General features: G+C 34.1%; 44 protein-coding genes (1 of these 44 running past the window's edge). 18 read left to right on the forward strand and 26 right to left on the reverse strand.

Going from position 1 to position 57,671, the window contains the following annotated elements; translation table 11 throughout:
• Positions 1-147: 147 nt before the first annotated feature.
• From panB to DXU93_RS04115, 13 genes are all read left to right on the forward strand, one after another.
• Positions 148-963: a 3-methyl-2-oxobutanoate hydroxymethyltransferase gene (panB, locus tag DXU93_RS04055; protein ID WP_116879982.1), complete on the forward strand. Its 816-nt coding sequence runs from the start codon at positions 148-150 to the stop codon at positions 961-963.
• Between the two features lie 2 nt (positions 964-965).
• Entirely contained in the window at positions 966-1,664 is a 699-nt protein-coding gene (locus DXU93_RS04060; RefSeq protein WP_116879983.1) for an RluA family pseudouridine synthase, read from the forward strand.
• A gap of 405 nt (positions 1,665-2,069) precedes the next feature.
• On the forward strand, positions 2,070-3,440 hold the full coding sequence (mnmE, locus tag DXU93_RS04065; protein ID WP_116879984.1) for a tRNA uridine-5-carboxymethylaminomethyl(34) synthesis GTPase MnmE: 1,371 nt from the start codon (positions 2,070-2,072) through the stop codon (positions 3,438-3,440).
• Positions 3,441-3,754: 314 nt separating this feature from the next.
• On the forward strand, positions 3,755-5,236 hold the full coding sequence (locus tag DXU93_RS04070) for a type I restriction-modification system subunit M (RefSeq protein ID WP_116879985.1): 1,482 nt from the start codon (positions 3,755-3,757) through the stop codon (positions 5,234-5,236).
• Complete coding sequence (locus DXU93_RS04075) at positions 5,237-5,896, forward strand: hypothetical protein (protein ID WP_116879986.1); 660 nt, start codon at positions 5,237-5,239, stop codon at positions 5,894-5,896. It abuts the gene before it with no gap.
• Positions 5,893-7,359, forward strand: a complete 1,467-nt coding sequence (locus DXU93_RS04080) for a type I restriction-modification system subunit M (protein WP_116879987.1) — start codon at positions 5,893-5,895, stop codon at positions 7,357-7,359. The genes DXU93_RS04075 and DXU93_RS04080 overlap by 4 nt, the downstream gene beginning before the upstream one ends.
• Positions 7,359-8,501 (forward strand): restriction endonuclease subunit S, encoded by a 1,143-nt coding sequence (locus tag DXU93_RS04085; RefSeq protein ID WP_116879988.1) that lies wholly within the window; start codon positions 7,359-7,361, stop codon positions 8,499-8,501. The genes DXU93_RS04080 and DXU93_RS04085 overlap by 1 nt, the downstream gene beginning before the upstream one ends.
• Before the next feature lie 3 nt (positions 8,502-8,504).
• Entirely contained in the window at positions 8,505-9,011 is a 507-nt protein-coding gene (locus DXU93_RS04090) for a hypothetical protein (RefSeq protein ID WP_116879989.1), read from the forward strand.
• 72 nt (positions 9,012-9,083) lie between these two features.
• Positions 9,084-9,770, forward strand: a complete 687-nt coding sequence (locus DXU93_RS04095; RefSeq protein ID WP_116879990.1) for a hypothetical protein — start codon at positions 9,084-9,086, stop codon at positions 9,768-9,770.
• Complete coding sequence (locus DXU93_RS04100; protein WP_116879991.1) at positions 9,758-10,381, forward strand: hypothetical protein; 624 nt, start codon at positions 9,758-9,760, stop codon at positions 10,379-10,381. Before DXU93_RS04095 ends, DXU93_RS04100 begins: the two co-directional genes overlap by 13 nt.
• 436 nt (positions 10,382-10,817) lie before the next feature.
• Positions 10,818-11,345: a hypothetical protein gene (locus DXU93_RS04105; RefSeq protein WP_240623418.1), complete on the forward strand. Its 528-nt coding sequence runs from the start codon at positions 10,818-10,820 to the stop codon at positions 11,343-11,345.
• A complete protein-coding gene (locus DXU93_RS04110) occupies positions 11,335-12,021 on the forward strand; it encodes a nucleotidyl transferase AbiEii/AbiGii toxin family protein (RefSeq protein WP_116879992.1) in 687 nt (228 codons plus the stop codon). Before DXU93_RS04105 ends, DXU93_RS04110 begins: the two co-directional genes overlap by 11 nt.
• 2 nt (positions 12,022-12,023) lie before the next feature.
• Positions 12,024-14,990, forward strand: coding sequence for a type I restriction endonuclease subunit R (locus tag DXU93_RS04115; protein ID WP_116879993.1), 2,967 nt, complete (start codon positions 12,024-12,026; stop codon positions 14,988-14,990).
• A gap of 129 nt (positions 14,991-15,119) precedes the next feature.
• On the opposite strand, the gene DXU93_RS04120 is transcribed toward DXU93_RS04115, so the two are convergent.
• The 4 genes from DXU93_RS04120 to DXU93_RS04135 form a co-directional block, all read right to left on the reverse strand.
• Entirely contained in the window at positions 15,120-15,590 is a 471-nt protein-coding gene (locus DXU93_RS04120; RefSeq protein WP_116879994.1) for a hypothetical protein, read from the reverse strand.
• 106 nt (positions 15,591-15,696) lie between these two features.
• Positions 15,697-16,374 carry a uracil-DNA glycosylase family protein gene (locus DXU93_RS04125; protein WP_116879995.1) on the reverse strand — a complete coding sequence of 226 codons (678 nt, stop codon included), beginning with the start codon at positions 16,372-16,374 and terminating at the stop codon, positions 15,697-15,699.
• Between the two features lie 55 nt (positions 16,375-16,429).
• Complete coding sequence (locus DXU93_RS04130; protein WP_116879996.1) at positions 16,430-17,383, reverse strand: DnaB-like helicase C-terminal domain-containing protein; 954 nt, start codon at positions 17,381-17,383, stop codon at positions 16,430-16,432.
• On the reverse strand, positions 17,373-19,469 hold the full coding sequence (locus DXU93_RS04135; protein WP_116879997.1) for a hypothetical protein: 2,097 nt from the start codon (positions 19,467-19,469) through the stop codon (positions 17,373-17,375). Before DXU93_RS04135 ends, DXU93_RS04130 begins: the two co-directional genes overlap by 11 nt.
• 650 nt (positions 19,470-20,119) lie before the next feature.
• Between DXU93_RS04135 and DXU93_RS04140 the strand changes: the two genes are divergently transcribed.
• On the forward strand, positions 20,120-21,025 hold the full coding sequence (locus DXU93_RS04140) for a helix-turn-helix transcriptional regulator (protein ID WP_116879998.1): 906 nt from the start codon (positions 20,120-20,122) through the stop codon (positions 21,023-21,025).
• 85 nt (positions 21,026-21,110) lie between these two features.
• Here the strand turns inward: DXU93_RS04140 and DXU93_RS04145 are convergent, their stop codons facing one another.
• The gene (locus DXU93_RS04145; RefSeq protein ID WP_116879999.1) at positions 21,111-22,355 is read right to left on the reverse strand and encodes an McrC family protein; all 1,245 of its coding nucleotides are present in this window, start codon (positions 22,353-22,355) and stop codon (positions 21,111-21,113) included.
• Positions 22,352-24,712, reverse strand: coding sequence for an AAA family ATPase (locus DXU93_RS15120; protein ID WP_205679228.1), 2,361 nt, complete (start codon positions 24,710-24,712; stop codon positions 22,352-22,354). The genes DXU93_RS04145 and DXU93_RS15120 overlap by 4 nt, the downstream gene beginning before the upstream one ends.
• A 346-nt stretch (positions 24,713-25,058) precedes the next feature.
• On the opposite strand from DXU93_RS15120, the gene DXU93_RS04155 reads away from it, so the two are divergent.
• On the forward strand, positions 25,059-25,859 hold the full coding sequence (locus DXU93_RS04155; RefSeq protein WP_116880001.1) for a sulfite exporter TauE/SafE family protein: 801 nt from the start codon (positions 25,059-25,061) through the stop codon (positions 25,857-25,859).
• Positions 25,860-25,982: 123 nt separating this feature from the next.
• Here DXU93_RS04155 and DXU93_RS04160 read toward each other — a convergent pair whose 3' ends face one another.
• Entirely contained in the window at positions 25,983-27,848 is a 1,866-nt protein-coding gene (locus DXU93_RS04160; protein ID WP_116880002.1) for a T9SS type A sorting domain-containing protein, read from the reverse strand.
• 198 nt (positions 27,849-28,046) lie between these two features.
• Between DXU93_RS04160 and DXU93_RS04165 the strand changes: the two genes are divergently transcribed.
• The gene (locus DXU93_RS04165) at positions 28,047-28,556 is read left to right on the forward strand and encodes an NADPH-dependent FMN reductase (protein WP_116880003.1); all 510 of its coding nucleotides are present in this window, start codon (positions 28,047-28,049) and stop codon (positions 28,554-28,556) included.
• Between the two features lie 15 nt (positions 28,557-28,571).
• Here the strand turns inward: DXU93_RS04165 and DXU93_RS04170 are convergent, their stop codons facing one another.
• From DXU93_RS04170 to DXU93_RS04205, 8 genes are all read right to left on the reverse strand, one after another.
• Positions 28,572-29,762 carry a class I SAM-dependent methyltransferase gene (locus tag DXU93_RS04170; protein ID WP_116880004.1) on the reverse strand — a complete coding sequence of 397 codons (1,191 nt, stop codon included), beginning with the start codon at positions 29,760-29,762 and terminating at the stop codon, positions 28,572-28,574.
• 134 nt (positions 29,763-29,896) lie between these two features.
• Positions 29,897-30,799, reverse strand: coding sequence for a LicD family protein (locus DXU93_RS04175; protein ID WP_116880005.1), 903 nt, complete (start codon positions 30,797-30,799; stop codon positions 29,897-29,899).
• 20 nt (positions 30,800-30,819) lie between these two features.
• A complete protein-coding gene (locus DXU93_RS04180) occupies positions 30,820-31,536 on the reverse strand; it encodes an SGNH/GDSL hydrolase family protein (protein ID WP_116880006.1) in 717 nt (238 codons plus the stop codon).
• A gap of 7 nt (positions 31,537-31,543) precedes the next feature.
• Positions 31,544-33,028 (reverse strand): MATE family efflux transporter, encoded by a 1,485-nt coding sequence (locus DXU93_RS04185; RefSeq protein ID WP_116880007.1) that lies wholly within the window; start codon positions 33,026-33,028, stop codon positions 31,544-31,546.
• A 412-nt stretch (positions 33,029-33,440) separates the two neighbouring features.
• Entirely contained in the window at positions 33,441-35,768 is a 2,328-nt protein-coding gene (gene pbpC / locus DXU93_RS04190) for a penicillin-binding protein 1C (protein WP_116880008.1), read from the reverse strand.
• Between the two features lie 42 nt (positions 35,769-35,810).
• Positions 35,811-41,390 carry an alpha-2-macroglobulin family protein gene (locus DXU93_RS04195; protein ID WP_116880009.1) on the reverse strand — a complete coding sequence of 1,860 codons (5,580 nt, stop codon included), beginning with the start codon at positions 41,388-41,390 and terminating at the stop codon, positions 35,811-35,813.
• Positions 41,391-41,614: 224 nt separating this feature from the next.
• Positions 41,615-42,823, reverse strand: coding sequence for a T9SS type A sorting domain-containing protein (locus DXU93_RS04200; protein ID WP_116880010.1), 1,209 nt, complete (start codon positions 42,821-42,823; stop codon positions 41,615-41,617).
• 279 nt (positions 42,824-43,102) lie between these two features.
• Positions 43,103-43,663 carry a GNAT family N-acetyltransferase gene (locus DXU93_RS04205; RefSeq protein ID WP_116880326.1) on the reverse strand — a complete coding sequence of 187 codons (561 nt, stop codon included), beginning with the start codon at positions 43,661-43,663 and terminating at the stop codon, positions 43,103-43,105.
• A gap of 85 nt (positions 43,664-43,748) precedes the next feature.
• Between DXU93_RS04205 and DXU93_RS04210 the strand changes: the two genes are divergently transcribed.
• Positions 43,749-44,078 (forward strand): tRNA-binding protein, encoded by a 330-nt coding sequence (locus DXU93_RS04210; RefSeq protein ID WP_116880011.1) that lies wholly within the window; start codon positions 43,749-43,751, stop codon positions 44,076-44,078.
• Position 44,079: 1 nt separating this feature from the next.
• On the opposite strand, the gene DXU93_RS04215 is transcribed toward DXU93_RS04210, so the two are convergent.
• From DXU93_RS04215 to DXU93_RS04225, 3 genes are all read right to left on the reverse strand, one after another.
• Complete coding sequence (locus DXU93_RS04215; protein ID WP_116880012.1) at positions 44,080-45,381, reverse strand: ABC1 kinase family protein; 1,302 nt, start codon at positions 45,379-45,381, stop codon at positions 44,080-44,082.
• Positions 45,382-45,386: 5 nt separating this feature from the next.
• A complete protein-coding gene (locus DXU93_RS04220) occupies positions 45,387-46,031 on the reverse strand; it encodes a TetR/AcrR family transcriptional regulator (protein ID WP_123776038.1) in 645 nt (214 codons plus the stop codon).
• Positions 46,032-46,282: 251 nt separating this feature from the next.
• Positions 46,283-46,831 carry a DUF4287 domain-containing protein gene (locus DXU93_RS04225; RefSeq protein ID WP_240623419.1) on the reverse strand — a complete coding sequence of 183 codons (549 nt, stop codon included), beginning with the start codon at positions 46,829-46,831 and terminating at the stop codon, positions 46,283-46,285.
• A 168-nt stretch (positions 46,832-46,999) separates the two neighbouring features.
• Between DXU93_RS04225 and DXU93_RS04230 the strand changes: the two genes are divergently transcribed.
• Positions 47,000-48,100: a hypothetical protein gene (locus tag DXU93_RS04230; protein WP_116880014.1), complete on the forward strand. Its 1,101-nt coding sequence runs from the start codon at positions 47,000-47,002 to the stop codon at positions 48,098-48,100.
• 40 nt (positions 48,101-48,140) lie between these two features.
• On the opposite strand, the gene DXU93_RS04235 is transcribed toward DXU93_RS04230, so the two are convergent.
• The 8 genes from DXU93_RS04235 to DXU93_RS04270 form a co-directional block, all read right to left on the reverse strand.
• Entirely contained in the window at positions 48,141-48,368 is a 228-nt protein-coding gene (locus tag DXU93_RS04235) for a hypothetical protein (protein ID WP_205679229.1), read from the reverse strand.
• 88 nt (positions 48,369-48,456) lie between these two features.
• A complete protein-coding gene (locus DXU93_RS04240) occupies positions 48,457-49,671 on the reverse strand; it encodes a DUF1972 domain-containing protein (RefSeq protein ID WP_116880015.1) in 1,215 nt (404 codons plus the stop codon).
• Positions 49,672-49,889: 218 nt separating this feature from the next.
• Positions 49,890-50,966 (reverse strand): glycosyltransferase family 4 protein, encoded by a 1,077-nt coding sequence (locus tag DXU93_RS04245; RefSeq protein WP_116880016.1) that lies wholly within the window; start codon positions 50,964-50,966, stop codon positions 49,890-49,892.
• Entirely contained in the window at positions 50,963-52,183 is a 1,221-nt protein-coding gene (locus DXU93_RS04250) for a glycosyltransferase family 4 protein (RefSeq protein ID WP_165851331.1), read from the reverse strand. Before DXU93_RS04250 ends, DXU93_RS04245 begins: the two co-directional genes overlap by 4 nt.
• The gene (locus DXU93_RS04255) at positions 52,183-52,869 is read right to left on the reverse strand and encodes an acyltransferase (RefSeq protein ID WP_116880018.1); all 687 of its coding nucleotides are present in this window, start codon (positions 52,867-52,869) and stop codon (positions 52,183-52,185) included. Before DXU93_RS04255 ends, DXU93_RS04250 begins: the two co-directional genes overlap by 1 nt.
• Before the next feature lie 2 nt (positions 52,870-52,871).
• Entirely contained in the window at positions 52,872-55,202 is a 2,331-nt protein-coding gene (locus tag DXU93_RS04260; protein ID WP_116880019.1) for a hypothetical protein, read from the reverse strand.
• Between the two features lie 248 nt (positions 55,203-55,450).
• The gene (locus DXU93_RS04265) at positions 55,451-56,740 is read right to left on the reverse strand and encodes an O-antigen ligase family protein (RefSeq protein ID WP_240623420.1); all 1,290 of its coding nucleotides are present in this window, start codon (positions 56,738-56,740) and stop codon (positions 55,451-55,453) included.
• 6 nt (positions 56,741-56,746) lie between these two features.
• Positions 56,747-57,671, reverse strand: partial view of a glycosyltransferase gene (locus DXU93_RS04270; protein ID WP_116880021.1) — the 3' portion only. 173 nt of this gene lie beyond the right edge of the window; the window shows 925 of its 1,098 coding nt (coding positions 174-1,098); its start codon lies off the right edge, out of view; it ends in the stop codon at positions 56,747-56,749.

Here is a 57,671-nt window from a genome sequence, read left to right on the forward strand (position 1 = left end):
GGTTGTTGTAGGGGCGTTTGTTCTGGTGGTTTTTGTTTTGTGCCTTTTGCCACACCCCCCAAACAAAAACCGCCCATACACAAATCCACCGAATTTCACCCCCCATTTTGATTTGTTTATTACATTTGTATCTAAAATAAACTGATTATGTCTGTACATAAAAACGTTAAACGTGTAACAACTCACGTTTTACAGGAAATGAAGGATAACAACGAGAAGATTTCGATGTTAACTGGATATGATTTTTCTATGGCTAAAATAATTGATTCAGCTGGAATTGATGTGATTTTGGTGGGAGATTCAGCATCAAATGTGATGGCTGGTCATGAAACCACTTTGCCTATAACATTGGATCAAATGATTTACCACGCTGCATCTGTGGTTAGAGCAGTAGAACGTGCGTTGGTTGTTGTAGATATGCCTTTTGGTTCTTATCAAGGGAACTCTAAAGAGGCCCTTTCAACTGCTATTCGCATTATGAAAGAGTCTGGTGGACATGCCGTGAAAATGGAGGGTGGACAAGAAATTATTGAATCTATTTCTAGAATTTTGACTGCTGGAATTCCTGTTATGGGACACCTTGGTTTAACGCCACAATCTATTTATAAATTTGGAACTTACGTTGTTCGTGCAAAACAAGAAGAAGAAGCCAATCGTTTGATTGAAGATGCAAAAGCATTGGAAGCTGCAGGTTGTTTTTCCATTGTTTTAGAAAAAATACCAGCAGAATTAGCTGCACGTGTTGCCAAAGAAGTTTCTATTCCAATTATTGGAATTGGTGCAGGAAATGGTGTGGATGGTCAAGTACTTGTTGTACATGATATGCTTGGAATTAACAACGATTTTAATCCGCGTTTTTTACGTAAATACCACAATTTATACGAAGAAATGACCAATGCATTTAAACAATATATTGGAGATGTTCGTTCTGGTGATTTTCCAAACGAAAAAGAGCAATATTAGGCATGTCAGTAAATGTTATTTATGAGGACAATCACCTTATTGCGGTAAATAAATCTTCAGGTGACATTACTCAAGGAGATAAAACTGGAGATACACCATTACCAGATAAGATTAAGCTTTGGTTGGCCAAAAAATACGATAAACAGGGCAATGTCTTTTGTGGCGTGATTCACCGTTTAGATCGACCAACTTCAGGTTTAGTTATTTTTTCGAAAACGAGTAAGGCGCTTTCTCGAATGAATGAACTTTTTAAGAAAAAGGAAGTTCAAAAGGTGTATTGGGCTATTGTAGAAACTAAACCGGAGACTCCAAAAGGAACTTTACTGAATTATTTGAAAAAGAATAAGAAGCAAAATAAAAGTTATCCAGTGAGTAAAGGAACTCCTGAATCAAAAGAAGCGACTTTAGATTATGAATTAATTGCAGAAAGTGACCGTTATTTCTTATTGGAAGTTTATCCTAAAACGGGGAGACATCATCAAATTAGAACACAATTATCCAATATTGGCTGTGTAATCAAAGGTGATGTTAAATATGGTTCACGCCGATCAAATAAGGATGGGAGTATTTCCTTACATGCCCGAAAGGTTAACTTTATTCATCCTGTTAAAAAAGAACCTGTTGAAATTTTAGCCGACGTTCCAAATGATCCATTGTGGAAATGGTTTGAGAAGGAAGTGGAAAAGACTGTAGACATTTAGATGTTAGTCATTAGACTTTGTCTAACATCTAATTTTTTAGACATGCCAGTCTTTACGGTGAATTAAAAATCCGTGATAATCCGTGTTGCTTTCATTTATTGACATTTAGGATAAGAAAAAAGAGATTCCTCGTCGTTTCACTCTGTCGGGATGACAGTTTTCAGGGTTGAATAGGGGGAAAAGGAGGGGAAGCGAAGCTTTCCCTCCTTTTCCAGTTTAACTATAAATTAACTGTCATCCCGAACATCGAAGATGGAGGGATCTATTTTTGAATACCTAATAGTGTTGTTTATCGTTACCTTCGATAGGGAAAGATCTACAACCAATTCAAGGCTTCCATTAAATAGTACAAAAGGCTTCAAACAATTTCCTATCTTTGCAGCTTAAACAAATAGAACATTTACCATGGCTTTATTAATCGAGAAAGATACAATCTGTGCTTTATCTACTGCGAATGGAGTAGGAGCAATTGCTGTTATCCGTGTTTCTGGTGAAGACGCATTGAAAATTACATCAGCTATTTTTTCTAAGGATTTAACGAAAGTGGATTCTCACTCAGTACATTTCGGTACGATAAGAGATGCCGAGCAAAAAGTCATTGATGAAGTCTTGGTTACTGTTCTAAAAGAAGGAAAAAGTTTTACCGGTGAAAATACTACAGAAATTGCTTGTCACGGTTCTTCTTACATCAAACAGCAAATTCTTAACTTACTGTTTAAAGCAGGTTGTAGAATGGCTAATCCTGGTGAATTTACCATGCGTGCGTACTTCAATGGACGAATGGACCTTTCTCAAGCAGAAGCCATTGCCGACTTAATTTCTGCCGATTCTAAAAAAGGACACGAAATTGCCATGAATCAAATGCGTGGTGGTTATTCTGATAAAATTGCTCATTTGCGTCAGCGATTGATGGATTTTGCTTCATTAATCGAACTAGAACTCGACTTTTCTGAAGAAGACGTAGAATTTGCCAGCAGAACAGAACTCAATGAATTAGTTGTAGAATTGAAAGAGAAGTTAACCCTCTTGACCGAATCTTTTGCCTACGGAAATGCAATTAAACACGGAATTAGTACAGTTATTGCCGGTCGACCAAATGCAGGGAAATCAACTTTATTGAATGCCTTGTTAAATGAAGAGCGCGCCATTGTATCATCCATTCCAGGAACAACACGTGACACCATTGAAGAGCGTTTAACCATTGATGGGATTTTATACAATTTTATTGACACTGCTGGAATTCGTGAAGCAACCGATGAAATCGAGAAAATAGGAGTGGAGCGTGCCATGTCGGAAGTCAACAAATCCAACATTCTCCTTTATGTTTTTGATGCCAAAGAATTAGATAAGGAAACGGTTGAAAACGATTTAAAACGTTTAGAAAGAGAAGGATTGTCTATCGTATTATTGGCCAATAAAACGGAGGAAATGGATACTTCGAAATTATCTTCGTACAGCGAAAAATATCCAATTATTCCTATTTCAGCCAAAAAACACCAAGGATTAGAGGAGCTAAAATTAGAATTAGCCAAATCCGCCGAAGCCCTTTCCACAGAAAGCGATACCATCGTGATCAACGCACGACACTACGAAGCCTTTTACAACGCCCTTGCCGACATGAATCAAGTAGAGAACGCCTTAGCAATGCAAATTTCAGGTGATTTATTGGCTATGGATATTCGCAGTGCCATTCGTCATTTGTCAAGTATTACAGGTGAAATTACCACCGATGATTTGCTGGGGAATATCTTTGCTAATTTCTGTATTGGGAAGTAAAAACTGATGAATCTGTTTTTACAGGGAGAGGTTTGAGGAGGAAGAGGAAGAGAAAGAGGTTAGTGAATACCTCAGAATTATAGCTCATCACTTTGATTTTCCTAAAATAAAAAAGCGGTGTATCGAGAAGTGGGCTGGTTTTGTTAAAAGTGACCTCTCGAAATTAGTTAACATCTTACTTTTATTATCAATTTTACTATATTTAGACCTTGCATCTGAATTACTATTGAATACCAAATAAGTACAATCTTTTATAAAAGTTTAGGAATAAGATAAGTAGATGTAAAACTTACTGATTTCAAATATTGAAATAAATGAATAAAGAAAAATTAACCCTCTCCCAACTGGAACAATACCTTTCAAAAGTAGCCTGGATTCTTAAAGGACCTGTTGACGCTTCTGACTTTAAAGTTTATATTTTCCCCTTATTGTTTTTCAAAAGACTTTCTGATGTTTATACAGAAGAATATCAAACCATCTTAGAAGAATCAGATGGAGATGCTGAATATGCTAGTTTACCTGAATTTCACCGTTTTGAAATACCTAAAGGTTGCCATTGGAATGATGTAAGAGAGCAAACAAACAATGTTGGAGCGGCTATTGAACTAGCGTTGAGAGGAATTGAACAAGCCAATCAAGGATTGTTGTATGGTATTTTTGGAGATGCACAGTGGAGTAACAAAAACAAATTATCTGATCGTTTATTGACAGATTTGGTTGAACACTTCTCTCAATATGAATTATCCAATAGTTTGGTTGATCCTGATATGCTAGGAAACGCATACGAGTATTTGATTAAACACTTTGCAGATTTAACTAACAAAAAAGCAGGTGAATTTTATACACCAAGGTCTGTTGTTCATTTATTGGGTAAAATCTTAGACCCTCATGAAGGAGAGAGTATTTATGATCCTGCATGCGGAACTGGAGGAATGCTTTTAGAATGTGTTGATCACCTGAAAGAAAACAAGGAAGATTATAGAACGCTAAAACTATACGGACAGGAAAAGAATTTGACTTCTAGTTCAATTGCTCGAATGAATATGTTCTTGCACGGTATTGAAGACTTTCAAATAACAAGAGGCGATACTTTACGTCAACCTGCATTTTTTGATGCGGATGGTTTACGAACCTTTGATTGTGTGATTGCAAATCCTCCTTTTTCTTTAAAAGAATGGGGAGCAGAAAACTGGGCCAATGATCCATACGGAAGAAATATAGCCGGTGTTCCGCCAAAAGGAAATGGGGACATGGCTTGGGTACAACACATGATAAAATCTATGAACAGTTCTGGAAGAATGACTGTTGTTTTGCCACATGGAGCCTTATTTAGAAAAGGTGCTGAAGGAAAAATCAGAAAAGCATTACTGGAACAAGATTTATTGGAAGCAGTTATTGGTTTAGGTTCAAACATTTTCTATGGTACGCAACTGGCTGCTTGTGTTATGGTTTTTAAGCAAGTAAAAACAGCTGATAAAAAAGGGAAAGTGCTCTTTATTGATGCATCTGACCAAATACGTGTAGGCCGAGCACAAAGTTATCTCGAAAAAAAACATGTTGATCAGATTTACACATGGTTTAGTGACTATAAAGAAGTAGAAAATTATGTTTCTGTTGCCACACAGGAGGACCTTAAAGAAAATGATTACAACTTGAATATTCCACTCTATGTGGAGAAAATTATTGAAGATAACCTTCCTTCTGTTGAGGAAGCACTGGCTGATTTAAAGGAAGCATGGAGCGAGAGCCAGAAAGCTGAAAAGAAGTTTAAAACGATATTAAAAGAATTTATTTAGATGACTAATCAAGAATTAATTGATAATATTCAAAAGTACTATTCTGAAGCTCGTGATTCAGAATATAATCATAGTCAAATTACACGTGGAAGAAAACATTCAATATCTTCTAAAGTTGAAGATTTGTTCGCATATTTTCTATTAAAACAATTAGATAAAGAAAATACTGAATTATGGGTAGACTACCCTATGACCTATAAATCTAAAACGAAATTGACGAAGAAAAACAACCCTTCTTCAATCACAATTTATCCCGATATAGCAATTGTTAGAAATAATATTGTAACTGATGTTATTGATATTAAAATGGATTTGGGGTGGAAAAGGGATTTTGCCCCTACTTTGAATAAAGCATTAGAGGCAGTGAATGAATTGCAAAGTGTTAAAGTTGGTACTTATAAGAAAGTTGATGAGTTCGGAAATAAGACTAAAACAGGCTTTCCTATTAAATTTTCAAGTAAGTTAAAGTGGCATATCGTAGTAATAAGTGACCAAAACATTTCTCATCATCAAATGATTAAAAATGAAAGTACCGCTAGTATTTTATGTGCTGAATCAACATTGAATTTATACATTTTTACGCGTAACCAACATCCAAACGGTGGAATTCCTGAAATTCAACATGAGGAAATTGAACGATTTATTAATAACTCAAAATGAACCAAAAACAACTAGAAAAATACCTCTGGGGTGCAGCAACCCAATTACGCGGAACAATCGACGCAGGAGATTATAAGCAATATATATTTCCCTTATTGTTCTTTAAACGCATTTGTGATGTTTATGATGAAGAGTTTGAAACTGCACTAAAGGAAAGTGATGGTGATTTGGAATACGCTGCTTTCGAAGAACATCATCATTTTATTATTCCTAAAGGAGCGCATTGGAATGATGTAAGAGAAACCACTGTAAATGTTGGTGATGCTTTGCAAAATGCCATGCGTGAAATTGAAAAAGCAAACCCAGATACTTTGTATGGAATATTCGGAGATGCTTCTTGGACAAACAAGAACAGACTCTCTGATGAAACGCTTACGAATTTAGTGGAGCATTACTCTCAACACAAACTGAATTTAGCGAATGTTCCTGATGACCAATTGGGTAATGCTTATGAATACTTGATTAAAGAGTTTGCGGATGATAGTGGACATACTGCTGCTGAATTCTACACCAACAGAACAGTTGTAAAGTTGATGACCATGATTATGGATCCTCAACCAGGTGAAAGTGTGTATGACCCGACTTGTGGTTCTGGAGGATTGTTGTTGAATTGCGCATTGCATCTTAAAGAAGAAGGAAAAGAATACCGAACTTTAAAACTATACGGACAAGAAATAAACCTCATTACTTCTGCCATTGCACGAATGAACATGTTTATGCATGGAATTGAAGAATTTAGCATTGTGCGTGGAGATACCTTGTCACGACCAGCGTTCTTGGAAAATGATGAACTGAAAAAGTTCAATGTAATATTGGCCAATCCACCTTACTCGATAAAAGCTTGGGACCAAAAAGCCTTTGTAAATGACCCTTATGGTAGGAATTTGTGGGGAGTTCCACCGCAAGGTTGTGCAGATTATGCCTTCCAACAGCATATCCAAAAGAGTCTAGATGATAAAAATGGACGTTCTATTTCTTTATGGCCACATGGTATACTATTTAGAGATTCTGAAAGTGACATGAGACGTAAAATGATTGAAGATGATTTGGTAGAATGTGTGATTGGTTTAGGTCCTAACTTGTTTTACAACTCTCCGATGGAAGCGTGTTTATTGATTACAAAAAACAGAAAAGAAGAAAATAAAAAAGGGAAGGTGTTATTTATAAATGCTGTGAATGAAGTAAAGCAAGATAAAACAATGTCTTTTTTAGAAGAGAAGCACATTAACAAAATTTTTGGAGCATATAGTAAATATAAAAATATAGATGATTTTGCCGCAGTTGTTAATATTAAAGATATTATTGCGAAAAAAGGTAATTTGAACATTAGTCTCTATGTTCAGCCAGAAAAAAAACAAGGAGTTGGAGCTCTGCCCTTTGAAGAGTCTTTTGAAAACTGGATTAACTCAGGTGAAAAATTGAAATCATCAATGGATGAATTATTTAAAATATTGGAAAAATAATGGAAGCAGTATTAGAAAATATATTATCAATTGATAAATCAGATTGGAAACCGGTCAAATTTGGCGATGTAGTATTTGAACCTAAAGAGTCCAGTAAAGACCTAAGTGCAGATGGAATTAAACATGTGGTTGGACTGGAACACATAAGCTCTGAAGATATACACCTTAGAAACTCAAAAGGAATTGAAGAGCCAACAACATTTACAAAGCGCTTTTCTGTTAATGATGTATTATTCGGTAGGAGAAGGGCTTATTTGAAAAAGGCAGCTCAAGCTTCTTTTGAGGGTGTTTGTTCTGGTGATATAACTGTATTTAGAGCTAAGGATAAGCTGATTCCTGAATTACTTCCATTTATAGTTAACAACGAGAAGTTTTTTGACTATGCGATTAAGCATTCTGCTGGTGGACTCTCTCCAAGAGTGAAGTTTAAAGATTTGGTTAATTACGAATTCCTTCTCCCACCAAAAGACCAACAAGCTAAACTTGCTGAATTACTTTGGGCTATGGATGAGGTTGTTGAGAGGGAGAGAGAGGTTTTGACTAAATTAACAATAGATAAAACTGTCAGTTTAAAAGATTTTTTTAAGAAGGACACAAAAGAATTTCAATTAAAGCAAATTGGAAAGATAATTACAGGATCAACACCATCTACTAAAAATACAGATTACTGGAATGGAAATATTCAATTTGTTACTCCCTCGGATTTAGAGACCCAAATAGTTGTTGACAAAACAGAAAGATATATCACTGAAGAAGGGCTTAAAGTAACTAGGGAAATCCCACCTAATTCAGTCATGATAGTTTGTATTGCATCAGTTGGTAAAATGGGGATATCTTCTGAAACATGTGCCACTAATCAGCAAATTAATAGTATTATACCAAATAAGGATATAAATCCTAAATATTTGTACAATACATTAAGTTTATTCATACATAGAATTATATCTAGAGCTGCAAATTCAGTTGTACCAATACTCAATAAAAGTGATTTTAGTCTAATTAAAATACCTCTTTTAGATAGAATAGAACGAGAGGAATTTGTCAAGATTGCTGAAAAATTTGATAAGTCAATTACTGATTTTAAATCCAGAATCACAAGCTCTCAATCGTTACAAAAAAGTCTAATTAACCAGATATTTTAAGAAATGGATTTTAAGGGACCATATTGTTACACGTTATTTCTTTCTGGAGAAAAAGATAAACGTGTTTTATTCAAAAAGGACAGCAATGGCCATGAAACTAATTTTAAAAAACCAGTTACCAAATCAAAAACACCTAAAATTTATATTCTAAAAGCGAAGGAGAAAATAGTTTATGTAGGTTATGCAAGCCAGTCAATTGGTACTAGACTAGGTCAAGGAATACGAGCTACAGGTAAAAATGGATATCACGGTAATAAGTGGAAACAAGTTTCAGAATTAGAATTATTGGTGTTTATATTTGATCAAGAATTAAAAGGAAATAAGCACGATGATGATAAGCCACATATAGCTTTAGCAGAAGCGGTTGAAGCAGAATTGGTTTTTAAAGTTAGAAAGGAAACTGGAAAATGGCCGGAGTTTCAAAATGAAATTCATTTTAATAATGTGAGATTAGAAAAGGCTAAGGAGATTGCGAGGGAGATTTATGGGGAGGTGAGTGAAGAAAGGTAATATTTCGTTATACCTAGGGGTTCTAATTTAAAAATCTTCTTAATTTAGAGGAGTTAATTCAAATAACCACCTATGTTACACGCCATAAAACACAACAAAGTCAACCGTACCATATACAAAGCCAATGAGGATGCTCTAACATCATCTGTTTTTGAACGGTTAATGTATTTACCCCAAGAGTTGTTGCATTATATTTTCACTACTGCTTTATTTGACACCATTGAGGGCTTAGAACTACACCAAATAGAAAGTATAGAATTTTGGCCTAAATGGGATCCTGAATACACTTATAATAAGAATCATGTAGAGCCGGATGTTTTTATTCGTACTGTGAAACAAGATATAATTATTGAAGCCAAAAGGAATGATACTAAACAACAATCCAAGCATCAATGGAGAAATGAAATACAATCGTATTATAATGAATACGCAGAAGATGAAAAGCAATTGGTGTTTATAGCTCTAGGTGGTTTATATAGCACAGAAACAGAAACTATTGAAGTAAAGGAGGTATCACATCAAATTTACAAATGTACTTGGAAGAGCGTATTAAATACAATTCTGAATGTTACTTACGATATAGAACAAGCCAGTAATTACACCAATAATATTCGCGCGGTACTCAATGTATTAAGTGATATGGTAATGTGTTTTGAACTATTTGGTTATCCTACCTCGCCTTGGCTTGAACGTTTTATAAAATCAGTTAAAATTAATAATCAATCTATTCAATATTTTTCAACATCATGGACAAACTAAATACAGGAGAATTAAATGAAGCACTTAAAGATGTGCGAAAAGCTTATAGACTTATTGCTTTATATCAGAAAAGAGTATTAGATATCGTAAAATATTGCTCAAATAACTATAATGTCGTTTTCAATAGCGGTTGGGCTAAATTTAGTATACCAGCTCAAAACGGTAATAGAGCTAATATCAATTATTTATCTTGGAACTGGCTGTCTTTATATACCTACGAGTTTAATTTAGGACGAATAGATAGAGGAGAAGATCGCTACCATTTTAAAATAGTGCATCAGGCAGATACAGGATATTACGATGCAAATGCTGAAAAGAAAGTAGGGAAAATTAATGTGGATCAATTTGGAGATGTGAATACATCTAAAACACGTTTGTTTTTTGTACTCAGTAAAAATGACAATGGTTGCCCAATGCAACATGTCCTAAATGGAAACCTAACAACCCATGACAATCAACAGATTTTAAAAGGAAACTGGTTAGCTGTCCCTTTTGATTTACAACGATTCGCTAGTCAAGAAACTACTGATATGGTATTACAGGAGTTTAATGGGATTTGTAGAGATGCTTTTGGAGTTGAGATTAATAGTGAAAAACAAAAGTTAGATTGATAATTAAGAAATATGTAATAAAAGCCAGCTTTCACTAGCTTGTCCATAAAGATATTCTCGAAAGTTATAAAACGGTAGAATATTTAATGGCTCATTCTTATTATCATTGGCCAATGTATGATGAAGCGTTTAAGAAACTATTGGGTATCTTTGAAATGGCTATAAAATTACGATGTAAAGAATTAAATATACATTTATCAAACGATATGATGCACTAAATGTTCTCCTTTTAATTCTCATATCTATTGTTTAAAATTAGTATTGTGTATCGCGATATGCGATACAATACTAAGTCGTATTAGCTTTAACAGACTTAAAAGGTGACAACAATAACATATTTCCAATATTCCTATTCCCATATAGAAATTTAACCTTTAAAGTTGTAAGTCAATTAAAAAACACTTATTATTGCATATCGCGATACGCAATAGATTGAATGATGAAGACACAAAACCAGCAGCTTAAACCACAGGATGTTTTACTGTTACTTAAAATTGTGAGTAACAACACTCCTTCCTGGAATCAAAAACCAATGGCAGAATCCTTAGGCTTGAGTCAGTCTGAGGTGAGTGAAGCTGTAGGTCGTTGCAAATACGCTGGACTTTTAGCTCCAAATGGTAAAATGGTAATGCGGCTGTCATTGCTGGAGTTTTTGCAATACGGATTAAGATATGTGTTTCCCATTAAACCTGGACCTGTAGTGCGTGGTGTACCTACTTCACATTCAGCTAAACCACTGAGTGAAGAAATTCAAAGTTCAGAAGCTTATGTATGGCCTTATGGTAAAGGAACGGTTCGTGGACAAAGCATATTGCCTTTATACCCTTCGGTACCTGAGGCGGCTTTAAAAGATGAGAAATTATATGAATTGTTGGCCTTGGTTGATGCCTTACGAGTTGGAAGAGCAAGAGAGAGAGAGTTGGCCGTTTCAACCTTAAAAAAGAGATTAAACCTTGGAGAATAGAACTATCAACATAGCGGTTGTAGCAGAGGTTGCTGAAGCACTCCAACATATTAAAAGAAATATGGTATTTGTAGGTGGTGCAGTAGTAAGTTTATATACGGATGACCCTGCTGCGGATGAAATTCGGCCTACTCAAGATATTGATATGACCCTGAATATTATTAATCTAAGCCACTGGGAGGAGGTGCAAACACAATTAGGTGCATTAGGTTTTTATCCCGATCCTTTCGGTCATGCCATTTGTAGTTACAAATACAAAGATATTCCAGTAGATATAATGGCGACCGAAGATGGTCCGTTGGGGCCTGCCAACAGTTGGTACAAAATAGGTTTTGAAAACTTATGGTCCGCAAAAGCAAAAGCACAGGACATTAAAATATTATCCGCACCTTGTTATTTGGCTACCAAATTTGAAGCATTCAACAACAGAGGTATAGATTATCGAACCAGTCACGATATAGAAGACATAATTTATGTACTAGACAATAGGATAAACATCGTCGAAGAAATTTCCAAGGATGATAATCGCATAACTAATTTTATAAAGGAGCAATTACAAAATATCATTGACAAAGGTTTACTAACAGAGGTTTTAATGGCTCATATTCATCCTTTATTATTAGGTGAAAGGATGCCTTTTGTAGAAGAAAAAATCACCCAAATACTTAAAAACTAAATATGACATTTAACGAACTAAATTCTGTAGAAAATTATATCATTCATCAACTCAGCGGTGTTAATTTAAATTCAAAAGGAGCTGCAGAACCCATAGAGAAATATGGAGTGAAATGGACTTTTAAAAGTTCAGATCAGTTGAACCGATCAGTGAATGAAGTTTTAGACGAACAATCTTTAAAAGCGGCTTTGATGAGGTTAAATCCAAGTATTGCCGCTGATGAAAGTTTAGCAGATGAAGTCATTTATAAATTGAGAGCAATTTTAATTTCTGTAAACCAAGTTGGACTAGTGCGTGCGAATGAGGAGTTTTTCAAGTGGATGACTGGTCAAAAGTCAATGCCTTTTGGAGAGAATAATCGTCATGAAGTAATCCGTTTAATTGATTTTAAAGAATTATCAAATAATGAATATGTGGTGACTAGTCAATATCGCATTCACCACCGAGAAACAAAGATTCCAGACATTGTTATGATGATTAATGGAATGCCGGTTGTTATTGGAGAAGCGAAAACTCCAATTCGTCCTTCTGTTTCATGGTTAGATGGAGCCAATGAAATTCATAGAGTTTATGAAAATGCTGTTCCCCAGTTATTTGTACCAAATATTTTGTCTTTTGCTACAGAAGGAAAAGAATTGTATTACGGAACAGTGCGTACTCCACTTTTATTTTGGGCACCATGGCGACTCGAAAATGATGAAAACGAACTAGCAAAACAACTAGGATTGTCAGGTTTAGGTGCAGAGTTAACAGATTTACTTAATCCTAAACGTTTATTAGATATTTTATTAAATTACTCACTTTTCAGCACAAATAACAAGAACCAAAGTATTAAAATCATTCCTCGTTTCCAGCAGTATGAAGGAGCAAATATGATTGTTGAAAGAGTAATCGAAGGTCGTATTAAAAAAGGACTAATTTGGCATTTTCAAGGTTCAGGTAAATCATTATTGATGGTTTATGCTGCCCAAAAGTTAAGAAGATCTCCAGAATTGAAGAGTCCAACCGTTATCATATTGGTAGACCGAATTGATTTAGACACTCAAATCTCGGGAACTTTCAATGCTGCGGATATTCCTAATGTTGAAACAACCGATAGTATTAGCGAATTACAAGCAATGCTTGAGCGTGATACTCGAAAAATAATAATTACAACTATTCATAAATTCAGGGATGCAAAACCCAATATGAATACACGCGAGAACATTATTGTGCTAGTCGATGAAGCCCATAGAACCCAGGAAGGAGATTTAGGACGACAAATGCGTTCTGCTTTACCTAATGCTTTTTTGTTTGGGTTAACAGGAACTCCTGTAAACAAAGCAGATAAGAATACATTTTGGGCTTTTGGAGCTGAAGAAGATGATGGAGGTTATATGTCAAGATATACTTTTCATGATTCTGTTCGTGATGAAGCAACTTTACCGTTGCATTTTGAGCCCCGTCTTGTAGATGTTCATGTTGATAAAGAGACGATTGACAAAGCTTTTGCTGAATTAAAAGAAAATCTTGACTTAACGGATGAGGAAGCTGATGAATTAACCAAGAAGTCAGCTAAAATGTCAGCATTCTTAAAATCACCTGAACGCATAGAGAAAATAGTTGAAGATATTGCAACACATTATAAAGAGAAAGTAGAACCACATGGTTTTAAAGCGATGATAGTTACACCAGATCGCTATGCTTGTGTTCAATATAAAGAAGAATTGGATAAATTCTTTCCAGAAGAAGCGAGTAAGATTGTAATGTCAACAACTGCAAATGATCCGATAGAGTTCAAACAAAAATGGGGAGTAGACAAATCTCAGCAAACAAAAATCGTGGAGGAGTTCAATGATGAACATTCAGATCTGAAATTCATTATAGTAACATCAAAATTACTAACAGGTTTTGACGCTCCAATACTACAGACAATGTATCTGGATAAGTCAATGAAAGATCATACATTATTACAGGCCATTTGTAGAACAAATAGAATTTATAAAAATAAAAGCTTTGGTCGAGTAGTGGATTATTTTGGAGTATTCGATGATACGGCAAAAGCACTTCAATTTGATGAGGAAAGTGTTAAACGTGTAATCACAGATCTTACAGAGGTAAAAAAAATGCTTCCAGAAGCAATGGCTAAAGCATTGTTTCATTTTGAAGGTGTTGATAGAAAAATAACAGGTTTTGAAGGTTTAGAAGCTGCTCAAAATGCAATTAATACTCCAGAGTTAAAAGATGCCTTTGCTCAGGATTATAAACATTTATCAAAAATATGGGAATCACTTTCACCAGACCGTGTTTTGGATCAATATCTAGAAGATTATAAGTGGTTATCGCAAGTTTTTGAATCTGTACGCCCAGCATCAAATGATATAGGGAAATTGCTTTGGTTCTCATTAGGAGCCCAAACAACCAAATTAATTCATGAAAATATCCATGTTGGTGAAGTTCATAATTTGAATGAATTTGTTTTAGATGCCGATATCATAGAAGATATCTTCAACAATCCTGATCCACAAAAAACAAAAAGCTTAATACGAACATTAATAAGTCGATTTAGAGGCCGTGGTTCATTACCTAAATTCAAAAGCTTATCTGAGCGACTAGAAGAGCTTCGAGACAAGGCCGAAAAGGGATTAATTTCGTCAATTGAATTTGTTAAAGAATTATGTAAGATTGCTAAAGAAACCGTTCAAGCTGAAAAGGAATTACAGGAAGAAGTAAAAGAGAAATCTCCAAAGGCAGCTCTAACAGATTTATTCTTAGAATTAAAAACCGATCAAACACCTGCTGTAGTGGAACGAATTGTCACAGATATTGACTCAATAGTCCGGGTAGTGAGATTTGCAGGTTGGCAAGATAGTTCTCAGGGTGAACGTGAAGTTCAAAAATCACTTCGTAAAGCATTGTATAAATACAAATTGCACAAAGATCAAATGTTGTTTGATAGAGCTTATGCTTATATTAAAGAGTATTATTGATATGCGGAATGTTGTATAGATTTTAAAACGATTCATAATAAAAGTGAGGATAAGATGAATAACCTCACTTTTATTATGAATTTAAAGTCCAGCTCGCTAAAGATCTAAGTCAAAAGATTAAGGCAATGTTCATATCCCTAATTTGGATTTAAGATCTAAAGTAATATCTTTAGTAAGTACATGATTAAAAAGCTTTGAATTTGTACTTATAACCCATCCATTCTGATGTTTATTCTGTTTGCTGATTTCCTTAGCTGCATTTGAGGGGATTTCTATGGCTTTGATAATTTCACCTTCATTATTATACATTAAAACGGTAAGGAAATCGAAATCCCACGAACGAATTATCCCTAGTGATGTGCTTTTAATTTTTTCTCCAACTTTTCTCCCTTTTACTTGATAACTCTTTGAATTCGAGATAATATCAATACCTTTACTAGATACGTTTAGTTTTTCTCCACTATAATATTGATGTGAATAGAATTCAGTCATTTCTGCAACAATGTTTTTACTTCGCATTAGTTCATTAGCTATTGCATTTGCTGAAATGTTAAATTGTTTCCAGTGTTTTTGAATTTTATCGAATTTTTCTCTAGCCATGTTATCTAATTAATTGATTTTTAAGGATTTATGTTTTTGAGTATATTCTCAAATAAAGGATTTATTAAATTTTGAACTTATTGATATTAATTAGTTGCGTAAAAGTTTACTTTTGTTCTTCAATAAAATCAAACATATTTATTTTAGATAAATAATTCCTCCATAAATCTACACTATAATATTGACTACAATGCTTAATTGAAATTATAGGTATTTCTTTGTTATTAAGTGTGATGCTAAAGTCCCTAGAAACCTGGTTTTTGGAAACCCTGTGGTATTTTAATTTATTTCTTCTGCTATATATTTCAAATTTATCTAAAACAACACTTCCAATAAATAAGATACGATCAGGTTGTAAAACATCTAGAAGTTTAAAGAAGCTATCCCATCCTGCATAAATTTCCTTAGTAGAAGGTCTGGATTTATTAGAGTGCATCGGAACTTGAATAAAGTTATAAAAAGCAACGTTTTCCCATAATTCTGAAGTATCAGCTTTATCACTTCCAAAAACAGTTTTATGAAAGTTCGGAAACAAGCGTGCTTTTCTTTTGTCAGGATATTTTAGATATTCTTTTTTTATTCCAATATCATTAATTACGACCCTTGTGAAATTAACATTCTGATGTTTGTCGATTGAGGATTGCTCTTCTGGATTATAATAATGACTTTCTCCAACAATCAGAAGCTTGTTTTTCGAGTGGATATAATTTTTTCCAATCCAAGGTAGCCATGTTAAAGTTTTGTTTTCTACTAATCGATTCAAGTTTATTTCTGTTTTTTCCATATTAGGCGGTTTTAAGTTCCCTAAATTAATAATTTATCCCATTTGGCCTACAAAATTAATGTGCATATTTCAGCTCTTTCGTTTTCAAAAACACAAAATTCTTTACAGTCCCAATTCTCTCATCCACCTCAAACCCCGTATACCTCTCATTAAACCTAAAATACAGATTTTTCAAATACCCACCATCGTCATCCATCACATACAAGTCAATACGATTTTTAGTCAAGTTATTTGCTCCGTCTCTATCAATTCCATAATATTCTAACCTGTGCATAAACCAAATATGATCAGCCAAATCTGCTAAGTTATATTCGAGTTGGATGTCTGGAATCTGTGGTAATTGAAAAGGGTTTTCCTGGGTACGTTTAGCCGATTTTATTTTCTTAAGAATCATCCCACAACAATCCAATCGTCGAAGAAGTAGTTTTAATCTGAGAATAAAGTCATACTTTTCATCTGTTGTCAGCTTGACTTTTAAATTTCTAAATAAATTATTTTCATTATCTATGATTATCAATTTGATTCCATTTTGAGTGACATAATCTTCGATAAGTTCCAAGAATTCATTTTGTTCAAACTGCTTTTCTTTTTCAATGAAGAGCTTTTTGCTTTTAAAAGAGTTCAGTATTTCTGAAGCTTGATCAGTTGTTTCTTTATTCCAAGGCAGCTGCTCAAGTTGGTGCGATTGGATATTTCCAGCAATGGAAAGTAAACGTTTGCTTAGTTTTGATGGAGATTCAAATTGTGTTAAATACAAAACACCTGAATGTTCTGCGACTTCCAAAGCAAGCTGACCGATGAATGTTTGCTGTCCCATTGCAGCAGCTCCACCTAAAATGTAAAGTTCTCCTAATTTTAATCCATTGAGTTGATCGTCGATGTTTGAAAATCCTGTATTTAATGAAAGGAGTAAGGGATTCTCAGCTTTTTCTATTACCTTCTTCACTTGATGCTTCAAGCTAGATTCTCTTTTATCAGTGATCTCATTTTGTTCTTCCTTACTTTTCATCTCTCCACGATTTTAAAGTATCAGTTATTACATTGTCCTTCTGTTGACTTTTATTAAGAACAATGGCTCTGTGTATTGCTATATCTTTCATGCTTTCTAATTCCTTTAAAGCCTTTACAATTGCATCACGGTAATGTGTTGACTCGTTCTTAAAATCGATCTTCTTCGCGCCGTGTTTATGGTACAATTCAATAAACTCTTGTTGTTCAAATTTTGATTTGTTTTGAAGTATTTGTGCCAATTCGAGTAACATTCTGCGTTCTTTTTTTAGCGTTTCTTCGGCTAGAATTTGTGCCGCATCTATTACATTAGAAATCTCTTTTTCCACTTCTTCAATTTGATGAAAGCTTGTTGAATTTTCGGTTTTATTGCTTGCATAATGGTAAAGTTTTTCGCCCATTCCGGCGTTTTTAAAAGCGTTGTCAATTAAGCTATACGCTTTTTGAATATCTGAACTTGCACCCAATGTAATATACTCCTTTCCAAAAATGTACTTTTCTGCCATTATTCCAGCGAGCGCTACTGCAACTTTGTTTAATAAACTCTTTTTTGAAGTAAAGTCTTCATTGGAACGTGAAAACACAAAGCCTTCTTTTCCATCTGTGGCTGTTGCGGTGATGATTTTTGGTGCTTCGTTCAATAAATGAGCAATCACTACTGCGTGACCAGCTTCATGTACTGCTGTTATTGCCTGGTTCTCATTGTTTCTTGGTTTTCTTAATTCTCCTAATTTTGAACGCAATGGAATACTCAAAGCATTCACTTGATTGCTTTGGGAAAGAAAAGTACAGAGCAGTTTGTTGTCCTTTTCAGATAATGAAATTTCATGTATTTCCTTTTCTTCCTGTAATACAGCTTGAAATATAAGTGCCGTTTGCGATTTTATGAGTTGATAAATTGTGGTGAGAACAGGTCGAGCACCTTGGGTTGGATAAACGCCTTCATCATAAATCTTATCGATTAAAGTTGAGTCATAAGTCCAGTGAATGGAATAATGTTTTTCCAGCATTTTGAAGTACTCGCCAAGCTTCATCGTAATAAGTTGGCGATATGCTTTTTTGTTTAATGCAGGATAAATAATGTGATTATTTCCTAATCGTGCAATTTGTTCATCACGAAAACGCTCCTGCAAGGCTGATTTTATGTCGGGAACTGTTATCTTTTTGCTGACTTCATAAAATTCATCGGCAGAAATGTCTGTATTTAGGTTATTGTTGATTTTATAAGCTTCGTCCAAGTTTCCAACCACGAAAATGAGGGATTTACTGAATTTCCGTTCCACAGGTTGACGCGCAATGAGTAAGGCTTCCTCCAAAAAACGAATGGTTTCTTTGCCATTCAATGTTTTTAAATGCAATACCAACTCTTCAACCATGTCAAGATTATAGCGTTGCGGCACATATTTTACCAATTCGTAATGTAAACTTTGTGGAATAGCTAGGTATTCTTCGGGTTCCGTGTCGATTAACATTGCTGTTTTCATTTCTTCCAAAAACAAACTTTTCTCTTCGACAACTATTCCGTTTTCGATAAGCATTCCTTTCGAAATCAACATTTTTAGACTTCTGATGTGCTTTAGAATTTCAGTAACAATTTGTTTCCAGAAATTTTCAATAATTTTCCCTGAATCCAGCAAGTCCCACACCAATCGATGAGCGCCATTTTCCACTTCTTTTTTACCTGATAAATTCTTTTCAATGGTTCGTGCATGTTGAAATTCATCTAAAATGATGATCAAAGGCTCGTCATTTAAAACCGCGGCAATTTGTTGCACCGATTGATTAAAAGAATGCGGTCCATATTTCGCACCAAAATCAATCCGAAATGTTTTGTCTTTTATCTCTAATAACTCAGCGATTCTTAAAAGCAAAGAAGTTTTTCCTACGCCAGTAAGTCCCCATAAATTAACCACATTGGGTTGGGTCTGTATTTCCGCCAAAGTGTACCATGAGCGTATGTTGTCAACGACTTCATCAATTGCTTTGTCGATACCTGTAAATTCAGTTTTAAGTTGATTTCTAATCTTTTCTAAGCGATTAATTTTCTCATTAAATACTTCTTTTAACTCCATTAAATTGTTATTCATCTTCGTTTTTTATTTTGATTAAAACAAAGGTCAGGGCAGATGCCGCCAAATGATGTCGGAGGGTGGTTTTATACTTTTAATGCGTATCCGATACTTTACCAGTAAATTTTGAATTAAACTTCAATCCTCCATAAAACAGAGATTTATAAAATATGGTATATTATTAATTTCAATATATGACAATATTTAGGATTCATGACGCAAGCAATCCGTGATTATCCGAATTCACCTGAGGTGAAAATCCGTGATTATCCGCGTTGCTTGCAGTTCTGCTGCGTAAGCCCAAAGCATCCGTGTCATCCGTGTTCCATTACAGCGTAAACCATTTGCGAGGTAAAGGAGCTTAAATGATTTCACTACTGGCTAAGATTCCGATAGGCATTATACTTTTAAATAAAGGTGAATTAAGAGTAATTGTATTGAAATTCCTCCTTCATGCTCTCCAAAGGGGGAGGCGCTGTCAAGTAGCTTTCTGTTTAAACAAGCGTATTACTTCTTTAAAAAGTTTAAAAATGTTTTATTAAAAAGAGAATATTCGTGATTACTTCCCCCTTTGGAGGGGGACAAAGGGGAGGACTAGAAAAATAAAGATTCCTCCCACTAGAAATGTTGAAGAAATACCAATATTCTTATATTCGCTTAAAAACTCAATGTCAGCACAAGCCATCATTCGCCGTTACAAACGCATCATCGATCTCATAGAAACTGGGCAATTTCCTTCTATGGATGAAATTATGGAATATATCGAGCGTATAGGATTAAAAGCCTCTAAACGAACTGTTGAACGAGATTTTGAAGCCATTCGTAACGAGTTTAACGTGGAGATTGAATACAATTCTATTAATCGCGGTTACTTTATCAACAGAGAGAAGAGTTTAGCTATTGATAGTTTTCTGAGGCTATTGGAATTGGTTGAAACAGCAAATGTCTTTCAAGAGAGTTTGAAGGAAAGTAAAGAGACACTGAATTATATCGACTTTGAGTATGAAGGAAATGTTTCAGGTATTGAGTTTCTACAAGATATTCTAATGACAATTCGTAACTGTCAACGCATTCGATTTCAACACGATAATTATCATTCAGGAAAATCAAAAAAATATCAAATGAAACCTTATCTTATCAAAGAATATCAAGGACGATGGTATGTTGTGGGAGTGGTTTCAGGAATGGAAGAAGTAAGAACTTTTGGTTTAGATCGAATTTCGGAATTGGAAATACTCACCAAAACATTTGTTCCAGACCAATCACTTAATTTAAAAGAACGGTTTCATGATGTTGTGGGACTAACATATTCTTTAAGTGAACTCACTAGAATTGTAATTGCAGTAAAATCAACTCAAATTCCTTATTTAAAATCTCTACCCTTGCATCATTCACAGAAAATCCTTGAAGAAAAAGATGGCGAAACCTTGGTTGAATATTATTTAAAACCCAATTATGAATTTAGTCAGCTCCTTTTTATGCACATGGATAGATTGCGAGTTTTGGAGCCGGATTGGCTTGTTGAAGAAATGAATGTAATGTTGGAGAAGATGCGGGCGATGTATGCCAGGTGACCCGAATATGACACAGTTTTTTGAAGACTTCCGACTTAGTATTATAATCTAAGCATAGAACTTTATAGGATTTAAATGGAGTAACTCACCCCACAAACCCATCCAAAACCTTTACCCCCAAATCGGCACACAATTCACCATCCTCAACAACCTTCACAAATTTCAAATATCCTTTATGCGAGAAATCATCTTTAGCAAAAGGTACTAAGTCTGTAGTTTTAAAAACATCATCTTTGTTGTTTCGGGGATCTCCGGGATAAAGCAGCATCACATTTTCAGCATTCCAAAAACGAGCATAAGTGTAAACTTGACGCAAATCGTCAACACTGGCTGAGAATCCTGGTCTTTTCCACTTGGTATCGATAACGTATTTTCGTTTGGTCGTTTTGTGTTCAAGTACAATGTCTGGTTGTAGACTATTGCCTTTCCAAAAACTTTTAGAGCGTTGCGGAGAAACAGTGTAATCTTGAAAATTAGAACTTGGTTTTAGGGTTTCTTTCCTTAGTTGCACAAATACATATTCTTCCCACAATTCATTCATGTCAAAGAGTAGGGCAATCATATTTTCTCGTCCTTTATTGATGTCGGGAGAGTAATTTAAGATGATCAAGCGGGCCAATTCAAAAGCTCTTTTGTAAGGCATTGTTTTACGGTTAAAAACCACGCTTTCCAATAATTTGGGCGTCACTTTAATGTGTTCAACCTCAGGAAAAGACAAAGTCATGCGTCTCCACAAATCATTTAAACGTGAACCACGAGAAAATTGTCCCACAATATTCAAAGCAACAGCCAGAATTTGATGTAACTGATGATTGGTATCATACACTTGGTGTGTGGTGTAAAAACGTTCCTTATGAATGTGATTGTGACGGATGTTTTCGGCGAACTCTAATTTTCCTTTCAATGCTTTTACATTACCAGATTCTCGTCGGTATTGTTTTACTAAACCTCGGTGAATCAAGTATTCAATTTCTCTCAGAAAATATTCAAAATAGACTTCTAGCAAATTAAGGTTTTGCTTTTTCACTTGTGCTTCACCAGCTCTTTCGGCACTTAATCTTCCACACGCTTTTAGCATTTGCAACAAAACACCTCTCCATTCACTATCACTTTCATCTTTATCTGCCTTAGGATGAATTTGCAGCAATAATTCTCCGACTTGTAAAACACCCACAAACTGCTTGAACTTTATTCCTTTCGGGATAATGTCAAAATACGCGCTTTCATGAACGGTGTTCAGCTTTATCAGCGCATCTAAATGCGATTGATTGAAGCCTTCTTCACCAATGAATAAACGCCCATGTTCAAATCTGTTGATGGCTTTATTCACTCTTCCTTATTTTCTTCCTTAATTCCAAGTAAACCTTTCAATGCGGTGATAATATCAAAATCAGGTTGATCAAAATCCTTAAAAACATAGCGTTTTCTTTCTTCGAAGTAATTATCATTCGAAACAGCAAAAGTTACTTTATTTAGTTTTTCCATAAAGAAATAGGAGCCAATCACCATTTCCATTTTACTGTAATCTCCAAAGAAATATTCTTGAAGTAAAGGGATGACTTTATCCTTAAAAACATTTTTCAAGTCTTCTTTGCTTTTGACATTCAGGAAGTAAGAGTGGCCAATTGTATGGTCACGATCTACAAGTACTTCAATACGTTCATTTATTGTAGTTAAGAGTTGTGCTAGATTTATCCCTTCAATTTCAATATCCGTCAAAAGTTCAGGATTGGGCATCATTTCTTGGAAGGAGAATCTTCTACGTAATGCGGTATCGAGTGCTTCAACTGAACGGTCGGCGGTGTTCATTGTGCCGTATATATCGAGATTCGAAGGTACACTAAACAATTCTTTAGAATAGGGGAGTTTAATACTCAATTCATTTTTTGCGCCAGTTCTTTTATCAATTTCAATGAGGGTAATGAGCTCACCAAAAATTGCAGAAACATTTCCACGATTAATTTCATCTATGAAGATAGCATATCTATTATTTGAATCATTTTTCGCCTTTAAACACAGTTTTTTAAAGACACCATCTTCAATTTTATAACCGAGATCTATTGATTCTTCAGCTTCGTTTTCAGGTAAAATCGGTTTTATTCCCTCAATAAAGTCTTCGTAAGCAAAAGATTGATGAAAGGTAACAAAATCGTAGTTTTTGATAATTTTATCAGGATTAGGATTGTAATTATCGACAGAATCTTTGATGTCATATAATTCTGGAGCCAATTCTTTCACTTCATCTTCTAATATCTCCCAAGTTGAATCCTCTCTTTTATTAAAAATAAGTGGTTGTTGGCGATTGGCTACTTTTACAAATTCGCATTCATTTATGGTATGACTTTGTAGCTGTCCCCACAATGTTGGTCTGATTGTTTTTGAATTAGAAAGACTGGCTTTTTTCTCTATCCATTTATTGTTGAAGATTTCTGTAACTTTAGAATCACCAATTTCTAACAAAGCGATTCCAATTACCTGCCACCATGAGGAATTACTCACAACATTTTCAAAGTGTTGCTCCTTCGAAATAGAAGTTTCCTTTACTGTATAATTATCAAATAACTGATCTTTTAGAAAGTATGTTTTCCCAGTTCCAGGAGGTCCAAAAAGGATTTGGTTAATTGACTTTTTTGGATTTTGAATTGTTTCTAGTTCTTTTTTCTCACCTTTCATTAAAGCCATCAGTCGCTGATAGAAAAATTCATAATTATCACCGTCTGATTTATAGTTAGTGATATTGGTTAATGTTTTCAAAACCAGACTGTGACTCGTTTTCCAATTTCCATTTACTTTCCAATCTACTGTTCTGCTACTTTTATATTCTTCTTTGGAATTATTATGGTAATAATCTGAGGTTACAATACCATAGCCTAAAAGTTCATGTTTTCCTTTCTTTACGATTACAATGTCTCCAATTTTTATCTCTTTGGAAAATTCGAAATTTGCTGCAACGTTATTCTTTTTGCTTCCTTCACCGCCATAATTTTCCTGTAAAGCAGAATAAATATCATCTTTGGTATCGTATTGAGATAAATCACCTAATTCGTCCCAACCTATGGCCATTATTCCTTCTTCATAAAATGAATTCCAATGTTCTGCACTCCTTCCTGGAGAGTATATCCAATAATTTATTGGCTTTCTATCCGATTTTAGCCTTAACTCTAAATTATCTTGAAGTTTTTTAAAGCGTACTTCATTAGGAATTATGTTTTCTATTCTAGAATTTGAAGCAGTTTCTGTAATGATAGAATAATTTTTATCTAACCATTTGTACAGTAGCGAAGGGTCATCTATAGTGAATTCTCCAATATTTAACCAGGCTCTTTCGCCTTTCTTATCCCATTTTATCCCTGCAAATTTTGCAGCTAGTTCTTTATAAAATGCTATTATTTCAAGGTCTTCTATTCCTGGAAATACTATTTCAAAATGTGCTTTGAAACCATCATGTTGGGTTGGACTTATAACGAGACCTCCACTTTTTGTGGAGTTAGCACCTCCACTTTTATCTAATAGGCCTACAAAACAATATTTTTCTGTCCCCTGAAACACCAAACCATGTGCAAACTTTCCACCAGGGTATTTTTTGTCGTTGGTACTTGCTCTTTGTCTGACCAGAAATTTAAAATTTTTATTATGCTTTTCTCTATATGTAAGTAAGAGTTCGTGTATTTTTTGATGAAAATGCATTATACTATTTTTATTCATCCGCTCTAAAAACGGTATAAGTTAAACTGATTGTCCCAGTATTTCTGTGCGTTAAATTAACAAACTAGTGTTGAATAAACAAAGGTTATTTCTTCTTTTGTTTTACCCTATATCTCACTCCACCTCAAAACCTGTCACCCCAAATAGCTTCCTAACATCCTCTTTTGAAACCTTATCATAATATATCCTAGTACATTCAAAAACATATATTGAATATGTTATGATTTATTCTTTGCAATTTCCCCAACCCAATGTAACCAATGTTACTCCTATAACAAAAGCTAGAGGGTACTTTTGTCTTTGTATTATTTATAAACAAACAGAAGTAATGGAAATTATAGGGTACATCAGTGCATTAGTTATAGGATTATCATTAGGATTAATTGGTGGAGGAGGTTCAATATTGGCGGTTCCAGTGTTGGCATATTTGTTTTCAATTAATGAAAAGGCAGCTACAGCCTATTCGCTATTTATTGTGGGTGCAAGTGCTTTGGTGGGTGGTTTAAAACAGCATTTTAAAGGCTTGGTAGATTGGCGAACAGCAATTGTTTTTGGTTTGCCAGCAATTGTTGGTGTTTCATTAGTTAGACGTTTTGTTGTTCCTGCTCTTCCAGATGTGATTTTTACACTTGGTGATTTTGATTTTACCCGTAGAATGGCCATGTTTGGGTTGTTTGCAGCGCTTATGATTCCTGCGGCTTTCTCTATGTTAAAAGAAAGAAAAGAAACGAAAAAATCTTCAGGTCCTGTGAAATACAATTATCCTTTGATTTTACTTGAAGGTTTAATCGTTGGTGGGGTGACAGGAATGATTGGAGCAGGAGGTGGTTTTTTAATTATCCCTGCATTGGTTATTTTAGCTAATGTAGAAATGAAGGTGGCAGTCGCTACTTCGTTAATTATCATTGCTTTTAAATCGCTTTTAGGATTCTTCTTAGGAGATGCCTTGACAATGGAAATTGACTGGACTTTCTTGTCCATATTCACCGTTTTATCTTTGGTTGGAATCTTTATCGGAAGTTATTTAGGGAACTTCATTGACGGTAAAAAATTGAAAAAAGGATTTGGTTATTTTATCTTCGTAATGGCTGTATTTATTTTTGTCATGGAGTTTATTGTACCGCAATAAAGTTTAAATAGGGTTAAAATAAGAATAGAATCAACCAAAATAGAACATAAAAAAACAAAAGAGAGATAAACTAAATTATCTCTCTTTGCTTTGTTTGGAAGTATTGAATAATTAGCGTTTAAACTATTCTTTTACAATTCGTTTTCTAATCACCTCGTTTTCTGTATGTATATTAACGATGTACACTCCATTAGTAATTCCTTCAAGACTGATTCTGTTATTATTGATTTCCGCTTGAATCATTTGTCCAGTTAAAGATGTTAAGCGAACAGATTCGATTGTTAAATCTGTATCAATATCTATGTAGTCATTCGCAGGATTTGGATAGAGTTTTAATTTTTGCAATTCATAATCCATTGTACCTACATTGGCTAAAGTATAGCAAGATGAAGTATCAGCACATCCATTCGATGAGATAATTACGGCATAATCACCATTCGTTGTAGGGGTGAAAGAAGCGTTGGTTTCTCCAGAAATCGCTGAATAACCATTGCTGCAGTCTACCCATTGATAATCGACGTTTGTAGCATTTGAAGTGAAATCACCATTCACAGAAACGGTAACAGAAGTGTCAAGCACGCAAAGTTGGTATAATTCTAAACCAAGTGAACCATCGTCAGCTCTGAATAGAATTCTATTTAAACCACCGTTTAAAAGCGAAACTGAGGAACCAGAAGCACCTTGATTTACCTCATGTAAATTGACAGTATTTCCATCGAAAGAATAAAGTTCTCGTCCGTTAGACATTGTGCTTGCAGTGAAGAATAGTCGATCATTATAAACAATTAAGTTTGATGGAGAAGAAGCTCCTGATCCTACTTCAATATCTTCAACCAAAACTGCAGTTCCGTTATTGTACTTAAATAATTCGTCTCCAGAACTACCATCGTTAGCAGAAAAATAGACTTCATTTTCAAAAATTGTAAAATATGATGCTTGTGATCCATTTGCACCTGGATTAATGTCTATCATGGAAGCATTTCCGTTTTCAAAAACCCATAATTCACTACCATTGGTTCCGTCATCAGCACTTAATAATAATTCTCCATTGGCACCTATTCTCAAGAAACCTGGTGCAGAATTATTTGTTCCTACATTAATATCATGTCCAATCAAATTAGTACCATCATAGGAAAAAAGGTCTGTTCCATCTGTTTGATTTGTAGCACCAAAATAAAGCGTATCGCCAACTGGCGTCAAAAAATAGGGATAGGAATCCGAAGCTCCTGGATTGATGTCGACTACATCGATTGTTGTACCATCATAAGCCCTTAACTCTGTTCCATTTGTAGGATCATCGGCCGTGAAAAATAGTTTTCCTTGCGTTACCAAAAGATTGGAAGGCATAGAGGTGCCAGTTCCAGGATTAAGGTCTTCAACTAAACTAACTGAAGCACCATCAAACATAAACAACTCTCTACCATTTGTGCCATCTTCAGCAGCAAAATATAGGTTGTTGTCATATTTCATAAAGTTACTTGGATAGGAGTCACCTGAACCTGGATTGATGTCGTAGAGGTTAACATCAGTACCATCAAATTCCCATAATTCAAATCCATTTGTTCCATCACCTGCAGAAAAATAGGCTTTATTATCGAAGATGTATAAATTCGAAACTGAGGAGCCATTAGAACCAGGATTGATGTCAAATGCATTTAAATTTGTTCCGTCATAATGGAATAATTCAGAACCGTTAGTACCATCATCGGCGACAAATAAAAGTTCACCGTTAATTTCTAATAGGTTCGTAGGGAAGGAGCCTGATGAACCAGGGTTAACATCAACAATTGTGTTGTTAACGCCATCAAATTTCCATAACTCATTTCCATTTACTCCATCATCTGCGGTGTAATAAAAAGTTGAACCAATAAATGTAATGTTGTTGGGGATTGCATTTCCTGAACCTTGATTAAGGTCTTCAACGATATTTTGCGAGAATGCAAAAAGTGTTGTCATAGCAGTAGCTAATGTAATAACTGTTTTTTTCATTGTATTGTTTTTTAGTGTGTATGTTTAACACGGCAGAACAAAAACAAGGGTTGGTGTTTAAAAAGTGAATAAATGTTAATAACTGGATTTTAGGGGGAGCAAAAAGGAGGAGAGGATGTATTAAAGTAGAATAACGCATAAGCTTTACCCTTATATTAGAATTAATTCGTGATTTTCTTTAATTTCGAAATAAAAAAGATGAATATTCTAGCAATTTCAGGTTCTGCAAGTCCTAAAGGAAGTAATTTCAACTTCTTAGCTGCCATTCAAAAATCTTTTGAGGATGAATACTTTATTTCGATTTACAATCAGTTGTCTGAATTTCCTTTGTTTTCACCTGATCACTTATCAAAGGGGATACCTACGATAGTTCAGGAGTTTAAAAATGAAATTGAAGAGGCGGACGCTGTTTTAATCTCTACGCCAGAATATACGCATAACATTCCGGCGGTATTGAAAAACATGATAGAGTGGTGCACGCATTCGGGAGAGTTTTCAGACAAAAAGATTATTCCCATCACTTTTACACCACATGCGCCACGCGGCGAACATGCCATGCAATCATTACTCTTTTCATTAAAAGCTTTAGATGCGAAAGTGCTAACTCAATTCCCTATTTATAAAACAGATGTTGAAGTTAAAAATCAGGCAATTGAACTTTCAGCTGATGTGAAAGAAATGCTCAAAACGGCTTTAGAATTGTTGTGAATTTAGATTCTAGAACTATTTCGATTTCAAAATAACCCTTAAGCAATATGGATCTTCTTCTTTGTAGATCGCCACTCCGTTGTCTTCAATCATATAATCGATGTTAAATTGAGGAGCTAATTTACTTTCAAAGTATTCTTTTGAGTATAAATACCTATAGTGTTTATCTCCAATTGCAGACTTAAAGAAAGTTATCGATTTTTTATCGTTGGTGATGTTTTTCGTCGATCTCGTTTCGATATAGAAGATATAGTTTTCAGATTCACCTTTGATTTTCTCTAGTAACTCATCAAAGATTTCTTCCTTAATCGAGTGAATAAAGAAACGTGCATAAAAAACGTTATATGGTTTTAAATCAACGTCTAACACACTCTTATTGTAAGTTTTGATTGAAGAGTCGTTTTGGTTAGAACTCAAATCAACACCTTCGATATTTATTCCTTTACTGTGGAAGTATTTGGTGTCTCTAAGGTTACCACAACCTAAATCTACCATGTTGATGGCATCAAGGTTAAGGTCTCTTTTTTCCAAATCCTCATAAACAAAACGGGCGAAAGCTGATTCTTTGTTTAAGTCTTTATTCGACTTGTAGAATTCGTCCCAATAAGATTTGTTTTCGAAATTCATTAAATCGTTGAAGTCGTTTTCAGACTCACTGAATTTAAATTTTTCATTCGTATTTATAGCGTTTTTAGGGGATTCTGTTGCCGACCAGTTGGGATTCGGTATTTTCCAGTCATCACCATATTGTTGTGCTAAAACCTCCTCAGTTTGTTTAGGAATTACAAATTGATTTCCATTGAATGATTGCTCTGTGAGTTCAAATGGCGTGTAGATATAATCATGTTTCAATGATTCTTCACCATCAATGTCAACATAAACAGAGTGATACCATTTCTCTTTGTTCTTATAGAAGAAAAATAAATTGGTTTTGATGTCATTTTTAGCGATTTCAACAGTAAACCCATCTTGAAGTTTTCCAAAGAAACTTACTAATGAAAAACCAGCAGATTTAATCTTTTGGAACATGTCTTTTGAGATTGTCTTCACATTTACTGAAAGATCAGTATTTGCATCATTGTCAATCAATTCATTATCGCGATAAAGTCCTAATAATGTTCCATTCGATAACCAATATTCTACTCCTAAAGTTCTAAAAATTTCATCTAACTCTTTAAGATTGCTTATTGCTTGGTTCTTGTTCATATCTGTTTCTGTAAGTGAGGGTTTTCAAGCTGTTTCATGGCTTGTAAAAAATAAGAGACAAATATAATAAAATCTTGTTCAGAAATTAACCTATGAATAAGTCTATCTCTGCGAATCATGAAAATTAAAGCGACTTAGTAGCCTTTTGCTTTCAGTTTTTTAATTTTTGAAGGTAATGTAAAACTGCCTTTTACTGCTTTTAGGAAGTAAAGTGTCCAAATTAGTTTCTTGGCAATGAATGGAGAAACTTTAGAAGGTCCTAATGATTTAGAATATGGCTTTCTTTTATCTTCAGGAGGAGGAATGATGTAATTTTTACCATACAAATTAGATAAATATTTATCTGTGTTTTTTGGCGCAAAGAACTTAACTCCTTCAAATTCTAACTCTTGCAAGGGAAATAAATCCTCGTAATTATATGGATTTACCTCTCTTGAAAAGAAGATGTCATTGTAAATGTTCTCGTAAACGTGGCTTTCATCTATTTGATCGAGTCCATTCACGTACGCGATAAAGTTTTTCAAATAGCGCTCGCGTTTAAACCAGAAGCTTCCTTTGTAAAGATGTTCTTCAACCAGTGATTTGTTTTCAATTTTAAGTTCTTTCTTTTTCCCAAAAATGTAGGCGTATAAATTCACACGGTCCACATCATTTTGAATCGCTTCAGGTGTATTGGGAATCGATTTAACTTTGACTAAATCAATTTTGATCGGGTATAGGTGATCACTCATAATTCGGGTATCTGCAAGATATTCTGAATAATGAGCATGTGGTCTATGATCATTGTAGAGGATGTAATGCGGATTCTCCTTTACCACTTCCTCACGTAGAATATTGATCAATTTGTCATATTCCCCAACAGGAAAACACATGTCTAAATCGTCATCCCACTCAATGAAACCTTTATTTCTAACAGCACCCAGCACAGTTCCTGTACAAATCCAATATGTGATATTGTTTTCTCTACATTTTTGGTCAATGATTTTTGCCATTTCTAACAAGGCATTCTGTGTTTCACTGAGGTATTTAAAGTTCATAGATGAAGAATTATAAATGTTTATTTTAATTGTTTTTTTAGGATAGACAAAAGTCTCTTTGCAACTTCTTTGTTTCCATTTTCTGAAAAGTGTATTCCATCAGGGAAATGATTTTCAGGAGTTAATTCGTCTAAGTCGACGTATGTTGCGCCTTTTTGCTCACAAAGTGAAGCAATGATCTTATTGAATTTGACGTAGTTTTTATAAGTTCCTGGAATTTGTTTTTCTACCCTGTCACCCGGAAGGTTAATGGATAAGCAAATTATTTTTCCATTGGTATTGTGTTGAATTTCATACAAGAGTTTTTCGTATTCCTGCTTGAAAACACGTGCACTTGTCCATGCTCTTTTCCCTCTCAATTTCACCAATAATCGTCTGTTTGGCTTGATACAGTATAAATGAAAAGCCTTGAATAGTTTAACGAAAAAACTTCTTTTATTAGAAAATAGAAAGTCGGCAAACCACCTTGGAATTTCACGTGTTGCAGCGTCAGAACTCCCAATATTGATGATATAATAGTCGCCATAATTGTTGATGATTTCGGGATAAACCTTGTGTAAATCATACATTGTGGCTCTGGTAAAAGCGAGGTTTTTGACTTGTATAATTCCGTCTTCCTTGCCTTCATTCAGCGTTTTCTCGATAATTTGACCATAATTTTTACTCGTTAAATTGTTGTGAGGTCGATTTCTCAATGCAACTGAATTCCCCACTATTACAATTTTCTGAATGTCCATTTTATGCCTATTTTAAAATTTTAGCGCTGTATTTGTCGATAAATCTATTAATTTCTATCGAAATATTTAATCTATACACCACAAATATGAAAATGAGTAGAAATAGTCCGGAAATCAGCATTGAAAAGATTATGGATTCAAAAATCACTGGGAGTAAAAGTGGTAGGGCAACAGCGGCAACTAAGAATATACTGATGATGACCAAAGGCCAAGTGAAGGGGTGAATTTTGTATTTAAAATAAACAAAGACTGTCTTTAAAATATTGAAAATCAACATTGAAATTGTGGTGGACAAAGCCGCTCCAACAATATCAAATTCTTGAATCAAAATGTAGTTTAATATTACATTTGAAATGGCTAAGATGAGGATGAAAAGGGTGTTTACGCGAAAATATTTAGAGTAGGAGATAATAGAGAAATTAATACTCGTGAGCATATCCACTATTTTGGTAAGTGCCAATAATAAGAAAACAGTCTTGTAAATGATTAAATCTTCTCCATTGGTCATGACTTCGAAAAAGGTGCCAATATTCATCCAGATTAAAGAAAATAGGACGATTCCAATGATGTACAAATTGGCAGATGACTTTTTATATAAGGATTGAATTTCACTGATTTTATCTTCTTCAAATGCTCTTGAAATCATCGGACCTGTAATTTGAAATACGGCTTTTGTGGGGATTTCAATTACCACAGATAGGAATAAGAATATGCTGTAATATCCAACTTTTGTAGTGGATAATAAAAGTCCGATCATCACCACATCGATCTTATAAACCAGGATGTTTCCGACATGATTCATAGCTCCATAAAGCATGTAGCGAATCATTTCAATGTGCTTGTTTTTACTTGTGTTTTTGATAACACCAAAACTGAAATCTAAGCCTTTTAAAGAGTTAATGTAAAACATCAGTAAGGCTGTTATAAGTAGGTGGAATATAACGAGTAACCATCCTGTGATTTGGTAGTCTGTGATGGAGAAGTAACTCAGTAGTATGAATACAGGAACGGCAAATTTTAAACTAAAATTTGAGATCATATCAGGATAGACAATCCTTGCATAGTTGTAACTGTGTGCCCTTAAAATGGCGATGTACACCATTAAAATTCCAAGCGGAAATATGACGAATAAATGTTCATTGAGTTGATCAACATCAAAGCCTCCAATTTCAAGAAAAGAAGTAAAAGGCTGTCGGAAAATAAACAATAAAAAAGAAACCAATAGAATGTTTATTCCACTGTAAATAAATAGTAGAGATAAAAAGCCTTTGGTTTTGGTTTTTTCAAAATAAGGGAAGTATTTATTGACTAGCGAATGACTTCCTAAAGAAAAAAAAGCGCTGAGTAATATAGCAGAAGAGAGACTGAATTGAATTTCTCCGTACAACTCCCAATCAAGTGGGTAAATAAACATTGTACTCAGACCACCAATGATGATTCCAAGGTAATTTACAATAGAGTTTTTTAAACTTTGTCTTTGAACAATTCCCACGTTGACTGTTTTATATCCTTACAAAAATAGGAATATTGGAGAGTTATTATAAAAATCAAAAATATATCTCAAGCTAAGCTTCAAATTGTAGGGCTAATGCTTAAGCGCTTTTCGAGTAGTTCCATTGCTATATCACCTTCTTTCCTTCAATCTCCTGACCGCCCTAAAGTAAGGTCAAACTTTTGATTTGTCCTTCCTCATCTCGATTAAATTGAATTTGTGCATCCACAACTTTCAAGTAAAAAAGTGTTTCTGATTTTGGATAAATTGGATTTTTTGATTGTCTTGTTGCTTCGGCGTATCCTGTGTTCTAAAGGTGTTATTTTAATTGGAAAAAGATTTCTCCGACAAAGTCATCTCGAAATCGGAACGATGAGAGAACTATTTCTAATTAATAATTTTAAATGGTTTCTCATTCCAATACTTCAAACAATATTTTCTTCTGATTTCCAAATTCATCCAATACCGTCAACAAATGTTTACCTATTTCAGGTTTGTATTTCAAGGTGTGTTTTCCTTTTGTTTTCCCTAAAAAGTTTTGATCGACATGCCAAAATAATGTCGCAGAAGTGTTGGGGTGAGAAGCTTCTAGCACAATTCCATTCTCGTCTCCATCTAAATCTATGGTACCAATGATTTTACTGTTGTGTTCTGGGTAAATGATGGTAAAGGTTTGTTCTGCTTGTTGAATTTTACAATCTGGATGATAGGGTGGAAGCGTTCTGTAATTCGGGTGAACATGTTTGTAGAAGTTCGCCTGCAAGGGTGGTAAAACAAATTGAGAAAACTGTTGAACTTCAGTTGAATTGATACAGCTTCTGTTGTAGCGAAATTCATTGTGCTGATCCGTTAAATACACTTCATGAAAATTACATGATGACCCACGCAAAGCATTGAAATGTACGTCTACTGTATCTGTTTTTGTACAGTTTACTGCGCTACGGTGGCCACTTTCACTACAAATCGACATTTTAACCAATTCGTCATAAGGTGGAATAAACCAACTTTTAGTTTCTTGTAAATAAGAGAAGGCGTCAAACATTATGGGTGCTGCCGCGGTGGTTCCAATGATTCCCGGTCGACCTTCTCCAGTTGCGTTTCCAACCCAAACCGCAACTATGTAATCAGGTGTACAACCAACAGCCCAAGCATCTCTGTTTCCATAACTTGTTCCAGTTTTCCACGCTATTTTTGATGAAGAAGTGTATTGTTCCCAAGAAGCTTCCATGTGCGGACGGTTTACGCTCAATAAAGCCTGAAATGTCGTGTAAATTGCTCCAGCTTCAAACTTTGAAGTTGTTCTTGAAACTGCGTTATTCGGCTCATTTGTTTGGGTGAATAATTTGGCATTTTTCCACGTCTTCAAATTGTATTTATTTTCTTGATTGTAGAAATTCAATGTTTTGGTCATTCCTGCATAGGAATTGGCAATATCCCACAAAGTTGTTTCAGCTCCTCCAAGAATTAAGGATAATCCATAATGTTCAGCGCTTTTTGAGATTTGATGTTGACCAATTGCACGGAGTTTATGAAGGAACTTATCGATTCCATATTGTTTTAAAAGGTAGACTGCCGGAACATTCAGTGAACGCGCTAAAGCATCTCCAGCTTTTACCGCACCTTCATAGGTTTCGTCATAATTTTGTGGAGTGAAATGGTCGAAATGCATTGGAACATCAGGAATTAATTGATCGTTGTGTAACATACCTTCTTGAGTCATCGCGGCGTATAAAAAGGGTTTGAGTACACTCCCTGAACTCCTTGGTGCTTGAATGATGTCTACATGTTGTTGGTATTTATTCTCTTGTGCAGAATTTCCAATATATGTCACCACTTCATTGGTTTTTGCATCGATGACCAACATTGCCGCATTATGGATGAAATTTTGATTCAATTGTTTCTGATGAAAGGAGATTGTATTGGTCAATTTTTGTTGTTTGTCAAAATCTAAACTTGTTTTAATCCTTTGTCCTTTACGTCCATTTTTGATGGCGTTTTCAAGTAAGTGGGGAGCAAGAGAAGGAAGTCTTTGTGGTGCTCCAATTAATGATTCCTCCAATGAAAGCTCATAGGTGATGTCATCAATTTCACCATGTTCGTGTAGTGTTTTCAAAACTTTATTGCGTTTGGCCAATAAAATATCACGATTTTTCCCGGGATGAACAAGTCCAGGTGCGTTTGGTAGAACAGCTAAAGTGGCTGCTTGAGACCAAGATAATTCAGTAGGTGGCAAACCATAATATCTCCATGATGCTGCTTCTAATCCAACCACATTTCCTCCAAAAGGGGCGTGAGAGGCATATATTGAAAGCAAGTCATCTTTGTTAAAACGTGTTTCTAACCTCAGTGCCCAAATTGATTCTATGAGTTTATTGTAAAATGTTCTGTCTGCATTTCTCGCCATTCTTGCAATCTGCATGGTGATTGTACTTCCGCCGCTGACAATCTTTTTGGCTTTGAAATTGCTAATTACAGCTCGTCCAATGGCTTTTAAACTTACGCCGACATGGTCATAGAAATCATGGTCTTCAAATGCGATAATGGCTGCTTTAAACTTTGACGGAACACTATTCATCACCGGAAAACGCCATTGACCGTCTTCTGCAATCTTCGCATTCATCAATCGGCCATCTTTACTCAATAGAATAGTGGAGGTAGCTTGCTTAAATAATGGATTAGGCAAACATCCAATAAAATATACAAGAAATGCAAGAACACCTGCAAAAGCAAGTGTTCTCATTGAAAAATAAAATCGATATTTTCCTGATTTTAGTTGCACAATCTATTGACCCGGTGAAACAACTTTAATGCGTTTTCCTTTTACTAATGCAGAAATTGTAGCATCATACATGGCTTCAACATGGGTTGCTGGCATATAATATTCACCAACATAAGCAGCATGTAAATTGATTTTAAAGCTTTTACTTTTGTTCTTTCTTAAATCGAAATAGGTGTACACTCGGTCATCTCGAATATCTTGATAATTGAATGCATTACTTTCATTTCCGGAATAATCCAAATCCATTCTTCGGTTGTGAATTTCCCAACCACTCGGGAAGATTTGAGACAATGCCAATCCTTGATAATCTCCACGAATTCCAGGATTTGAAACGGTTACTTCAACTGAAAAATCTGTTCCTTGTGCAATGTCACTAAGCTCAATTTTTTCATTGGCTGCATTGCGGTAAACGACTTTCAGACCTAAATCACTCGCATGAGATTCTTCTTGTCCTGCCAATGGAATTCCTGTAGCAATGATTCTTGCAAACAAATGACTTTCATTTTTATTGTTGACACTCAGTTCAACCGTGTTTTGTGTTGAGGCAACATCTAAATCGATCAATTCAATGGCTTTTTGACTTGAAACATTGATTGTTTTTCCTTTATAAACAAAACTTGCTTTTATACCACCTTTTGGCTTGTTTTGTTCTGTAAATAAAGCGATAGACATTAAGGAATATGCCGTTGTTTGCGTACTCATCCAGCGGTCTTCACTTAAAGTAGAAGATAATTCACGTACTAAAGGAGCAGCTTTTGATTTCTGCCCCATTAATGTTAAAGTCTCTATAATCATGGCTAAATCACGGTGATGACTTCCGTAAGTGTAACTCAATTCTGTATATGGTTTAACTTCAGTCGTTTTGTTTTTAACAATGTCATTTGCGACTTCCGTTTTACCTATAATTTGATAAGCAGCAGCCAATCTCCATGCCGCTTGAATAGATAAATCATTTTGATTCCTTAATTTATTCATTGCACTTAAAACAGGTTGTCCAGCCAAAGCCAAAGTATACAGTCTATAAGCTTGCGGAAGATCAGCGTTGCGGTAATTGTTCACATTTCTTGGACTCCAATTTCTAGCCTTTTCTTTTTGGAAATTAATCCATTTCTCTTTCATTGCATACGGTAGCGTATATCCTTTTTTCTCCGCCTCTAAGAAGAAATGACCAGCATATGTGGAACCCCAATCATTGGAATTTCCATTGCCTAACCAATACGCAAATCCTCCATCATTCAATTGATGTCTTTGGATTTTATTAATAACAGAAGTAACGTTGTTTTGAATTCTCTCCTTCATATCAGCATCCAAATCAATTAAATTTTCCAAATACAGCTGCGGAAAAGCACCAGATGTCTTCTGTTCTAAACAGCCATGAGGATAACGGGTTAAATAACCTAAACGTTTCTCTAAATTGATAGGAGGAATGCTTGATAATTCTAGTTTGGCAGAATTGCTATTGTGCATTCCAGGTAATTCAATAGTGTTTGTCCAAGTCGTCTTTCCATCTATCGTTCCTTCATTAAAAATGCTTACAGGAAGATTAGGTTGACGAACTTCCAGGTCAATAGTATAAGTTGATTTTTCACTTCCACTTGTTGCAATTACTTCTACTTTGGCAGCGCCAACTAATGTTCCAACCTCTAAATCAAAATAAGCTACCTGATCTCCAATTTCATCAAATGTGATGTTTTTTGTAGTAGAACCAATAACCTTTAATTTATCATTAGTTTTCACCTGAAGTTTAACATTTTTCACCTTTTTATCCATAGCGAAAACATTGATTGGTAAGGCTACTTTTTCTTTTGGACCTAATACTCTTGGTAGGGTAGCTAAAATCATCAAAGGTTTCTTTACAGGTGTTGTTTTTTCTGTACTTCCATACGCACCGTCCTGACCAGCAATTACCATTGTTCTTACTGAACCGATGTAATTTGGAACATGAATTTTATGATTTGCTGTTCCTGCTTTTCCTAATTTAAATGGTCCGATAAACCTAACCATTGGTTTGAATCGAATTGGACTATCGTCACCAGGGTTGATGTTTTGATCTCCACCAATGGTCAATAAATTCTCCACTTTTGCACCATAAGCTCCAATTACATGATCGTATAAATCCCATGTTTTAACACCTAATGCTTCTCTCGCATAAAAATGATTCCACGGATTTGGTGTTTTAAAGCGAGTTAAATCCAATAGTCCTTCATCAACCACAGCAATGGTATAGGTCATTTCTCGACTGTTTTTCTCTGAAACCTGAATGTTAAATGAAGATTCAGGAGCCAATTCATCTGGCATTTTAATTTGTGGTTCAAGAATCGTTAAAGGATCTTTTACCATAATTGGAATTACACCATACATACGAATTGGAGCATCGTTTTGCGTTTGTTTATGCGGTTGTAAGAAAGTAATATGTACATAACAATTCGGCGCTAAATCTGGTGTAATAGGCAAATTGAATGAGGTTTCACTGTCTATGGTTTCGATCCAAAATGCATCAATAACTTTCTTGCCGTCTTCAATACTTATTAAAGCTCTTCCGTTTTCAGATGAAGGAAAACTAATTTTGGCTTTTTCACCAGTTTCATATTCTTCCTTATCTGATGAAAAAGAGAGCATATTTGCACCGTCGGGAGCTGCTCTTCCAGATCTTGACATCCAACTTGGCCAATCAAAGTAAGACATTATTCCAGTGGAGTGACCACTTTGAACGTCTTTCACTTTGATTAAATATCTTCCCCAGCTATGTTTGTTGATTTTTGTAGCTGTAGTTCCTTCACCTTTTGAATTCGTCGTGATGAATTCTCTAGAAACTGGAGTTACACTGCTTCTGTTGATATAACTTGCAATGTTATTTGATCCACTTTGCCACCACCAGCTCCATTCAATTCTATAAACTTCAACTTCGATCCTACGATTTCCTTGTCTAACTCCATTTTTATCTAAAGAGATTATTGGAAATTGATAAGTTGAATCTGTTTGTAATGCACCGTATTTATCTAATTCAGGTGATTTTATTCCAACGAAATGTTCGTAAGGTGCATAATTCACAGCGATTTGGTCTGTACTAAAATCTCCACCACGTTCAAAAGCCCTTGTTTTAAAAACAGCTTTCATCATTCCAGGAGCTTGGTCATGTACCTCCAATCTTTTATTAATGGCTAGTTTACCAGCATCATTTAATTTTCGCTCTAAGAACTTTTCTTCCGAACCGTAAAATGTTTTACTCGGGTCATCAAATTGATATTTTTTAAAACCTTTGAAATGCGTAGCTGTAGAAAGCATCTTAACACTAATGTCCGTTTTTAAGTTTTTCGCAGGAGCTCCATGCAGCCATTTAACGCTTAAATCAGCATTAACTAGAGGAGAAGCAGCACTAAGCAATTTGTTTTTAATGTCCAGATTAATCTTTAAACGGTTAGGTTTTATGGTTTCAACTTTAATAGTTTTTTGGAAAGTTGCTCCACCCACTTCAACTTTAGCAGACCAATTTCCTGTTGGAGCATCGGCATTTGTAGGTGTTGTGAAATTATAAAAACCATTGAGTGAACTACTGCGAATTTCACGATTCACCAATTGTCCACGCGCATTAAACAGTTCAAAAATAACAGGATGATCTTCTGGAATAACATTGTCTTTATCTTCCAAAATAAAATTCAAAAATAAAGTATCTCCCGGTCGCCAAACTCCTCGTTCACCATAAATATACCCTTTAATTCCTTCTTGAACCGTTGCTCCATCAATATCAAATCGACTAAGCGGAAGTGAATTTGCATTTCCTAGACGTAAATAACCTTTTTTCAAATCATGTTCAACAATGATAAAAAATGGTGCGTTTTTTAACGGTTTGGATACAGCGATTCCTTCTGCACTCGTGGTTAAATCTGCAATTTTTTGTTGTTGATAATCATACAGTTTTACACTTGCACCTTGAATTGGTAATGTGCTAATGATATCAGCTACCGCAATTGTTATCTCCCCATTGGTTCCCGTTTTGGCTACAATTCCAATGTCGGAAGCAAAGATGTTTTTGACAACGCTTTTGTTGCGGAAGTAAGAAAATGAACAAGGATCTTCTCGTTTTCGGTAATCATAGCCTTGAAAATATCCTGAATTGTAGTTCGAATGATTCCAATCACTGATATATTCCCATTTTTCTGCTTCTGGGTTCTCTTTTTCGTCCCAATCTGTTTCATCCATTTGAATGTCTTCAGCAGCACCATCTTGACAAGGATATACAGAATGATGTTTTCTAAAGCCTATTTCTACACGGTAAATTGCACCTTGGTCGACTTCAATATATTTGGATAAATCAAGATTAAATCTGTTCCATTTTCCAAGATCTAAAGGCTTGTCCTTGGTTAAATAAATAGTTTTTTTACGAATTACTCGACCAATTCTTTTCAATTCATCATCTCCATCATAATCGTTGGTTTGGAAAAATTGGACAACATTGTTTTCGAAAATTTTGATAATTCTTACATCAACAGCTTTAAGATTTACGGCTTCAAAAGGAAGCATCATATTATTCGTAGAAGGCAAGATTGTTCCTTTTCCAACCAAACGAACTGCTGGCTTTATTGCTTTGAAATCAACGCTGATTCGCTCTGTTTTGTTGAATTTATAAGCTTTTAAATTTTGAATTGCACTGTTGATGATTACAGTATGTAATCCTTCAAGACGACTTCCGGCGTAGATTCGTAATTCATTGGTAGAAATTGCTGTTTTGACATTGTTTAATCCTTCAATTTCAACTAATCCGTTGAGGTCTTGTGTACTTAATAAAGGATCCGAAAAACGTACCAATACATACTGTTCAGGGTATTGGACTACAGTTGTTCCCGTGATTTTGAAATCTCCCATTGCAGGAATTACATGCGATACGGTTTGACTTTCTTTGTCTCCTTTAAGGTAGGTATTCCAGTTGATCTCAACAGTTCCGTTTTCGTTTTTTCTTCGAATACTGTCTAAGGTAAATTCATAAATATGTTGGTTTCCTTTTTTTGTCCATTTTACTTTTTTTGAAGTTCCATTAACAGAAAAAGTCGTGTTTTCATTCAAGGTTTTGATGGACATAACATCTGCTGTAATTGCAGAACCTTTAAGTTGATACCAATCCATTGAACCGTCGGCATAACTTTTTAGTCCGTCCACTTCAAGATTTATCGCTTGTTTGATCGTAGAAAAAGGGAATTTAAAAACTTCGAGTTCATTAGGTAGATCAATTAAATCACCCAATTTAAATTCTACCCAATAGGTTGCATCAGATTCAAATTTTTGAGTTGGAATAAACTCTAAAGTATGCTGATCTTTCCAAATGGTTTTACCTTCAACAGTTGGAGAAATTGAAAGCAACGCATCGGTTTTATCTTCATTTTTTCGAAAATCATCTGAAACGGAGTTGGTCAATTGAATCGTGACAGTTCCTGCTGTAGAAATCACACCAGAAGTATAAGAAGAGATGTGTTTCTGAAATTCTGGATTAACCTTGAAGTCTTCAGGGTTTTCATTACTACATCCAAAGAAAACTAAAGTGATTGTAATAAAAATAAGGCGATTGAAAAGCGAAAATTGATTGAACATATTGAAATTTTATACCATTTATAAAGTTAACGAACGAATTGTCGTTTAACCCTATGAAATTAAGCATAAAATAGGAGGGAAGTGTAGAATTTGGAAAGCTACTTTTCAACAAAATAAATATGAATGTTCATAATTTTAGCTATTCATTATTAGCATTTCAATTTTGGATAAAAAAAATGCTGAATTAAAAATCCAGCATTCTTTAAAGAGGTCGTATTAAAAAACTATTCTTTCACGAATTTCACTGTAGAAGTTTGATCGTTGTTTGTAATTTCTAGGATATACACACCAGAAATAATTGAACTAATGTCAATACTGCCTTGGTAATTCTCATGAATAAGTAATCTTCCGTCTAAATTATAAATTTTAATTTCTGAATTTTCCAGTTCATTGCTAGCTTGAATTTTTAGATTACTATTTGCTGGATTTGGGAAAACTGAAAATGTTATATCTTCATTGGAATCAATACTTGCTATATCATCTAAATCAGTAGTCCACATTTCACCTGGGAAGGTTTGATCAATATAATCAACTCCACCAAAGAAATGAACAACTCCATCAATAACGAAAGAACCAGGTGCCCAAATACTATTTCCTGGATGTGGATTTAATTCTGTCCATTGATCTCCATTTGGCTCATACACCCAAAAGATAGAAGGAAATGTTGCGCCATGATGCTCAGCATCACCACTTAAAACATAACCTAAACCGTTGTATGAAAATTGTGTTCCTGCAATTCTAGCTCCAGGAGCATCACTTAACTGATCCCATGTATTGTCAGAAGGATTGAATCGATACCAATCACTTCTTGCCATTTGTGGATTCAAATCATGACCTAAACCAGTATAGGAAAAATCACCAATTGAAAAGTGAAATGGATGGTGTCTTTCTGTACCCGGAAAATCTGGCATTTGTGTCCATGTGTCTGTTGCAATATCATATTCCCACCAATCGTCTAAATTTCCAGCATCGTCATTTCCTTTTCCTACATACAGTTTTCCATATTCTTCATTTATCGTCAACGTAGGATGATTTCTTCCAATGCAAGGACAAGTACTTAATTCTGTCCACGTTTCAGTTGTTGGGTTGTACTTCCATAAATCATCATGATAAGTGGTTGAATTCGATCCGAAACCTAAATAGGCTTCTCCATTATAAACTCCACCAATTGAAAAACTTCTTGCTGGACCAGGAAAGTCTGTTAATGTCTCCCACGAATCGTTTGATGGATCATACTTATAAAAATCTTTAGTTGGAAGGTTACTTGTGTTTGTTCCAGTTGCCGAGTAACCAAATCCATCTATGGCCCAGGTAACAGGATGATGTCTTGTGTTGCTTTCTAACCCCGTTTTTTCAGTCCAAGTTTGTGCAGAAGTAACTCCTGATAAACCAAAAAAGAGTAAACCTAAGGCGTAGGTAATTTTTCTATTCATAAGCTAATTTTTAATTTCATGTAAATTACGTAAAGTTAATCAGCTAACCATGTGAAATGAATATTAATTCTAACCTTATCTATTTACCTGTATATTTCACAAAAACAACGGAAGCAATACCCTAAAAAACGTGATGAAATGGTCTAGTTGTTATAATTTGATTTACATTGAACTTATTGATCTAGTTTGTGCAGGTGTATTTTTTCCTTCAATAATTTCAGATAGGAAATTTGAATAAAAACGGAGATTGAAACTTCTTTTAACTTAAGACTGATGAAACTATGTAACTATTTCATTCCAATCTTCTTTTTTAATTTCATACAATAGACAATTTTCATAAGCTGGAAAAGCTTTGAGTTTAGGATGCTTAAATTTCTTGACCTTTTTCATTCCAATTTTCTGCATAACTTTTTCTGATTTTTTATTCTGTAAAGTACAAGTCGAAATGATTTTTTCAAGATTAAGATTGTTGAAGCCAAAGTCTAGGCATCTTAGCGCACCTTCAGTGGCATAACCTTTTCCCCATGCACTTTTTTTGAGTCTCCAACCGATATCAACAGCTGGCAGAAAATCCACTTCATAGTTTTGATAGGCTAATCCAATAAATCCTAGAAGTTCGCCATTTTCTAATAATTCTACTGCGAAATAATTATATCCATGTGTTTCATAATGTGCTTTTAATCGTTGAATAAATTCCATGGTTTCCTGACGATCCAAAGATTTAGGAAAATGTTCCATGACCTCTGTATCAGCATTTAATAAGGTAAATGCATTCAAATCTTCATCTTTCCAATTCCGGAATCCTAAGCGCGCTGATTTAAATAGATATTCTGTTTTCAATGTGTTTGTTTTAGGTGAAGGTAAATAATTCAATGCTAAATTTCTTACTATTTCATTAAATTCGTGCCAAACATTATTGAAGAAAATGGAAATAACTTGGACAGATTTTACAAAAATTGAAATGCGTGTCGGAACAATTCTCACTGCTGAAGTTTTTGAAGAGGTAAGAAATCCCGCCTATAAAATGACAATAGATTTTGGTGAATTTGGTATAAAGAAAACTTCAGCACAAATCACAGAACTATATCAACCCGAAGACTTAATTGGAAATCAAATTGTGGCCGTCGTAAACTTTCCGCCCAAACAAATAGCCAACATGATGAGTGAATGTCTTGTCCTTGGTGGAGTAGAAGGGAAACGAGTGACAATCATCCAGCCAGCGCAAAAAGTTCAAAATGGAACAAGGATAGGATAGTTTATAAGCTTTTATAATTATTGATTTTTATATTTTTGGACTGTATCATATGCATCAAATTGTATAAACCGAAGAAAGTTCTATTCACATAAATAAAGTGTTTTGAACCTCTATTGGCATCCATTTTTCTGAGTTCAGTGTTCTTTGTATACTTTTCTCCTAGTTGTGCAATTTTTAGAAAGAAGTCAGAATCGCTAAAATCAAAATAATCAGCGTTCAATGGAGTTGCAAAAGCCGTAAGTAATTCATGAAACATCTCCGTAAAAAATGATTTTTCTTCTTCGGTATCTGTTGCTTTGATGATTTCTAACTCAAGAATTTTAGCTTCAAATAGCTTTTTATCGTTTAAAGTTTCACTTTGAGTCAATTCAAAATAAGGAGTGTAGAATTCCTTTGGAATTGTTTTCATACAGCCAAAATCTAAGGCAATCAATTTTTCATCGGCTGAAATCATAAAGTTTCCAGGATGTGGATCTGCATGTACTTTATTTAATTTGTGAATTTGGTACATGTAAAAATCCCAAAGTGCTTGTCCAATTTTATTACTGTTTGCTTCGTTGAAAGTATATTCAGACAAGTGTTTACCATTCATCCAATCCATTGTGATAATTCGATCAGAAGAAAATTCTTCATAATATTTCGGAAATAATAAATTTGGAATCGATTTACAGGCATTGGAAATCTCTTGACTTTGTTTGAGCTCAAGTACATAATCCGTTTCTTCAATTAACTTATCCTCAACTTCTTTAAAGTATTTTTCAGAATCTTTAGGTGAAATATTGAGGATCTTTAAGGCAATTGGTTTTACCATCTTTAAATCAGAACTAATACTCTCTGCAACACCAGGATATTGTATTTTTACCGCAAGTTCATTTCCATTTTTTTTAGCTCTATGGACTTGACCAATGCTTGCCGCGTTATTTGAAGTCGTATTAAATTCATCAAATATTTCATTTGGAGTTTTTCCAAAATAGCTTTTAAATGTTTTGTTGACAAGTGGCGGAGAAAGAGGAGGGACAGAAAACTGTGACAATGAAAATTTTTCAACGTAAGCTGCCGGCATAATTGACTTTTCCATACTTAACATTTGTGCAACTTTTAGCGCACTTCCTTTCAGTTGTTTTAGACTGTTGTAAATGTCCTCTGCATTATTTTTATCTAAAGTTAATTTTGCTTCTTCCTCAGATTTCACCAATTTACTTCCATAATATTTAAGGTAATTAACCCCAACTTTTGCACCTGTTCCAACGAGTTTGCTTGCACGTTTAATCTTTGAAATAGGAATATTATCAATCGTTTCCATCGTTGTTATTTTTTTAAGTCTTTCAATAAAAATTTACCTAAGTCAATTACACTTTCCAGGGGTTTAATATCTTGAAGATCAAAAGCTGTAGTGACTAATTTTTCAATTAGAACATCCGTTTTTTCAAAATTTGGAGAATTATCTTTTTCCCAATATCTTATGATGAAAGCAAATTGTCCCCAATAGGCCTCAACTATTCCTTTTTCTTTGAATGAATTGATACGCTTTTCAGGAATATCGATTGTTTCGATATCGATCGATTCTATAAATGTTTTGAAATGACTTCTTAAATTTTTGGTCACACCCAAACCTTTGAATTTATCGTTTTTTATGGCTTGTAAAACATAACTCCTGTTCTTTGTTAATATCTCGAAAAAAGTAAAATAAAAACTGAGTAATTTATTCTGAGCATCGAAGCTTAGGTATTCTTCGTTCTTTTCTAAAAGCCCTATGGTTTGCTTAAAGAATTCACTAAAAATTTCCTTTTCCAATTCATCAAATGAAGAGAAGTGAGCATAGAAATCACTTTCCTGCATTTCATTTTCTTTGGTAAACTTGAAAATATTTAAGGGTTGTGTTCCTACTTCAAGTATGTGATGCATATACTTGGTGATTATTTCTTCACGATGGTTTTCAACTACTTTATTCATCCTCCTTTGATTTAAAAAGTTAATAATCTTGTCCATAACTAAAAAAACATCTTGTTTCTTAATCAGGATGCTGATCAATGTTTTATTACTTTAAAAACAACTTAGAGTAAAAAAAGTTTAGGTAAATTAAGTATTATAACTTTTAAATTCAGTCCTTCTTGAAAAGTCTTACTTTAAAATGTGATTGATATCGTCAGGTGAATATTTTTTAAGATAGATAATGTTAATCAAATCTGATTTTTATCACAATCCTAATTTGCCTTTTCATAAGCTTCCATCAACCATATTTTAAGTTCGTTATCCACTTCGTTCACATCTGTTAATCTCACTCTATGCGTACACATTGTACCAAAAGGACCGGAATTTTCTAGTCGATCTGTAATGGGTTTATCCTTTATTTTTAAACCTAAATCGATTCTTGTTTTTGTAGCCGGTTTGATTAATGCAAACTGCTTTTTTCTGATTAAACTGACACTTGTTTTCTTAGGCGTTATGGTAACATCATCACCAAATTCTTTCACGATTGCTACAATTCTTTCATAGATCGGAAAGAGAACTTCTTTTCCCTTAAATTGATTATCGATAAGTTCAGATGGTGTAGTGTCTTCCTTTTTGGACAAGGTGTAGATTGTATTGGCATATCCATGGGTAACATTGTGTTCCTTTTTTAGAAAATTGACTCCTTCGGAATGTTTTTCAAAAGATTTAGACTGAAGTATTTTCATCCATTCTTCCAATGCTTTTCCTGTTTTCTCAGGCATATTCTCAATCATTTTTTGCAATGCTTCGTCCTTGTTCATATGATTTGTATTTTTGATGCTTTTTAAGAATTATGAAATTACCAAAATTGAATGGTTAATCAAAAATCGGTATAAATAAATAATATTAATTTTGGGTAAGAATAGTTATTAAAAACATTCCATACGATTTTATAAATCATTTGATGCTTTAAATTCAACACATAAATAATGAAACAAACACTATTATTACTTTCAGCGCTTTTATTACTTCAATCTTGTAACAAAGAGGAGTTGGTAAAAATAGATTCAAGTAAAAATTCTCCTAAAATTGATGGACCGGAGGGTAACATTACTGGTTCCAACTGGGTAAGTATTAAAGAGAATTATTTTAAAGATAAATTAATTGAAGGGATTGGAACAGTAGGAGACAACATGATTCTAACTTTTTTTGATTATATAAATCAAGATTCATACTTTTTATCTGGACACCTCTCAAATGATACTAATTTAGTGAAGCATGGATTTCATAATTGGCCGAGTGGTGTAGGATTAGAAGATGTTAAAGTCATAGATAATCAGGTATACTCTATAGGATTTTGGGATGGAATAGGAGCTTGGAAGTTTGATATGGAGGTATTTGATGAGCCAGCATACAGTAGTTGGGAATCTGTTACCGGATCTTATCTCCTTCAACCGACGGCTTTTACGGTTTATGACTCAGAAAATATTATGGGCCTTGCATCCACACCATATGTTCGGTCTTCATCAGGGAGCATCAACTTTCCAGACTTTGATCATTCCGATAATGTAGAAATCAATGCACTTCTTGAGTATAATGGAGAATTGTATTGTGCCGGTGAGTTTACTTCCTCTAATGGAACTATTTTAAATAATATTGCCAAGTGGAGCGGAAATGAATGGGTTGCCTTAGGAAATGGTGTGAATGGGAAAGTTCGTGATTTAGTCGTTCTCGATGGGAAACTTGTTGTTGGCGGTGATTTTAACTCAGCAGGTGGTAATTCAAACTGCGCTTATGTTGCAATTTGGAACGGTTCTGATTGGGAATCAATGGGAACTGGTCTTATTGGTGGGTCGAGTGGAGTACATAGACTTTTCGTTTATGGAAAACAATTGTTTGTAGGTGGAGATTTTTCAGGAACTCAATCAGTCAATTCCAAGAATATTATTAAATGGCAAGATGGAAACTGGATTGGTTTACCTAATACAATTTCTGAAAAAATAGGTGAAATAGGTGTTTATAATGGTAAGCTACATATCGCAAATCTATTTTATAACATGAATGGGAACTTCTTATTGAGACTTGAATAATCGTTACAACTGTTCATAATCAGTATTTACCCTGTTTGGTCTAGCTACATGTACCTTTGCTGTATTCCGTAATTCCATCACATGCAGCTTCACAAGCATTTCCATAAGTCTGGTCGTTACATCCGCAAACTGGATCGTAAACAGCAGGACAAATACAGTCTTCTTTTATTTCACCCTGACAACTAGATTTATCACAATTAGAGAAAAGAAAAATAAACATGAACATGGAGACAATCTTGACTAAAATTTGACTGTTATTTTTTTTCATAATTAGATATGTTTCTTTCTTTCAAACTTAATCATTACAAACCAATCTTACAAAGAAGTCAGGAGTTTGAAATATTTAATGCTTTGGTTTAGAAATTCTTATTCGTTTTCAAATGTGCATGTCCCATTTTCAACAATTTTTTATATGGAACATTTTTAGTTTTTGCGTTTACATCCATTTTTGAAGAAGTAGTTAAAGCTTCTTGAATCAATTGATCATATTTAAAAGCAATATGACTCCAAGTATATCTTCTATGTGCAATTTCAGACATTTCTTCACCAACTTTTTTCAATTTTACAGTGTAGGTTTCATTAAGTTCCTTCACTAAATCGTATTGATTCTCGAAGTATATAGCTTTATTTTCAGTGGTTACTCTGTTATAAGACACGCCATACGCCAGAATAGGCAAACCTAAATACATTGCTTCAACTAAAGAAGGATTTGTTCCTCCTGCAGAATGTCCATGAACATAAAGTGCGGCATTTCCACGCATGATGTCTAATTTTTCTTGATCATATATAGGATCTAAAATATGGATGTTTTCATGTGTTTGATATTGGTCTTTTAAGGTTTTTCCATATTCACTTTTATCCCAATTTCCCACTATAACTAAAGGCATTTTATTTGTTTGTTCAAAGGCTTTTAAAATTACATGAACGTTGTTTTCTGGCTCGATTCTACAAACTTTGAATGCATAGTCATTTTGTAAAAAAGGGTAGTCCTCGGTTGCTTTTTCGGTAACTGGAACCTTTAAAGTATGATCTGCACCGTATTCGATAATTCTACTGAGTGATCCATAGCGTTCAGCAGTGTAATCTTGAATTGCTTCATTGTCTGAAATGTCAATATGCGAATATTTTACTGCCAAACCTTCTGCCCAATACAAATATTTCTTGGCTATAAAATTCCATTTATCTCTTTTCCATTCAATTCCGTCAATGGAGATAATAATTTTCTTCTTCGTAAAAAATCTCACAAAGGGAAGAATCCAAGCTCCGGCTACCCCAAGTACAAGAAGTACATCTGAAAAAAACAAGGAATAAAGAATTGAAAGGGTGTCATAAGGAATACTTTGAATACCATTCGCTTCTAAAGGTAGATATTTTAATTTGGCATTTTTATATGTTGATTTTCGTTCTTCTTTTGGATATCTCTTTCCTGAACAAAAAACAGTAATATCATATTGTTGACCTAAATCTTCAATTAAGTGCTCTGCTAGTGTTTCAAATCCTCCATAATTCGCAGGAACCCCAACTGTTCCAATGATGGCTATTCTTTTCTTTTTGTTTTTTTTCTTTTTCATGACTTAATTGTTTGAATAAGCAATATCCAAAGCGGTGCCAATAATATAAATCCAGTAAAATCAATAGGTTAAGATATTTATATGTATCAATTATTTCCATAAAATGGAATCATAGCGTGTTTTTGGAACTGATTATGAATCTAATAATGATACTTTTGCTATGATTCAGGAAAGGTTAAAGCGTCATCAGATTTACTTTAATTAGACTTTACGTGATTTTAAATCAATTGATTTATAGAATTAAGCATTTTTTGTTCTCTAAAAAGTTCTAAACGTTTTGTTGCAGCCTGAGAGAATTCTTTGTAAACAAATTTGTTTTCCATTAACATTTTAATTTTTGCATTGAGTTCCTGACGATTTCTAGAATCAACAGTATAACCAGATTGTCTATCTTGAATTACTTCTAAAATTCCGCCAACTGGAGGAACAATAGCAGGTAACCCATACGCCATTCCTTCAATTATAGTTAATCCAAAGGTTTCAATCCAACCATCAGGTCTAGAAAGGTTTACAATTAAGTCAGCCCATTGATAAAATGGATGTAGATTTTTTTGTGTTGAATAAAGTGAAATGTTTTGTGGAATAATATGTCCTTCAAAAAATGCATCAATCTCAGTTTGACGAGCATTAAGAACAAGTCTAAATTTAAATTGTGGATAATCTTTAGCTAAATTGATAAATTCAAATACTCCTTTATAGGCTTTCAATGAACACACCATTAAGATGTTTTCTGGTTTTTCATTGATTAATCTTTCTTTTCGTTTTGCTAAAAAAGAATCGTCTATTGCATTGTAAATTAAATGATTATTCGTGTTTTTAATGTTGTGTGCAGAGGCTACATATTGAGATACATTAATAATTTCAGTAGCCGTTAAAGCAACGATTTTAAATAAAAACCATTTGAGAATAGCCGGGTTTACAGTGCTTTCATGTACATGGTAAATAACTTTTGCTCCTTTTATTTTTCCCGCTAGTGCTGCCCCAAAAGGCAATACTGTATTGACATAAACGATGTCTGTTTTCTTAATAACGAATAAAAGTCTAAAAAACAGAATGAATTGACTCAAACTATAATAAACCAAACGAATCCACGGATTTGCATTGAATTGATACCATGCTGTTTTCTTTTGAATTCCAGGAATATTAGAAAGAAAACCATTCTCATGAGCACTAGTATAGAGAATTACCTCACATTTTTCTTTCGCCCATGATTTTAGGATTTGACTTAGTACTTTCGGACTTCCACTACGATCATTTAACAGATGGAAGGCTAGGATACGATTTTTAGAACTCATAATTCTGAATAAATATTTTTTAATTGTTCACCTCTTCTGTCCCAATGGAACATTAATTCAAATCTTTGTCGGGCTGCAATGCTCATTTCAATCCTTTTTTCAGGATGTTGATGTAGCATTTGAATTGCATTGGTAAGTTCTACAATTGTTTTATTGTACTCTTGTTGTTTAACAGCAAATCCACATTCACTATTGATGAATTGACCAGGACCTTCATTATCTAAACAAATTACGGGCAGTCCAAAAGATAAGGCTTCTGCTACAACCATTCCTGCACCTTCATGTGAAGGGAAAAGAAAAGCAGATGAAGTTTTGAATTTCTTCATGAGTTCATCTCTTTCAATCCAATTGATGAAGTTAATTTGATTTTCAACCTTTAGTTTTACGGCAAGATCTTTAAGTAACTGCTCCTCTGGACCACTTCCAACAATGAGTAATTGACATTTTTCTTGTTCGAATTTGTTGAGCTGATGATAGAAGTTTGCAAATGCCTGAATGGTTAAATCAAAGCCTTTCAAAGGTACTAATCTTCCTGCTGAGATTAATGTAAATTTATCGTCTAAATCTTCAGCGTCATTCCAGCCAAAGTCTTGTGTTGCAACAGATGGAGTGACCGAATATTTGGTTTTTGGAGAAAGTACATCAGGAACAGAATGGTTCATACATAAAATATGATCTGCATATTTTACCGTTGATTTTAGAGAGAATGACAATTTCCAAAAGTATTTTTTAATCAACCAAGTTAATCGGTCAATCAATAAATATTTTTTTGCGTAAGGTGCCAAATACTGTTTGGGAATCATAGGATGATGTCCTACTGGTCCCCAAACCATTGGTTTTTTGAGTTTATATAAAAATGAGGGAGTCCAATCGTTATGAAAGTTAAGATTGTGAGCTATATCGAAATTGATGTTTTGCTTTTTAATAAACTGAACAATTCCTCTTTGCCACATAACATAATATAACATTGCACCTCTACCACCTTTCTTCCAAAAACGCATCCAATAAGGTAAATCAAAATAACGAAATTGAATGTTCTCATACAGTTCGTTCGGATTTTCAGACATATATTTTTCAATATGTTCTTTATTGTTTTCTCTAGTGATTGCAATTACTTTATTAAATCGAGCGATTTGCATCACAAAATTCCATCCCATACCATCTTCAGAACCTTTATATGGGTTAATTGCATAAGCTGTAGCTAAAATATTTTTCATCATCTTGTTTTTAAAATTTTTGCAGGAACTCCTCCAATAATTGAGTTTTTTGGGAATGACTTATTGACAACTGCTCCGGCAGCAATTACACATCCATCACCGATTTCAACACCATCTAAAATGGTAACTTTACTACCAATCCAGCAATTCTTTCCAATTTTAATTCCCTTACGCGTTACGCCTTGATGTCTTATTGAAATATCTGGATCTGCTACAATATGATTTTCTGGATGACAACTAAAATATTGACCAACGATGCATTCGTCTCCGATTTCTAATCCACCAGCACCTCCAAGATAAGTAAATTCACCAAGCCCAACGTTATTTCCAATTTTAATGTGTTCTCCCAAATGATTAAAAGAAGTTGAGATAATAATTCGACTGAAGGCTCCAATACTTACATTGTTACCTATTGTGATTCCGTTTTTACCTAATGCACTTAAATGGACATTATTTCCAATTTTCATGAATTTACCAAATGAAATTTTTCTGGAATTAAAGAAATGTACATTTTTTCCAAGTGATGCCATTTTTGGATTTTGAAAGCGGAATACTAATTTACATCCTCTTAAAATACCCCAAATTTGTGCCCAAAAGAATGAAACTAATGTAAAATTGTCTAAAGCTGGATCAAATGAGAAATTAGGATTTCTTTTTTGAATAATGGATTGTAGTAATTGTTTCATTATTATAAAATTTGCGGATTAGTTTTAGAGGCTATGAATGACATTGTTTCTTGTAAATGTAAATTTTCAATTAAGAAATATTTGCCTTTTGACTTTTTATCTAATTCTGTAAATAAGTTGAAATAGTCTTTTGTTAGAGAATTAATCGCTTTTTCATCTAATTCCTTTTTACGCTTTAGTATTGTTGCGGCATCTGCATATAAAAAGAAGTTCAGGTTTGGTTTTAAAAGTAATTTATATCCTGCTTTTGTTAACCATTTTGGTAAAAGTATATTACTTCTTAAACTGTCATTGATGAAATCAAAATAATAACGATCATATAATACAATCTCACCACGCATTACATGTTTTACATATACATAAAACTGACCGAAGAAATAATCTGTGTAGTAGTATGAAAACCTAATCAAAGAACTTAAGAAGCTGCTATTTTTTCCTTGACGAGGTAGAGTAGTTGCTGCAATTTTTTCTGCTTTTTCTTTCCCGTGCGTATAAGCGCTTAAAATTGGTAGAAGTGAAGGTCTATGACGAATAACCACTACTTTCTTACGTAATTTCTTTTCAAGTTCTTTCTTTGTATTTTCTATGATTGTTGATTTTCCTGCTCCATCAACTCCACTAAATGTTATGATTAGTCCTTTTTGAAAAACAAATTGACCTAAGGTATCAGTAAAGTAATTTACTTTATTGATCAATCTTGAAATTCCTTTGTTTTGAGGTAAGTTTTTGATTTTCTGTTTCAATTCTTGTGTTTCCGTTACGATTTCTTGGTTTGAATCAAAATCTGACTGATATTTTTCTGGAATAGAACTGTTGTTTAATCCATAAAAACAATTTAAATAATTCAGGTGGTCTTTTAAGAATAGCTTTTTCACTCCATAAACATTTGTTTGAGCTGCAGTAATTGCTTGTTGTACACTCATAAATTCTAACGCTTTTACTTTTAGTTTCCATATAAGATCCAAGGCTAAAATTTGATCGTTCTGCAACACAATTAGTAAACGTGTCATATTGGATTGAGCTTTTTGATTTACTTTTTTAACAAGTGCATGACCTTCTATATATTGAATCAACCTTTGAGATGTTGCTTTGTAAACCAATAAATCGATATCTGAATTTTCACTTAAAGTTTTCGGTTGGATATCAGGAAATTTTACTGCAGCATATTCTTCATTTTGTAAAAAATCGAAAACATCTCCAATGACTAAACCTCTTGAGTTCGTTTCATTTTGTATTAAATCACTTAAGGCTTCATTCCACGTGTTTAATAACCAGTAAATTTGTTGGTGCCATTTTTCCTGACGACTATATAAATCTATATGATAAGCAATGTTTACGAGTAAGTATGCTTTCAAATGATCTTCAAATTTTTCATTACCATTTCCAAAAACCGACTTTAAATCTTGAAAAGCAGAAGCAAGAAGAGGTTTTAAATCACTCCAAGAACTTCGATCAACCATTATACCTTGTTGCATAACATAGTGAAAAGCATCAAAGCCAAAAGGCAAAGCTGAATGTGCTAATTCAAAATCATAAATTTTAACTTGGTTTTTTGAGGCATAACAATTCCATGGTGTGAAATCTCGATGATTCCAGTTAAACCTCAGTTCAATCTGAGCAAGGTCATTAACCAATAGTTCTAATTTATCAATAATGTTATTCATCTCTATTTTATTGGCCTCTAACTTATATTTATGAAGTTGATTGATACTTTCTTGAAAAATTTCAGATTGTCCAAATGTTTTTATAGTTGTAGGATGTTGCTTATATAATTCATGCAGTCCTTGCGCATGCGTTTTTGAGAATGTATTGCTTCTCTTTCCATTCTTACCAATGTCTGAAAATGAAATAATTCCGTCTGAAATTTTCTTGCATTTCGGAACTTCAACGGCTGAATTTGTTGTAATGTTCTTGAGGTTAAAAAGTTCGTTTTCTAAGGCTTGAATACTTAAAATAGTTAAACCAACTTTAATGAACTGATCTTGAGCAAATAGAACGAGTTTACGATTAGGACCGGTCGTTCCAGTAAATAAAGCAAAATCTCCTTTTGTAAATTCCGACAAACAATGTGCCTCATCTCTATAAGCTTTTATTGAATGCTTACCAAAAATAAGATGTTGAAGCCTTGTCAAGAATATCAATTTAATCATTAAACTGAAGATTTTGGACTTGAATGAAGATACATTATAGAACCTTAAAAAATCAGGGCGTTTATTTTTTGCATTCCAAATCCATCTTGGACTACCATCAGGGTTGTTGATAAAATACAAAACCATAGACTGCTTTGATGTTTTTCCAATGTGAAGACCAATTTTCGCTAAATCCTTATTCATGATTATTAATTTTATATTGCTATGCCAATAAATGTGCTAAAATTGTAAACCCTTGATAAATAAAGGATCAACGAATCTTGTTTATTGAAAATATTCCATATAATGGAAAAATATATGTTTTTGGAAAAGGGGAAGGTCGAATTTGTTAGTATATATAAATGTTTGAAGTCTCCCCATTTTATCAAAAGTTAATAGGATAGGAGGGAAACATGCTAAAAAAATGATGAGAATTAAATCAGTTTTTACTTTTAACGTGCTGCTAACCTACCTGTTTTAATGAGATGTATTTTTTGACTAGGTCTTAAAAATTCCCCTGGTTTAAAGGAAATATATAGAATGATTAATTGATAAAATAAAATACCATAATTAGATTCTCCAAAAATACCGAACTCGGTAAATGAATTGATAATCAAAGGAATTAATAGACAGAATAGCATTAGTTTTTTTTCAGAATCTTCTTTAAGAATTCCCCTAGTCGTAAAAATCAGTTGAAAGAGCACAATTGTAATACCGATAAATCCTAAATTCATCAATACTTGCATAAAAGTATTGTGTGTCATTTTTCCAGGATAGGTGTGAGCACTTTGGAAATATTCCTTATAATCAATGCGCATAAATCCAAATCCCAAAAGCGGTTCTCTAGGTAATCCTTCATTGATTAAAGCTTCCCAAAAGGGGAGTCGACCTGTTAAACTTAATACTTCTTCCATACGTTCTGGATCACCATCCTTAAGTACAACTTTATAAATTGCAATTGGAGCAACTAATATCATTATAGCAATTGCCACTACTGCAAACTTTTTTTGCTCTGATTGTAAGACATGAAATCCGATAATCAATAAAGCGCCAATCAAAGAAGAACGTGAACCTGTCGCATAAAGTCCATAAAATAAGATGAGTAATTTTAAGATTGTCCACCATTTATTATGGTTTCTGCGAATGTCGAACATTAAACCTGCAATACCAACACCAGCCAACATTCCAAGTTCATTCGGATTCATTAAATATCCACCTAAACGTGCTTCTTCACCACCGTGTGTTAACCTGAAAAACACATCAGGACTAACCCACATTCCGATGACAAATACCAAAATCAAAATAAAAGAAGCATTTCCCAACAGGTTGTACAATCGAATTTTATGTTTTGGAAAATAGACATCAAGTAAATAAAGACTTTTAATGAAGAAGTAACAAAAAACCAATGTTTGAGAAGTCATAAACCATTGTAATGCACTATATCCAACGTTTGTACTCCACATAAAAGAGGCAAACCCGAGTAAAAGATAAATTCCATAAAAAGCAGAAGAGAGGATATTGTGGGTTTTAAGATTATCTGCCGCCCCATATTTTAAAATACTTTTGTAGACATACCAAGAACCAGCGAGCATTCCCATTCTTCCAATTACCTTGATAATTCGTGTGATGATGATATTTTCACTCCACGTAAAAAAACACGCTGTCATCAAAAGAACGAGCAATAATAGTTGCCAATTCGTCTTTTTAATAAATGCACTATGGTCTTTATCTAGAAATTTCAAAATTGCTTATTTGTAGAGTTCATCATATTTTTCAACCAGAATTGACCATTTAAAATCCTCTTCCAACATTTGTTTAGCTCCATGCTTAAATTGTTGGGCTTTCTCATTTTCATATGCAATACAAATGTTCTTCATGGCCGTCACTAGTTCAGAAACATTATCATTTTCAATTGCTATGCCAGCTTCAAATTTTTCAACATATTCAGCAAGGTTTGTCGCATGAGAAACGATCATTGGCACCCCTTGTGAAGCAGCCTCAAGAACAGAAGATGGGAGTCCTTCATTACGTGAAGGATGAGCAAAAACGTTCATTTTACTCACTAAATCATCTTTTTCTTGTCCAAATTTTTTACCCCATAAAATAACATTTTGAATCCGTTTTTCTTTGATGTAATTTTCTAAAAATGTTTTGCCATCACCTTCACCAATTATCCATAATTTGGAATTTGTATTGTATTTTTGGAATTTTTCAAAGGCTTTAATCAATAAATCTAAGCCTTTGGTGTAAACATCAAGTCTACCAACAAAACCAATTATGAATTCTTTTGATTTTTGTTCATTCGTTGTAGTTGAATTGGAGATAAACCCATACGGAAGTAAGAATGATGAAGCTTTTTTTGAGATGCTTCTAAGTCCGGTAACTTCACTTTTGCCAATTGAATGAATTTTATAGGCTTTATCAATCAATGGTTTTTCAAACAAAAATTTGTATACTTTCTTCTGAAAACCACTGCGTTTCATCGCTTCTATATTATATGCCCCATGTGGAGTTAGCACATATTTAATTTTGTTTTTAGCTAGAAAACGACCAATCGTGCTGAATACTGGAACCCAACCTCCATGTAAATGAAAAACAGCATTTTTATTTTCTTGAATAGCATGCTTTAAAGCAGGTGGAATTGAAAATGGAAAACGTTCATTTTGAAAAAGA

It is taken from the genome of Brumimicrobium aurantiacum (assembly GCF_003402975.1).
Taxonomy (GTDB): Bacteria; Bacteroidota; Bacteroidia; order Flavobacteriales_D; family Crocinitomicaceae; genus Brumimicrobium; species Brumimicrobium aurantiacum.

Coding starts and splice junctions, on each gene's coding strand:
- panB (WP_116879982.1), top strand. CDS start 148: ATGTCTGTACATAAAAACGTTAAACGTGTAACAACTCACGTTTTACAG.
- DXU93_RS04060 (WP_116879983.1), top strand. CDS start 966: ATGTCAGTAAATGTTATTTATGAGGACAATCACCTTATTGCGGTAAAT.
- mnmE (WP_116879984.1), top strand. CDS start 2,070: ATGGCTTTATTAATCGAGAAAGATACAATCTGTGCTTTATCTACTGCG.
- DXU93_RS04070 (WP_116879985.1), top strand. CDS start 3,755: ATGAATAAAGAAAAATTAACCCTCTCCCAACTGGAACAATACCTTTCA.
- DXU93_RS04075 (WP_116879986.1), top strand. CDS start 5,237: ATGACTAATCAAGAATTAATTGATAATATTCAAAAGTACTATTCTGAA.
- DXU93_RS04080 (WP_116879987.1), top strand. CDS start 5,893: ATGAACCAAAAACAACTAGAAAAATACCTCTGGGGTGCAGCAACCCAA.
- DXU93_RS04085 (WP_116879988.1), top strand. CDS start 7,359: ATGGAAGCAGTATTAGAAAATATATTATCAATTGATAAATCAGATTGG.
- DXU93_RS04090 (WP_116879989.1), top strand. CDS start 8,505: ATGGATTTTAAGGGACCATATTGTTACACGTTATTTCTTTCTGGAGAA.
- DXU93_RS04095 (WP_116879990.1), top strand. CDS start 9,084: ATGTTACACGCCATAAAACACAACAAAGTCAACCGTACCATATACAAA.
- DXU93_RS04100 (WP_116879991.1), top strand. CDS start 9,758: ATGGACAAACTAAATACAGGAGAATTAAATGAAGCACTTAAAGATGTG.
- DXU93_RS04105 (WP_240623418.1), top strand. CDS start 10,818: ATGATGAAGACACAAAACCAGCAGCTTAAACCACAGGATGTTTTACTG.
- DXU93_RS04115 (WP_116879993.1), top strand. CDS start 12,024: ATGACATTTAACGAACTAAATTCTGTAGAAAATTATATCATTCATCAA.
- DXU93_RS04120 (WP_116879994.1), bottom strand. CDS start 15,590: ATGGCTAGAGAAAAATTCGATAAAATTCAAAAACACTGGAAACAATTT.
- DXU93_RS04125 (WP_116879995.1), bottom strand. CDS start 16,374: ATGGAAAAAACAGAAATAAACTTGAATCGATTAGTAGAAAACAAAACT.
- DXU93_RS04130 (WP_116879996.1), bottom strand. CDS start 17,383: ATGAAAAGTAAGGAAGAACAAAATGAGATCACTGATAAAAGAGAATCT.
- DXU93_RS04135 (WP_116879997.1), bottom strand. CDS start 19,469: ATGAATAACAATTTAATGGAGTTAAAAGAAGTATTTAATGAGAAAATT.
- DXU93_RS04140 (WP_116879998.1), top strand. CDS start 20,120: ATGTCAGCACAAGCCATCATTCGCCGTTACAAACGCATCATCGATCTC.
- DXU93_RS15120 (WP_205679228.1), bottom strand. CDS start 24,712: ATGCATTTTCATCAAAAAATACACGAACTCTTACTTACATATAGAGAA.
- DXU93_RS04155 (WP_116880001.1), top strand. CDS start 25,059: ATGGAAATTATAGGGTACATCAGTGCATTAGTTATAGGATTATCATTA.
- DXU93_RS04160 (WP_116880002.1), bottom strand. CDS start 27,848: ATGAAAAAAACAGTTATTACATTAGCTACTGCTATGACAACACTTTTT.
- DXU93_RS04165 (WP_116880003.1), top strand. CDS start 28,047: ATGAATATTCTAGCAATTTCAGGTTCTGCAAGTCCTAAAGGAAGTAAT.
- DXU93_RS04170 (WP_116880004.1), bottom strand. CDS start 29,762: ATGAACAAGAACCAAGCAATAAGCAATCTTAAAGAGTTAGATGAAATT.
- DXU93_RS04175 (WP_116880005.1), bottom strand. CDS start 30,799: ATGAACTTTAAATACCTCAGTGAAACACAGAATGCCTTGTTAGAAATG.
- DXU93_RS04180 (WP_116880006.1), bottom strand. CDS start 31,536: ATGGACATTCAGAAAATTGTAATAGTGGGGAATTCAGTTGCATTGAGA.
- pbpC (WP_116880008.1), bottom strand. CDS start 35,768: ATGAGAACACTTGCTTTTGCAGGTGTTCTTGCATTTCTTGTATATTTT.
- DXU93_RS04195 (WP_116880009.1), bottom strand. CDS start 41,390: ATGTTCAATCAATTTTCGCTTTTCAATCGCCTTATTTTTATTACAATC.
- DXU93_RS04200 (WP_116880010.1), bottom strand. CDS start 42,823: ATGAATAGAAAAATTACCTACGCCTTAGGTTTACTCTTTTTTGGTTTA.
- DXU93_RS04210 (WP_116880011.1), top strand. CDS start 43,749: ATGGAAATAACTTGGACAGATTTTACAAAAATTGAAATGCGTGTCGGA.
- DXU93_RS04215 (WP_116880012.1), bottom strand. CDS start 45,381: ATGGAAACGATTGATAATATTCCTATTTCAAAGATTAAACGTGCAAGC.
- DXU93_RS04220 (WP_123776038.1), bottom strand. CDS start 46,031: ATGAATAAAGTAGTTGAAAACCATCGTGAAGAAATAATCACCAAGTAT.
- DXU93_RS04225 (WP_240623419.1), bottom strand. CDS start 46,831: ATGAACAAGGACGAAGCATTGCAAAAAATGATTGAGAATATGCCTGAG.
- DXU93_RS04230 (WP_116880014.1), top strand. CDS start 47,000: ATGAAACAAACACTATTATTACTTTCAGCGCTTTTATTACTTCAATCT.
- DXU93_RS04235 (WP_205679229.1), bottom strand. CDS start 48,368: ATGAAAAAAAATAACAGTCAAATTTTAGTCAAGATTGTCTCCATGTTC.
- DXU93_RS04240 (WP_116880015.1), bottom strand. CDS start 49,671: ATGAAAAAGAAAAAAAACAAAAAGAAAAGAATAGCCATCATTGGAACA.
- DXU93_RS04245 (WP_116880016.1), bottom strand. CDS start 50,966: ATGAGTTCTAAAAATCGTATCCTAGCCTTCCATCTGTTAAATGATCGT.
- DXU93_RS04250 (WP_165851331.1), bottom strand. CDS start 52,183: ATGAAAAATATTTTAGCTACAGCTTATGCAATTAACCCATATAAAGGT.
- DXU93_RS04255 (WP_116880018.1), bottom strand. CDS start 52,869: ATGAAACAATTACTACAATCCATTATTCAAAAAAGAAATCCTAATTTC.
- DXU93_RS04260 (WP_116880019.1), bottom strand. CDS start 55,202: ATGAATAAGGATTTAGCGAAAATTGGTCTTCACATTGGAAAAACATCA.